The organism is Cupriavidus sp. 22TCCZM04-2 (genome assembly GCF_057798895.1).
Genome location: NZ_JBYOJS010000019.1, coordinates 1 through 56,901, shown reverse-complemented (window position 1 = coordinate 56,901; position 56,901 = coordinate 1). Strand labels below are relative to the sequence as shown.

At 66.7% G+C, this 56,901-nt stretch carries 49 protein-coding genes (1 of these 49 only partly in view); 19 read left to right on the top strand and 30 right to left on the bottom strand.

What is annotated here, in order from left to right; genetic code table 11:
* Window positions 1–141, top strand: the 3' portion of a protein-coding gene (locus AC3FKG_RS23770) for a YybH family protein (protein WP_488744306.1). Its footprint begins 285 nt before the window's first position; 141 of the gene's 426 nt are visible here — the last part of the coding sequence; its start codon lies beyond the left edge, outside the window; it ends in the stop codon at window positions 139–141.
* A 67-nt stretch (window positions 142–208) separates the two neighbouring features.
* Here AC3FKG_RS23770 and AC3FKG_RS23765 read toward each other — a convergent pair whose 3' ends face one another.
* The 14 genes from AC3FKG_RS23765 to AC3FKG_RS23700 all read right to left on the bottom strand — a co-directional run bounded on the left by AC3FKG_RS23765 (window position 209) and on the right by AC3FKG_RS23700 (window position 13,846).
* Complete coding sequence (locus tag AC3FKG_RS23765) at window positions 209–550, bottom strand: zinc ribbon domain-containing protein YjdM (protein WP_488744305.1); 342 nt, start codon at window positions 548–550, stop codon at window positions 209–211.
* A 105-nt stretch (window positions 551–655) separates the two neighbouring features.
* The gene (locus AC3FKG_RS23760; protein WP_488744344.1) at window positions 656–2,092 is read right to left on the bottom strand and encodes an MFS transporter; all 1,437 of its coding nucleotides are present in this window, start codon (window positions 2,090–2,092) and stop codon (window positions 656–658) included.
* A gap of 170 nt (window positions 2,093–2,262) precedes the next feature.
* On the bottom strand, window positions 2,263–3,219 hold the full coding sequence (locus tag AC3FKG_RS23755; RefSeq protein ID WP_483712179.1) for a PDR/VanB family oxidoreductase: 957 nt from the start codon (window positions 3,217–3,219) through the stop codon (window positions 2,263–2,265).
* Window positions 3,220–3,251: 32 nt separating this feature from the next.
* A complete protein-coding gene (locus AC3FKG_RS23750; RefSeq protein ID WP_488744304.1) occupies window positions 3,252–4,220 on the bottom strand; it encodes a VOC family protein in 969 nt (322 codons plus the stop codon).
* A gap of 22 nt (window positions 4,221–4,242) precedes the next feature.
* A complete protein-coding gene (locus AC3FKG_RS23745) occupies window positions 4,243–5,718 on the bottom strand; it encodes an aldehyde dehydrogenase (RefSeq protein WP_483712182.1) in 1,476 nt (491 codons plus the stop codon).
* Between the two features lie 41 nt (window positions 5,719–5,759).
* Window positions 5,760–6,566: an aspartate dehydrogenase gene (locus tag AC3FKG_RS23740; protein ID WP_488744303.1), complete on the bottom strand. Its 807-nt coding sequence runs from the start codon at window positions 6,564–6,566 to the stop codon at window positions 5,760–5,762.
* Between the two features lie 12 nt (window positions 6,567–6,578).
* Window positions 6,579–8,285: a thiamine pyrophosphate-binding protein gene (locus tag AC3FKG_RS23735; RefSeq protein ID WP_488744302.1), complete on the bottom strand. Its 1,707-nt coding sequence runs from the start codon at window positions 8,283–8,285 to the stop codon at window positions 6,579–6,581.
* Complete coding sequence (locus AC3FKG_RS23730; RefSeq protein ID WP_483712186.1) at window positions 8,278–9,081, bottom strand: SDR family oxidoreductase; 804 nt, start codon at window positions 9,079–9,081, stop codon at window positions 8,278–8,280. The genes AC3FKG_RS23735 and AC3FKG_RS23730 overlap by 8 nt, the downstream gene beginning before the upstream one ends.
* Window positions 9,082–9,086: 5 nt before the next feature.
* Window positions 9,087–9,944, bottom strand: coding sequence for an IclR family transcriptional regulator (locus tag AC3FKG_RS23725; protein ID WP_483712187.1), 858 nt, complete (start codon window positions 9,942–9,944; stop codon window positions 9,087–9,089).
* A 46-nt stretch (window positions 9,945–9,990) separates the two neighbouring features.
* Window positions 9,991–10,527 (bottom strand): cupin domain-containing protein, encoded by a 537-nt coding sequence (locus AC3FKG_RS23720; protein WP_483712189.1) that lies wholly within the window; start codon window positions 10,525–10,527, stop codon window positions 9,991–9,993.
* A 40-nt stretch (window positions 10,528–10,567) separates the two neighbouring features.
* Window positions 10,568–11,338 carry an SDR family oxidoreductase gene (locus AC3FKG_RS23715; protein WP_483712190.1) on the bottom strand — a complete coding sequence of 257 codons (771 nt, stop codon included), beginning with the start codon at window positions 11,336–11,338 and terminating at the stop codon, window positions 10,568–10,570.
* Entirely contained in the window at window positions 11,331–12,395 is a 1,065-nt protein-coding gene (locus AC3FKG_RS23710) for an aromatic ring-hydroxylating dioxygenase subunit alpha (protein WP_483712191.1), read from the bottom strand. Before AC3FKG_RS23710 ends, AC3FKG_RS23715 begins: the two co-directional genes overlap by 8 nt.
* Before the next feature lie 44 nt (window positions 12,396–12,439).
* Window positions 12,440–12,745 carry a recombinase-like helix-turn-helix domain-containing protein gene (locus AC3FKG_RS23705; RefSeq protein WP_483712192.1) on the bottom strand — a complete coding sequence of 102 codons (306 nt, stop codon included), beginning with the start codon at window positions 12,743–12,745 and terminating at the stop codon, window positions 12,440–12,442.
* A gap of 210 nt (window positions 12,746–12,955) precedes the next feature.
* Complete coding sequence (locus tag AC3FKG_RS23700; protein WP_488744301.1) at window positions 12,956–13,846, bottom strand: alpha/beta fold hydrolase; 891 nt, start codon at window positions 13,844–13,846, stop codon at window positions 12,956–12,958.
* 504 nt (window positions 13,847–14,350) lie between these two features.
* Here AC3FKG_RS23700 and AC3FKG_RS23695 point away from each other — a divergent pair.
* Window positions 14,351–15,445, top strand: a complete 1,095-nt coding sequence (locus tag AC3FKG_RS23695; RefSeq protein ID WP_483712194.1) for a porin — start codon at window positions 14,351–14,353, stop codon at window positions 15,443–15,445.
* A gap of 243 nt (window positions 15,446–15,688) precedes the next feature.
* Window positions 15,689–16,681, top strand: a complete 993-nt coding sequence (locus tag AC3FKG_RS23690; protein ID WP_488744300.1) for a Bug family tripartite tricarboxylate transporter substrate binding protein — start codon at window positions 15,689–15,691, stop codon at window positions 16,679–16,681.
* A gap of 84 nt (window positions 16,682–16,765) precedes the next feature.
* Here AC3FKG_RS23690 and AC3FKG_RS23685 read toward each other — a convergent pair whose 3' ends face one another.
* Together AC3FKG_RS23685 and AC3FKG_RS23680 are read right to left on the bottom strand one after the other, a co-directional pair.
* Window positions 16,766–18,346: a fatty acid--CoA ligase gene (locus AC3FKG_RS23685; RefSeq protein WP_488744299.1), complete on the bottom strand. Its 1,581-nt coding sequence runs from the start codon at window positions 18,344–18,346 to the stop codon at window positions 16,766–16,768.
* A 106-nt stretch (window positions 18,347–18,452) separates the two neighbouring features.
* Window positions 18,453–19,238, bottom strand: coding sequence for an SDR family NAD(P)-dependent oxidoreductase (locus AC3FKG_RS23680; RefSeq protein ID WP_488744298.1), 786 nt, complete (start codon window positions 19,236–19,238; stop codon window positions 18,453–18,455).
* A 273-nt stretch (window positions 19,239–19,511) separates the two neighbouring features.
* Between AC3FKG_RS23680 and AC3FKG_RS23675 the strand changes: the two genes are divergently transcribed.
* Both AC3FKG_RS23675 and AC3FKG_RS23670 read left to right on the top strand, forming a co-directional pair.
* On the top strand, window positions 19,512–21,809 hold the full coding sequence (locus tag AC3FKG_RS23675) for a mechanosensitive ion channel family protein (RefSeq protein ID WP_488744297.1): 2,298 nt from the start codon (window positions 19,512–19,514) through the stop codon (window positions 21,807–21,809).
* A 389-nt stretch (window positions 21,810–22,198) separates the two neighbouring features.
* Complete coding sequence (locus tag AC3FKG_RS23670) at window positions 22,199–23,386, top strand: helix-turn-helix transcriptional regulator (protein ID WP_483712202.1); 1,188 nt, start codon at window positions 22,199–22,201, stop codon at window positions 23,384–23,386.
* A gap of 22 nt (window positions 23,387–23,408) precedes the next feature.
* On the opposite strand, the gene AC3FKG_RS23665 is transcribed toward AC3FKG_RS23670, so the two are convergent.
* The gene (locus AC3FKG_RS23665) at window positions 23,409–24,308 is read right to left on the bottom strand and encodes a LysR substrate-binding domain-containing protein (RefSeq protein ID WP_483712203.1); all 900 of its coding nucleotides are present in this window, start codon (window positions 24,306–24,308) and stop codon (window positions 23,409–23,411) included.
* 103 nt (window positions 24,309–24,411) lie between these two features.
* On the opposite strand from AC3FKG_RS23665, the gene AC3FKG_RS23660 reads away from it, so the two are divergent.
* The 4 genes from AC3FKG_RS23660 to AC3FKG_RS23645 all read left to right on the top strand — a co-directional run bounded on the left by AC3FKG_RS23660 (window position 24,412) and on the right by AC3FKG_RS23645 (window position 28,391).
* On the top strand, window positions 24,412–25,656 hold the full coding sequence (locus AC3FKG_RS23660) for a CaiB/BaiF CoA transferase family protein (protein ID WP_488744296.1): 1,245 nt from the start codon (window positions 24,412–24,414) through the stop codon (window positions 25,654–25,656).
* Entirely contained in the window at window positions 25,653–26,120 is a 468-nt protein-coding gene (locus AC3FKG_RS23655) for a MaoC family dehydratase (RefSeq protein WP_483712206.1), read from the top strand. Before AC3FKG_RS23660 ends, AC3FKG_RS23655 begins: the two co-directional genes overlap by 4 nt.
* Before the next feature lie 75 nt (window positions 26,121–26,195).
* Window positions 26,196–27,356 (top strand): acyl-CoA dehydrogenase family protein, encoded by a 1,161-nt coding sequence (locus AC3FKG_RS23650; RefSeq protein ID WP_488744295.1) that lies wholly within the window; start codon window positions 26,196–26,198, stop codon window positions 27,354–27,356.
* 42 nt (window positions 27,357–27,398) lie between these two features.
* Window positions 27,399–28,391 carry an acyl-CoA dehydrogenase family protein gene (locus AC3FKG_RS23645; protein ID WP_488744294.1) on the top strand — a complete coding sequence of 331 codons (993 nt, stop codon included), beginning with the start codon at window positions 27,399–27,401 and terminating at the stop codon, window positions 28,389–28,391.
* A 64-nt stretch (window positions 28,392–28,455) separates the two neighbouring features.
* Here AC3FKG_RS23645 and AC3FKG_RS23640 read toward each other — a convergent pair whose 3' ends face one another.
* The 8 genes from AC3FKG_RS23640 to AC3FKG_RS23605 all read right to left on the bottom strand — a co-directional run bounded on the left by AC3FKG_RS23640 (window position 28,456) and on the right by AC3FKG_RS23605 (window position 39,678).
* Window positions 28,456–30,006: a SpoVR family protein gene (locus AC3FKG_RS23640; protein ID WP_483712210.1), complete on the bottom strand. Its 1,551-nt coding sequence runs from the start codon at window positions 30,004–30,006 to the stop codon at window positions 28,456–28,458.
* A gap of 132 nt (window positions 30,007–30,138) precedes the next feature.
* Window positions 30,139–31,401: a YeaH/YhbH family protein gene (locus tag AC3FKG_RS23635; RefSeq protein ID WP_483712211.1), complete on the bottom strand. Its 1,263-nt coding sequence runs from the start codon at window positions 31,399–31,401 to the stop codon at window positions 30,139–30,141.
* Window positions 31,402–31,438: 37 nt separating this feature from the next.
* Window positions 31,439–33,361, bottom strand: a complete 1,923-nt coding sequence (locus AC3FKG_RS23630) for a PrkA family serine protein kinase (protein ID WP_483712213.1) — start codon at window positions 33,359–33,361, stop codon at window positions 31,439–31,441.
* A 401-nt stretch (window positions 33,362–33,762) separates the two neighbouring features.
* A complete protein-coding gene (locus AC3FKG_RS23625; RefSeq protein ID WP_488744293.1) occupies window positions 33,763–34,947 on the bottom strand; it encodes an acyl-CoA dehydrogenase family protein in 1,185 nt (394 codons plus the stop codon).
* Window positions 34,948–35,085: 138 nt separating this feature from the next.
* Window positions 35,086–35,865, bottom strand: coding sequence for an enoyl-CoA hydratase/isomerase family protein (locus AC3FKG_RS23620; RefSeq protein ID WP_488744292.1), 780 nt, complete (start codon window positions 35,863–35,865; stop codon window positions 35,086–35,088).
* A gap of 45 nt (window positions 35,866–35,910) precedes the next feature.
* A complete protein-coding gene (locus AC3FKG_RS23615; RefSeq protein WP_483712216.1) occupies window positions 35,911–36,894 on the bottom strand; it encodes a Bug family tripartite tricarboxylate transporter substrate binding protein in 984 nt (327 codons plus the stop codon).
* A gap of 39 nt (window positions 36,895–36,933) precedes the next feature.
* Window positions 36,934–38,661 (bottom strand): long-chain fatty acid--CoA ligase, encoded by a 1,728-nt coding sequence (locus AC3FKG_RS23610; RefSeq protein ID WP_488744291.1) that lies wholly within the window; start codon window positions 38,659–38,661, stop codon window positions 36,934–36,936.
* Window positions 38,662–38,673: 12 nt separating this feature from the next.
* On the bottom strand, window positions 38,674–39,678 hold the full coding sequence (locus AC3FKG_RS23605; RefSeq protein ID WP_483712220.1) for a tripartite tricarboxylate transporter substrate binding protein: 1,005 nt from the start codon (window positions 39,676–39,678) through the stop codon (window positions 38,674–38,676).
* Window positions 39,679–40,014: 336 nt separating this feature from the next.
* Between AC3FKG_RS23605 and AC3FKG_RS23600 the strand changes: the two genes are divergently transcribed.
* Window positions 40,015–41,175: an AraC family transcriptional regulator gene (locus AC3FKG_RS23600; protein ID WP_483712222.1), complete on the top strand. Its 1,161-nt coding sequence runs from the start codon at window positions 40,015–40,017 to the stop codon at window positions 41,173–41,175.
* Between the two features lie 76 nt (window positions 41,176–41,251).
* On the opposite strand, the gene AC3FKG_RS23595 is transcribed toward AC3FKG_RS23600, so the two are convergent.
* Complete coding sequence (locus tag AC3FKG_RS23595) at window positions 41,252–42,487, bottom strand: CaiB/BaiF CoA transferase family protein (protein WP_483712224.1); 1,236 nt, start codon at window positions 42,485–42,487, stop codon at window positions 41,252–41,254.
* 1 nt (window position 42,488) lies between these two features.
* A complete protein-coding gene (locus tag AC3FKG_RS23590; RefSeq protein WP_483712225.1) occupies window positions 42,489–43,403 on the bottom strand; it encodes an SDR family NAD(P)-dependent oxidoreductase in 915 nt (304 codons plus the stop codon).
* Window positions 43,404–43,597: 194 nt separating this feature from the next.
* Between AC3FKG_RS23590 and AC3FKG_RS23585 the strand changes: the two genes are divergently transcribed.
* Window positions 43,598–44,500, top strand: coding sequence for a LysR family transcriptional regulator (locus AC3FKG_RS23585; RefSeq protein ID WP_483712226.1), 903 nt, complete (start codon window positions 43,598–43,600; stop codon window positions 44,498–44,500).
* Window positions 44,501–44,531: 31 nt separating this feature from the next.
* Here the strand turns inward: AC3FKG_RS23585 and AC3FKG_RS23580 are convergent, their stop codons facing one another.
* Window positions 44,532–45,017 carry a DUF2628 domain-containing protein gene (locus tag AC3FKG_RS23580; protein ID WP_488744290.1) on the bottom strand — a complete coding sequence of 162 codons (486 nt, stop codon included), beginning with the start codon at window positions 45,015–45,017 and terminating at the stop codon, window positions 44,532–44,534.
* Window positions 45,018–45,772: 755 nt separating this feature from the next.
* On the opposite strand from AC3FKG_RS23580, the gene AC3FKG_RS23575 reads away from it, so the two are divergent.
* The 5 genes from AC3FKG_RS23575 (at window position 45,773) to AC3FKG_RS23555 (ending at window position 51,371) form a co-directional block, all read left to right on the top strand.
* Window positions 45,773–46,942, top strand: coding sequence for an acyl-CoA dehydrogenase family protein (locus AC3FKG_RS23575; protein WP_483712229.1), 1,170 nt, complete (start codon window positions 45,773–45,775; stop codon window positions 46,940–46,942).
* A gap of 8 nt (window positions 46,943–46,950) precedes the next feature.
* Window positions 46,951–48,150: a CaiB/BaiF CoA transferase family protein gene (locus AC3FKG_RS23570; protein WP_483712231.1), complete on the top strand. Its 1,200-nt coding sequence runs from the start codon at window positions 46,951–46,953 to the stop codon at window positions 48,148–48,150.
* Between the two features lie 111 nt (window positions 48,151–48,261).
* Window positions 48,262–49,644 (top strand): MmgE/PrpD family protein, encoded by a 1,383-nt coding sequence (locus tag AC3FKG_RS23565; protein ID WP_488744289.1) that lies wholly within the window; start codon window positions 48,262–48,264, stop codon window positions 49,642–49,644.
* Window positions 49,645–49,654: 10 nt separating this feature from the next.
* Entirely contained in the window at window positions 49,655–50,491 is an 837-nt protein-coding gene (locus AC3FKG_RS23560; protein WP_483712234.1) for an HpcH/HpaI aldolase/citrate lyase family protein, read from the top strand.
* A 16-nt stretch (window positions 50,492–50,507) separates the two neighbouring features.
* Complete coding sequence (locus tag AC3FKG_RS23555) at window positions 50,508–51,371, top strand: HTD2 family dehydratase (protein ID WP_488744288.1); 864 nt, start codon at window positions 50,508–50,510, stop codon at window positions 51,369–51,371.
* Between the two features lie 200 nt (window positions 51,372–51,571).
* Here AC3FKG_RS23555 and AC3FKG_RS23550 read toward each other — a convergent pair whose 3' ends face one another.
* Entirely contained in the window at window positions 51,572–52,540 is a 969-nt protein-coding gene (locus AC3FKG_RS23550; protein WP_483712237.1) for a Bug family tripartite tricarboxylate transporter substrate binding protein, read from the bottom strand.
* Between the two features lie 77 nt (window positions 52,541–52,617).
* Window positions 52,618–54,132, bottom strand: a complete 1,515-nt coding sequence (locus tag AC3FKG_RS23545; protein ID WP_488744287.1) for a class I adenylate-forming enzyme family protein — start codon at window positions 54,130–54,132, stop codon at window positions 52,618–52,620.
* Here AC3FKG_RS23545 and AC3FKG_RS23540 point away from each other — a divergent pair.
* The 3 genes from AC3FKG_RS23540 (at window position 54,035) to AC3FKG_RS23530 (ending at window position 56,782) form a co-directional block, all read left to right on the top strand.
* A complete protein-coding gene (locus AC3FKG_RS23540) occupies window positions 54,035–54,253 on the top strand; it encodes a 2Fe-2S iron-sulfur cluster-binding protein (RefSeq protein WP_488744286.1) in 219 nt (72 codons plus the stop codon). The two genes, AC3FKG_RS23545 and AC3FKG_RS23540, sit on opposite strands and share 98 nt — an antisense overlap.
* A gap of 188 nt (window positions 54,254–54,441) precedes the next feature.
* Complete coding sequence (locus AC3FKG_RS23535) at window positions 54,442–55,635, top strand: acyl-CoA dehydrogenase family protein (RefSeq protein ID WP_483712241.1); 1,194 nt, start codon at window positions 54,442–54,444, stop codon at window positions 55,633–55,635.
* 13 nt (window positions 55,636–55,648) lie between these two features.
* Window positions 55,649–56,782 (top strand): acyl-CoA dehydrogenase family protein, encoded by a 1,134-nt coding sequence (locus AC3FKG_RS23530; protein ID WP_488744285.1) that lies wholly within the window; start codon window positions 55,649–55,651, stop codon window positions 56,780–56,782.
* The last annotated feature ends 119 nt before the right edge of the window (window positions 56,783–56,901 follow it).

Sequence of the window (56,901 nt, the reverse complement as noted above, 5' to 3'; positions counted from 1 at the left end):
GGCCCGCACGCCGTCGACACGCTGGTCCTTGCCGTGCTGACGCAGCAGGCCGGGGCGTGGCGAATCAAGGCGCTTGAGAATGTCACCCTGACGAATCCCCGGACGGGAGAAGCTGTCTTGAGAGACCGCCAAGGCCTGTGATACGAGGCGTGAGCGCCATTGGCGCAACCGGGACGGCTGGGTAACCCACTGTTACCCGCCGATCTCGTCACACCTTCCGGACGAACTCCGATTTCAGGCTCATTGCGCCAAAGCCATCGATCTTGCAATCGATATCGTGGTCGCCGTCGACCAGCCGGATGCCCTTTACCTTGGTGCCCATCTTGATCACGCCGGCCGATCCCTTCAGCTTGAGATCCTTGATGACCGTGACGGTATCGCCATCCTGCAAGACATTGCCCGCTGAATCGCGATAAATCCTGACTTCCGCTTCGGTTGCCGTCGATGCCTGCGCCGACCATTCATGCGCGCATTCCGGGCATATATACAGACTGCCGTCCTCATAGGTGAACTCGGAATGGCATTTCGGGCAGGCGGGCAAGGCGCTCATGGGTATTTCGTGTGGTCGTGGCGAAAGCCGGGAGTATACCGCCCTGCCCGGCCGGGACCGCCCGGCACGTACAGGTCGAGCACAGCCGGCTAATCGCCCTGCAACTCAAACCTCCAGTTCTTCCAGCACCTGCCCCTTGGTCTCGATGCCAAGGAAGTGAACGGTAATCGCCGCCACGAACGGCACCGCGGCCAGCGCAAGGAAGGCACTGCTGAGATCGCCGCTGCCGATGGTGCCGGCGATGAGCGAGGGCGCGAAGATGGCTGCCAGCTTCAGCCACGCACCGCCAAGCCCGCACCCCATGGCGCGCACGCTGGTCGGGTACAGCTCCGGCGTATAGACGTACGCCGTGATGAAACCGCAAGCGAGAAAGCCCATCGAGAACGCACAGAGGGTGGCCACGACATAGACCGACGAAGCATGGAACACGCCGGCCAGCACCAGCGACAACGCGCACAGCAGGAACGACACGTTGATCACGGGCTTGCGGCCAACCTTGTCGACAATCATCGCGCACACCAGCGAGCCGATCACACCCAGCACCGAGGCACCCGCAGCAAGGTTCAACGCGAGTTGCAGCGGCGCGTGGTACACGGTCTTGTAGATGGTGGGCAGCCAGGTCGACAACCCATACTGGATGAACCCGCAGGTCGCCCACAGCATCCACACCGCCAGCGTGCGGCCGATATAGGCCTTGCTGACCAGGTCGCGAACACGGCGGCGCGGATGGTGCGCCATATTGTCAAAGGCACTGGTATCACCGGGCGGCGGCAGCGGCGTACGGGCACGCGCTTCGAACGCGCGCAGCGCGCTGTCGGCGTCGGCCATGCGGCCCTTCTCCGCCAGCCAGCGCGGCGATTCGGGAATCACGCGGCGCAGGATGAAGAACAGCACCAGCGGCACGCCGCCGAGGAAGTACATCACCTCCCAGCCGTAGTGCGGCACCAGCCAGGCGCCCACGCCGTTGGAAACCATCAGCCCGATCGGGAACACCACCTCGTAGAGCAGCACGAAACGGCCGCGGCCATGCGCGCGCGTGACTTCGTTGATGTAGGTGGCGGCCACGGGCAGTTCGCCGCCAAGGCCGAGCCCCTGCACGATGCGCAGCAACGCGAAGATCTCGAACGACGGCGCGAAGCCGCACGCAATGCTCATCAGGCCGATGATGCCCGCGCTCCAGCCGATCGAGCGCAACCGGCCGAAGCGTTCCGCCAGCGCCGGGAACACCAGCGCGCCGACCAGCTGGCCCACCGACGGCGCCGCGATCAGGAAGCCGATCTGGCCCGGCGTGAGCGACCACTTGGCGATCAGCAGCGGCAGCGTGGCGGCGATGGCGATGACATCGAAGCCGTCGAAGAACGTCGCCAGGCCGATCAGCAAACGCGCGCGGATATGCATGGCATTGCCCGGCATGCGCTCGATACGGGCGATGATGTTGCCCCGTGTGATTCCGCCTGTGTCGCCCACTGCGCTGGCGCTGCGGCTGTCGGCGATGCCGGCGGCGCCTTCGGCCGCGGTCACGATACTGGCGCTGGCCGCCATCTGCGCGCCGGGGGACGCGGTGTCTTGTCTCTGTATCAACACGGTGCTTCTCTTCTAATGCTTTCGGGGGCCGTCAGCCCTCGCGCCACGACACGAAGGGCTTCGTTTGCGCTCGCAGGCGCACGGTGAAGCGCCAGCGAGACCCGCAGGCCCCGCCGTCGGATGCGGACCTACAGGTCCAGCACCAGCCGGCTGCCCTTGCAGCCGGACACGCAGACCATCATGGTCTTGTTGGACGCGCGCTCGCTGTTGCTGAGCACGCTGTCGCGGTGGTCGGGACAGCCTTCCAGCACGGCGGTCTCGCAAGATCCGCACACGCCTTCGCGGCAGCTGTGCTCGACATCGAGGCCGGCATCGAGCAAGGCATCCAGCAGGGACTTGCCCGACGGCACCTTGACCAGCGAACCCGTGCGCGACAGCTGGACCACGTACTCGCCTTCCTGCACCGCCTCGGTCGACGGATCGGCGGCAAAGCGCTCGATATGGACGTTCGGATAGCCATGCGCCTCGCACGCGGCTTCGAACGCATTGAGCATCGGGCCAGGGCCGCAGCAGTAGAGATGCGTCTGCGCATCCTGCCCGGCCAGCATCGCCTTCAGGTCCGGCGGTGCGCCCGCTTCATCGTCGAAGTGGAAACGCACGGCGTCGCCATAGGCCGACAGCGATTCGACGAAGGCCGCCTCGGCACGCGTGCGCGCGCAGTACACCAGCGTGAACGGTCGGCCCAGCTCGGCCAGCCGGCGCGCCATGCAGACGATCGGCGTGACGCCGATGCCGCCGGCCACCAGCACCGTATGCGCGGCGCTTTCATCGAGTTCGAAGTTGTTGCGCGGCGCGCCGATCGTCAGCGTCGCGCCCACGCGCAGCTGCTCGTGCACAAAGCGCGAACCGCCACGGCTGTTGCGATCGAGCAGCACGCCTACGGTGTAGCGGTCACGCACTTCCGGCGCGCCGCACAGCGAGTAGCTGCGCACCAGTCCATTGCCGAGGTGCAGGTCGATATGGGCGCCCGGACCGTATTCGGGCAACGCGGCCCCGTCGGGATCTTGCAGCTCGAGGCTGACAATGCCGCGCGCTTCGTAGCGCATGGCCTGAACTCGCATCGTCAGGGTCTTGTGGGCACTCATGTCTCTTCCTTCGTATGCTCTAACGTTCGCGTTCAGCGCTTCTCGGTCAGGAACTTGCCTGCCGGGCCGCCGGCGTTCTTCTGGCGGCGCGTGTTGCCGTCGATGCCGCCTTCGATCGCCCATTCGGCGAACATGGCCGGGCCCGGCTCGAACGCGCGCGGTTCCCAGTGTTCGTCGAGCTGGTCTTCATCGGCGTAGTACTCGATCAGGCCGCCGGCCGGATTCTTGAAGTACCAGAAATAGGCCGACGAGATCGGATGGCGGCCCGGGCCGAGCTGCGTGTCCCAGCCCTTGCGCGACATGTGCATGCCGCCGCCAAAGACTTCGTGCAGGTCGCGCACGGTGAAGGCAACATGGTTGATGCCAGCCTTCGGTTCGGGCAACTGCAGCAGGAACAGGTCATGGTGGCCGCCTTCGGCCGCGCAGCGCAGGAACGCGCCGCGGTCCGGGTAGCGGTCGGACGGCACGAAGCCGAACTTCTCGACGTAGAAGCGCTCGGTAGCCTTCACATCCTTCACGAAGAACACGACGTGTCCCACTTCGATGGGGATGGCGCGTTCATAAATCGGGCTGCGCTGGTTCAGGCGCGGCTTGTCGTTCCACGTGTTCATCAGCGCGCATTCGACCTGCACCTCATGCTTGCGCGTGACCTGGAAGCGCACGGCGAGGCCGTTAGGATCGGTACAGCCGATGCGTGCGCCGTTATCCAGCGACACGAACGTCGGCTCGTTGCCGATGCGGTCACGGATGCCCGCCAGCGACGCTTCGTTGTCCACGCCCCACACCACTTCGCGCAGCGTCGGGCCGGCCTCGATGGCGGGCGGCAGCGTGGCGTCGTCGATACGGCGCACCAGCACGCGGCAGCCGTTGAGCGTTTCGAAATTGAGGCCCTGCGCGTCGTCGCGCTTGATGGTCAGGCCCCAGTCGCCGAAAAAGCCGCGGCAGGCGTCGAAGTCATCCGCGCCGTAGACGATCTCGTCGATTCCCAATACCTTGATCATGGTTCTCTCCTGCGTGCCGGGCTCAGTTGGCCCACGGCAGCGGTTGTTCGTTCAGGCCCCAGTACACACTCTTCTGCTCCATGTACTGCAGGATGCCCAGCCTGCCCTTCTCGCGCCCGAGGCCGCTGTCGCGCCAGCCGCCGAACGGCGCGGAGATGGAAAACTGCTTGTAGGTGTTAATCCACACATTGCCGGCTTGCACGGCACGTGCCACGCGCCAGGCGCGCTTGTAGTCGCGCGTCCAGATGCCGGCCGCGAGCGCATAGACGCTGTCGTTGGCCTGCTCGATCAGGTCGTCCTCGTCATCGAACGGAATGGCCACCAGCACCGGCCCGAAAATCTCTTCCTGGGCGATGCGCGCCTGGTTGTCCAGGCCTTCGATGATGGTCGGCGTATAGAAGTAGCCGTTGGGCAAGCCGGCCACGTCCGGGCGCAGACCGCCGGTGCGGAGTTGGCCGCCGTCCTGCACGCCCATGGCGACATAGGATTCGATCGAATCACGGTGGCGGTCGGTGATCAGCGGACCCATCTGGGTGCGTTCATCGGCCGGGTCGCCCACGCGCAGATGCGCGGCGCCGGCAGCCAGGCGCTCGATAAAGGGCTCGTATTGCGAGCGCGCCACGAACAGGCGCGATCCCGCGATGCACGATTCGCCCGACGAACTGAAAATGCCGTAGAGCACGCCATTCACCGCGTGGTCCAGGTCGGCGTCGTCGAACACCATGGTCGGCGACTTGCCGCCCAGTTCGAGCGACACCGGCATCATCTTGTCGGCCGCGATATGCGCGATGTGCTTGCCGGTGGTGGTGCCGCCCGTGAACGACACGCGGCGCACCAGCGGATGCTTGGTGATGGCGTCGCCGATGACGGAGCCCTTGCCCGGCAGCACGCTGACCAGGCCCTTGGGCACGCCGGCTTCCTCGCAGATGCGCGCGAGTTCCAGCGCCATCAGCGGCGTCACTTCGGCGGGCTTGACCACCACGGCGTTGCCGGCGGCCAGCGCGGGCGCCATCTTCTGCGCTTCGCTGGCGATCGGCGAATTCCACGGGGTGATGGCGGCCACCACGCCCATGGGCTCGTACACGCTCATGGTCAGGCAGTCACCGCGCTGCGGCGTGATGGTCTCTTCCAGCGTTTCGCAGGCGGCGGCGAAAAACTGGAAGGTGCTGGCGGCGCTGGCGACCAGGGCGCGGGTTTCGCTGATGGGCTTGCCGTTGTCCAGGCGCTGGCGCTGCGCCAGCGGCTCGGCCTGCGCACGGATCAGTTCGGCCACGCGGTACAGCACGGCGGCACGCTCATGCGGCTTGCGGCGTGCCCAGCCGCTGGTCTCGAATGCGCGCTGAGCGCCCTGCACCGCTTCTTCGACATCCGCCAGGCTGGCGGCGTTGAGTTCGGCCACCACTTCACCGGTGGCCGGATAGCGGGTCGCGTAGCGGTCGCCGGTCCCCAGGCGCCATTCGCCTGCGATACAGATGGGGAGTACTTCTTGCGTCTTCATTGTCGTTGCCTGCTTGGTCTGTGGGGGCCGGCTGGTGCTGGTCAGATCGATACCGCGTGCGCCCGGTTGCCCAGCGCGCGCACCACGCTGAACACCGTCAGCGCCGAAGTCTTGGGATTGGCCGCGAGCGGCTTGCCGCGCATGGTCAGTTCGAAGCCGCCGAAGGCGCCGCGCGCTTCCACGTGATGCACGTTCTCTACCGCATTCGGATCAGCCAGGAGACGCACCGACGTGCGATCCAGTCCGAGGCCGGCCAGCGATACCGTGGCCGCCACGTTGGCGTTCTTCGGATACAGCCGGGCCGCGTCACGCGCGGTGCCTTCGAAGATCACCGTGGTCTCTGTCAGCGCATCAAGATCGAACAACTCGGCGGCCGGCGTGCCGGTCCACGCGCGCGCAGGCTTGCGGCCGGTATAGATAACCTCGTCGAGGCCGCCCACGCGGGCCGCCGCCAGCGCGTCGATCGCGCCGATCGCGCCGGACAGCAGCTGCACCTGCGTATTGCCACGACGGGCCGCAGCTTCCAGCCGCTCGACCAGCCCCGGCTCCGACAGCGCGCCGACCGACACCACCATGCACGGGATGCCACGCTCCAGCGCCGGGATGATGTGCTCTTCCAGAGCCTGGTGGCCCGCGCATTCGACCAGCAGGTCGGGGCGCTGCTCACCGTCGGCCAGCCGCGTCACCACGCGGACGTTGGGCGCCAGCGCCGCCAGCGCGTCGCGGGCGTCGGCCATCTGGCCTTCCGGCACGATCACCACGTCGAACGCAACCTCCGGATCCGCCTTCAGCAGTTCCAGCACGCCGCGGCCGATCGCGCCGCATCCCACCATGGACACATGCAGCATGGACATCTCCCTTCAGGCGGTCGTGGCGGGCGCAGCCATCGGCGCCTGCTTGTTCACCGGCGGGCCGGCGAACACGGTCTTGAAGCTGCCGATCGACAGCATGTCGATCTCCAGCATGAACGGACCTGTCTCGGCCGTCGCTTCCTGCAGCGCCGCACCCACTTCATCCAGGCTGCTGACGCGGCGGTGACGCAGCGACAGCGACTGGCACAGCTGCGCATAGTCGGGCGTATGCAGGTCGACATAGTGGCGGCGGCCGCCGTACTGCGCGTCCTGGATATTCTTGATCACGCCATAGCCCTTGTCGTTCATCAGCACGATAACCATGTCGGCGCGCTCTTGCACGGCCGTGGCCAGCTCGCCCAGGTTCAGGATGAAGCCGCCATCGCCAGCCAGCGTGAAGGTCTTCTTGCCCGAAGCCGTGGCCGCCGCACCGACGGCTGCGCCAATCCCCATCGCCAGGCCCTGGCCGATGCCGCCGCCCAGTGCATGCACGCCGGCACGCGAGTCGAAAATCTGCAGGTGACGGTTGCCCCAGGTGCTGTTCGACACGGTCACGTCGCGCACCCAGTTGAAGTTGCGGCCCACGGCCTGCTGCAGCGCCTGCACCAGGACCGAGTACGGGCCCAGACCGTCGATCAGCGCGTTCACCGCGGTGTCGTGGGCGCGGCGCAGGTCACCGGCGAAGGCCGGATCGATCTGCATGCGGCCCTCCAGGCGATCGGCCAGGGCGTCCAGCGCCAGCGCGGCGTCGCCGCTGACAAAGTAGTCGCTCTGGTAGCAGCGGCCTTCGGAGGCCGGATCGGCATCGATGCGCAGCAGCGGACGCGGCAGCTTCAGTTCGTACTTCAGCGTTTCATTGCCGCGCAGGCGCGAGCCGACCACCAGCATCGCGTCGCAGCTTTGATAGAACTGCTCCACCGGCTTGTGCAGGTTGTACGCGCCGAGCGAACTCGGATCGTCTTCCGCGACGATGCCGCGGCCTTGCGTGCTGGTGACCACGCCGAAGCCCAGGTCGAGCAGGCGCTTGACCTGCTTGCTGGCGTGGCGCGCGCCACCACCGAGCCACAGCATCGGGCGCTTGGCCTTGGCCAGGCGCTCGGCCAGTGCGTCGAGCGCGTGCGCCGACGGCTGGTGCTGCGGCACCGGCAGCGGCTTGAGGTCGGCCGGCATGTCGATCAGCGCCGCCTGGATGTCGATGGGAATCTCCACGCTGACCGGGCCGGTCGGCGCCGTCAGCGCGGTCTGCACGGCCAGCTTGATGGTGCTGATCGCGGTGTCGGCGCTGCGCACGCGGAAGGCGGCCTTCGACACGGCCTTCAGCATGGTCAGCTGGTCCGGGGCCTCGTGGATGTAGGCAAGGCTCTGGTCCAGGTACGGCGTTTCGATCTGGCCGGTGATGTGCAGCATCGGCGTGCCGGCGGTCAGGGCTTCAACCATGGCGCCCGCGGCGTTGCCGGCGGCGGTGCCGGTGCTGGTCAGGCACACGCCCAGGCCACCCGTGGTACGGGCGCAGGCGTCGGCCATATTGGTGCCGCCCGCTTCGCCGCGTGCCGGCACGAAGCGGATGTTGCCGCGCTCGCCCATGGCGTCGAGGATCGGCATGTTGTGGATCGAGATCACGCCAAAGGCTGCCTTGACGCCGCACTGTTCGAGGAACGCCGTGATGGCGCAGCCCACGGTGACTTGCTGTTGTTCGTACTGGTGTTGATTAGGCATGACGGGAGTGTCCTCCGGAGATATCGATATGGCTGCCCGTGGTGTACGAAGACAACGGCGAGGCAAGGAACAGGATGGCGCGGGCTGCCTCGACAGGCAGGCCCAGGCGGCCGAGGGGAATATGTTTCTGCTGGGCCAGGCGCGCGGTCCACGCGGCCCAGTCCAGGTGCTTGTCTTCTTCGGGGCGCGCATCGAAGCGGCGGCGCCACTGGCCGGATTCAACCAGCCCGATCAGGATGCCGTTGACGCGCACGCCCTTGGGCGCGAATTCGGTGGCCATCGAGCGCACCAGGTTCAGCACGCCGGCACGCGCGGCCGACGTGGCGACCATGTGCGGCTCGGGCTGCTGCGCGAGCAGCGAGTTGACGCAGACCACGGCGCCCTGCCCCGATTGTTCGAGCTGCGGCAGGAATGCGCGCGTCGGGTGGATCACGGAGAAGAACTTGAGCTGCAGTTCTTCCATCCACGCGGCATCTTCCGTGTTCGCGAAGGTCGAGACGCGGCCCTGGCCGGCGTTGTTGACCAGCATGTCGACGTTGCCGAGCGTGCTTTGCACCCTGGCGGCAAAGGCTGCGACCTGTTCGGGCTTGAGCACGTCGCAGGTGGCGGCGTAGAGCCGGCAGCCGGGAAACGTCTCGCGCAGCTTCGCTTCGGCACTGCGCAGGCGGCTTTCGTCGCGGCCGCAGATGGCGACAGCGGCCCCCGCTTCAAGCAGCAGTTCGACGGTCGCCAGCCCGATGCCGGAGGACCCGCCTGTGACGACGGCAACCTTGCCGTCGAGTTCAATCATGGACATTGTCCTCACTCCCGATACAGATTCACGACCTTGCCGCCCGTGCCTTTCGGCGACGGCCGGTAGTCCAGCAGGCGCGACAGCTCGCCCGCGGTTGCCCTGACTTTTTCCACCATCGAGTCCAGCTGCGCCGGATCGATGTGCGCGGCCGGGATGGTCGCGCCCAACGCCGCCACCACCTTGCGGGTGCGGTCGCGCACCGGCGCGGCGATGGTGGAGATGCTCGATTCGAAGAAGCCCTCGTGCAGCACATAGCCGCGCTCGCGGTCGTGCTGCACCAGTTCGTACAGCGCTTCCACGCTGGCCGGCGTGCGCTCGGAGAACGCTTCGAGCCGCGGCTCCGGGTAGAGCGCGCGCAGCTCGTCGAGCGACAGGTCTTCGAGCAGCACACGGCCCAGCACCGTGGCATGCGCGGGCAGCCGCGTGCCGACATTCACCGTGCTCGCGAACGGGCGCGGCGAGACCGCCTTGGCCACGTACACGATCGAGCGGCCGTCGCGCACCACCAGGTTGGACGGATAGCCGATCTCGTCGCGCAGGCGCTCCAGCAGCGGGCGGCCCAGTTCGGTCAGCTCCAGCGACGCCAGGTATTCGAAGCCCAGCCGCAGTACGGCCATGCCCAGGCGGAAGTCCCGGCCGCCGTCGGCACGCTCGACAAAGCCGAGCATCTCCAGCGTGGTCAGCAGGCGGAACACCGTCGAGCGCGGCACCTGCAGGCGCCGCGCCAGCTCGGCCGCCGAGATCGCGCGGTCCTTGCTGTTGAACTCGCCAAGCAGGCGCAGACCGCGCTCGAGGCCCGGGACGATGTACTTGTCCGGGAACTCGGCGGCGTTTTGCGTGGCGGCGGCGGATTGCAGGGCGGTCATGGCCTGGGTACCTGTTGATGGCGCGGCGTGCGGGCGGGCGCGCGCATCAGCGCTTGATCTTCGACAGCGGGTGCTCGGGCGGGTACGTCGGCGTGATGGGCTTCTGGGCGCCCAGCATCACGCACATCAGCGCGTCTTCATCGCCGATGTTGATTTCCTCGCGGTACACGCCGGGCGGCACCGAGACCAGGTCGCGGTCGGTCAGGATGGTCTCGAAGCGCTCGCCGTCCTTTTCCAGGACCAGCTTGATCTTGCCGCGCATGACGAAGAACACCTCTTCCACGTCGGTGTGGATGTGCATCGGGCCTTCATGGCCGGCCGGGATGATCATGGTCGAGAACGTGAAGTGCTCCGACGGCACGGTGTTGGTGTCGGCGGCCACGCCGGTGCCGCCGGTGCCCAGGTAGCGCATCTGCGCGCGGCGGTACTTCGGGTCATAGTCGGCCTGGAACTTCAGCGCGTCCCAGTCGTACTTGCGCGTGGAGAAGCGCGCCACGCGGCTTTCCATCCACTGGTCGAACGAAGCGTCTTCCGGTTGTTCCCACGAACGCTTGATGTTTGCTGGTTGAGACAGGTCGCTCATCTGGATTCCTTCGGTTTCAGTTGATCGGTGGATCGGTGGATCAGTGCATGACAAAGCCGCCGTTGACCGCCAGCGTCTGGCCGGTCACGAAGCGGGCAAGATCGGACAGCGCGAACAGCACCGCGCCGCAGACATCGTCGGGCAGTTGCTCGCGCTGGATGGCGCGCTGCTCGCGATACAGGTCGTGCCGGTGCTGGGGCACGTATTCGGTGGCTTCCACCAGCGTCAGGCCCGGCGCCACCGCGTTGACGGTGATCTGGTCGCGGCCCAGCTCGCGCGCCAGCGAGCGGGTCATGCCGATGATGGCGCTCTTGCTCGCCACATAGGCCAGCAGGTTGGGGGCGCCCCACAGCGGCGTGTCGGAGGCCAGGTTGATGACCGCGCCGCGGCCGCTGGCCTTCAGCGCGGGCAGGCAGGCTGTGGTCATCAGCCAGGTGCCGCGCACGTTGACGTTCATCACGTGGTCCCAGGTGGCGATGTCGATGGCGCTGGCATCACGGCCACCTGAATCGGTCACGGCGGCGTTGTTGACCAGGCCGTCCAGGCCGCCCAGGCCCTTGACGGCGGCGTCGGCACAAGCCTGGATCGATGCCGGGTCGGACAGGTCCACCGGCACCGCCACGACCTTGAGGCCACGTGCGCGCAGCGCTTCGGCTTCCTGCTGCAGGCGTTCGGCCAGGATGTCGGCCATGGCCACGGCGGCACCGGCTTCGGCCAGCGACTTGGCGAAGGCCAGTCCCAGTCCGCGCGCCGCGCCGGTGACCAGCACCTTGCGCCCGGCCAGCAGCTTGCTGTTCTGCGTATCAGCCATGGCTGGCCACCCCCGCGGGTTTCAGCATGGCGACCGGCTCGTCGGCGATCTCCTGGTCGGCGCGGCGCTTCAGCAGCCGGCGCACACGCGTGATGCCGGCATCGTGCTGGTACAGCATTTCGTGGTCGCGCGCCTGCGGCGCCATCGATTCGAGCACCACGCGGTCCTGCTCCAGCACGTCCCAGTGCAGCTGCTCCAGGCGGTTGCGGTACAGGAAGCGCCAGACATCGCGCTGCCAGCCCTGCACGTGGCGGGTACGCCAGAAGAACACCATGCAGTGGTCCTCGTCGACCGGCGTGGCCATGCCGACGATGCCGAACGGGCCGCCAGGGCCGACCTTGTCGCGGTACGGAATCGCCAGGCGCAGCCACAGCGTGCCGGTCTCGCCGAATTCGACCCAGTCGAAGTTCACGCCGCGCTGGCCGACCTTCTCGAAGATCAGGCCGTGGTCGGTTTCGCGGATCTGCATCGTGGCCGACTTCTCGCCGCAGGCCATCGAGTGCGACACGGCGTGCAGGTAGGCGCCGTGCATCGGGTCCATGACGTTGTCGATGGCGTAGCGGTAGTTGCAGTCCCAGTGCGCCACGCACAGGAAGTTGCTGTGTTCGTCGCTGACCAGCTCTTCGGGCAGGCGCAGCACGTCGGGGCTGCCCTCGCCCTCTTGCGGGGCCTGGTCGCCGAACCACAGGAAAATCGCGCCGGCCTGTTCCTGCACCGGGTAGCTGCGCACGCAGGTGCGGCCTTCCAGCGGGCAGCTGTCCACGGCCGGCACGCTCTTGACCTGGCCGTCGCCGCCGACTTCCACGCCGTGGTACCAGCAGGCGACGCGGTCGCCCAGGTTCCAGCCCATCGACAGGCGGGCGCCACGGTGCGGGCAGCGATCTTCCAGCGCGTGGACCTGGCCGGCGTTGTCGCGCCACAGCACGATGTTCTGGCTCAGGCGCGTGATGCCGATCGGGGCATGCGTCACGGCCCACGAGGCGGTGACCGGGTACCAGTAGTTGCGCAGGCCGCTGTTCAGGCGGGCTTCGGCGCGGGCTTGCTTGTTCGATTCCATCTTTGTCTCTCGGGCTCTGGGCTTGTCAGTCGGGCTGGCGGCGGTCAGGCGCCCAGCCGGCGCATTTCGGCCAGGAAGCGCGCTTCGGTCCAGGCCTGTCCGTCCAGGCACAGGAAGTTGGTGGCATTGAAGGCGCGCACGATGTCGGCGGGCGATTGCGCGCCGCCTTCGAACGCGGCTTCCAGCGCGTCGCCCAGTGCGTTCTCGTAGGCGGAAGGCGCGTCGGCGCGGGTCTGCCAGACGATGTTGGCCACCTTGCCCGGCTGCTCGATGTGGCCTTTGCCCGCGACGTTGTTCGGAGCCGGACGCTCCCAGGGGACCAGGTTGGGGTTGTACGAGAGACTATCCATTGCGCTTTGCTCCATTTCTGCCTGCATGGGGACCGGTTTCATCACACTGCCGCCTGGTTCAGGTCACGCCGCGTTTTGTTTTACTAATGAAACACTGGTTTAGATATTGAACACAGATACGACTATAGACAACGATCGTTCAAAAATAGACTGGGGTTAACCCGCGAAATGCGGAAAGTGCTGCCGGGGCGTGGCCCCGGCCAGGGTGGACTAGCGGACAGCCGCTGGCAGCGCGCCGCGGATAAGGCGGGCTGTGGCGCAGGCCTGGTCGATGTAGCAGGCGTGCCCGGCATCGGGCACCGGCGCGAATGGCAGGCCGAAGCGCTCCGCCAGCATGCCGCAGGCCACCGGCGTGGTGACGATGTCCCGGCTGCCGCAGCCAATCTGCACAGGCACGGATGTCGGACGCCGTGCCAGGTAGGCATCGATATCGTCCCCGCACAGCATGGCCACCGCCTGCCGGTAGCCATCCGGACGCAGACGCCGCATGTTCCATCGCACCCACGCCTGCGCGCCGTCGTCTGCGGTTCCGCTCAGCAGCCGCGCGGGTCCGCGCTCGGCGAGACCTTCCACGCCCAGCGACGCGAGCGCCTCCAGGCGCTGCCGCGCGACTTCGCGCGCCTTGTCTTCCTTGCCCGGTGCGCCGTAGCCCTGCGCCACGCTCAGCAGCATCAATTGCCCGGGCAGGCCGGCGTCATCCGCGCCGGCCACATAGGCCGCCGCCATCAGTGCTCCCAGCGAATGACCAACGATCAGGTCCGGGCGCACGTTCAGCGCCCGCAGCCATTCCCGCAGGCGCGCCGCATAGTCCGAGGCCTTCGGCGCCGACTGCGCCAGCGGCGACGAACCGCCATAGCCCGGGGCATCCCACGCGAGCACACGCGCGTGCGCGGCCAGCAGGCTGGCGCAGGGCAGCCATGAGGCCGCCCCCGAACTGATGCCATGCAGCAGCACGATCACCGGTCCGGTGCTGCCGCCGCTCCGATAGGCGACCTGAGCGCCATCCCCGACCGGCGCAACGCGCTCCGCAAACCCGCTGTCTAGTGCGTCCAGCATGCCCTGGACCCGGGAGCATGAATTCTCACGGTCATTTTGTTCCATATATAAAACCAACGTTTGCGAATGAAACCTTATGACTATAGAAGCTGGGTTGCCGCATGAGGATCAGGGTTAACGACAGGTCTTTGATCCGATCCGATGTGACCGGGCCGCTCCGGTGCTTGCGTTGCGACTGCGCTTTCGCCGGTGGCTATGGCAAGACGCGGTCCGAAAAGGCTTTACTGGCGTGCCTTGCTGGTCCGAACGCAGTACTGCTGTAAACGCAGCCGGTCGGCATCCCCGCCGTCATTCACCTCACGCTCGACCACGCTCGTGTGCCGCCTTCGGCCTGGCGGTTGCGTCGCACACAGGCCTCAGTAGGGATAACCCTCCTCACTATCACGAAAAAGCCCGGCTATATTTCGTTCAACGTTTCTTATGTTGTTTGATGTTTTATATACGAAACGTTTAAGCGCCTAGAAATTCATTTTTTAGAGATTTGCAGCATCCGCCCCAGGACAGACGAGCCAGAACGATTAGAAGACGGAACAAGGAAGGAAACGGTAGATGAAACTTGCACGAATCGCTGCAGCAGGCCTGCTTGCAGCCTCCCCCCTGCTGGCCTCGGCCCAGTCGGTCACCCTGTACGGCGTGGTCGATACCGGCGTCGAATACGTGAACAATGTCGGCGCCAATGGCTATGGCCTGACGCGCGTGCCCAACAACACCGCGACCGTCCCCTCGCGCTGGGGCCTGCGTGGCACCGAGGATCTCGGCGGCGGCCTGAAGAGCCTCTTCGTGCTGGAATCGGGCTTCGCGCCCGACACGGGCAGCGCCAACCAGGGCGGCCGCCTGTTCGGCCGCCAGGCGCTGGTCGGACTGTCGAACCAGTATGGCCAGCTTTCGTTCGGCCGCCAGTACACCATGCTGTTCTGGGCCACGCTCGACAGCGATATCCTCGGCCCCAACGTCTACGGCTCGGGTTCGCTGGACAGCTACCTGCCCAACACGCGCGCCGATAACTCCGTCTCGTACAAGGGCACCTTTGGCGGCTTGACGGTTGGCGCGACGTACAGCTTTGGCCGTGACGCAGTCAATGCCGGCCCGAGCCCGGGCGGTACCAACTGCGCCGGCGAGAACCCGGCCGACAAGAAGGCCTGCCGCGAGTGGTCCGCCATGGTCCAGTACGCGACCAACTGGTGGGGCGTGCATACCGCGTATGACTCGCAGCGCGGCGGCCCCGGCGCGTTCGCCGGCCTGACCAACAGCAACCTGACCGACGACCGCCTGTCGGTGGGCGGCTACATGATCCTGTCGCGCACCAAGCTCGGCGCCGGCTGGCTGCGCCGCGACAACGAAGGCAGCGCAACCCGCATCAGCGACCTGTACTACGCGGGCGCGTCCTATGACATCACGCCCGCGGTCAACCTGGCCGGCCAGGTCTACTACCTGAACTACCACGGCAGCGACAACAAGGCCTGGCTGTACGCGGTGCGCGGCACGTATTCGTTCAGCAAGCGCACCTCGGTGTATGCGACCGCCGGCTTTATCGACAACGGCGGCCAGCTGGCCGCGTCCGTCAGCGGCGGCTCGCCGGGCTCCAACCCGAAGCCGGGCGCCAACCAGTTCGGCACCATGCTGGGCATCAAGCACATCTTCTAAGCACCGCGTTGGCACGACACAGTCCGTGCGGCGCGCTGGCCCCATCGCCCGCCCCCCCCCACGCGGCACAGAACCCAAGCAATGCCAACCGCCCACGTAAGACCCCCCGCGCTGGCCCACCCCGGGGGGGGGGGGGGGGGGCCCCCCCCCCCCCCCCCCCCCCCACGGCTGACCTGAAGCATTCACTTGCCATCGTCCGAGCGCATGCCCGATGCGCCGGATCCCAGTTTTCAGAGGTTCCCCATGAAGTCTGCACGCCGCAAAGTCATTGCCACCGCCATCGCTGCCGGCACCGCCGCCCTGTTCGCCGGGGGCACCGCCCTGGCCCAGGGCGCCTATCCCAACAAGCCGATCACGATCGTGGTCGCCTACCCGGCCGGCGGCGACGTCGACGTGCTGGCCCGCCTGTTCGCCGAGAAGCTGGCGCCGCGCCTGAAGCAATCGATCGTGGTCGAGAACCGCACCGGTGCGGCCGGCACCATCGGCAGCGCCTACGTGTCGCGCGCCAACCCGGACGGCTACACGCTGCTGCTGGCACCGAACACGGTTGCCATCGCGCCGCTGGTGCTCAAACCGGGCACGGGCGCCAGCTACGACGTGCAGCGCGATTTCACGCCGATCTCGCAGATCGGCACGCAGTCGCTGTTCGTGGTGGTGAACAAGGGCACCGGCATCACCAAGGTCAGCGACCTGGTCGCGCGGGCCAGGGCAGGCAAGGTGGAAACCTATGCCACGCCGGGCAATGGCTCGCCGATGCACATCATGGGCGAGCTGTTCAACAAGTCCGCCGGCGTGAAGATCAACCAGGTGCCGTACCGCGGCCTGGCGCCGGCCATCGTCGACGTGCTCGGCGGGCAGGTGCCGGTGACTTTCGTCACCTACGGCGCGGTGGCTCAGTATGTCGGCAACGGCAGCCTGGTCCCGATCGGGGTGGCCGACCCGAAGCGTTCGCCGTTCGCCCCCAATGTCCCGACGCTGGCCGAGCAGGGCTACAAGGACGTGGAGATCGGCGCCTGGCAGGCGCTGCTGGGGCCGAAGGGCATGTCGCCGGAACTCGTGCGCACGCTCAACGGGCACATCAACGAGATCCTGAAGATGCCCGACGTCGTGGCGCGCATGGCCACCATCGCCGTCACCCCGAAGGGCGGCGAGCCTGCGGTGCTGCAGCAGTTGCTGACTGCCGACACGGCGCGCTATACGAAGATCGTCAAGGAGTTCAATATCCAGGCCGACTGACGCGCACCGCGATCGCGCGCGCAGAACATCGAAGGGCCCGGTTCCTGGCGGAACCGGGCCCTTCTTGCTGGTGCAGGCCGATCGTCAGTTGACCTGCCGCCCCATGCCTTCCCAATAAGGCTCGCGCAGCTTGCGGCGCAGCAGCTTGCCGGACGGGTTGCGCGGCAGGGCTTCGACGAAGTCGATGCTCTTCGGCACCTTGAAGCCTGCCAGGCGCTGCCGGGTCCAGCTGATGATGCTGTCGAGGTCCGCGCCCTGCCCCGGCTTGAGCACGATGATGGCCTTGACCGCCTCGCCCCACTTCTCGTCGGGCACGCCGATCACGGCCACGTCCGCCACGATCGGGTGACCGTAGATGGCGCTCTCCACCTCGGCGGGATACACGTTCTCGCCACCGCTGATGATCATGTCCTTCACGCGGTCGTGGATGTGGAGATAGCCCTCGGCGTCGAGGTAGCCGGCATCGCCCGTGCGCAGCCAGCCATCGGCGTCGATCGTGCGAGCGGTTTCCTCGGGCTGCTTCCAGTAGCCGGACATATTGTGCGCGGAGCGGATCACCACCTCGCCCACTTCGCCCGGCGCCAGTTCGCGCCCTTCGTAGTCCACCACCTTGAGTTCCACGCCGGGCAGCGGCTTGCCGGCCGCGCGCATGCGCGGCACCTGCTCCGTGGTGTGGTCTTCCGGCGGCAGCGCCACGATCGTGCCCGTGGTTTCGGTCATGCCGTACTGCTGCACGAAGCCGCAGCCAAAGACCTCGATGCCCTCGCGCAGCAACGCCGCCGGAATCGGCGCCGCGCCGTACAGCAGGTACTTCAGGCGCGAATAGTCCACCGCGCGCGCACGCGGGTCGCGCAGCACGATCTGCATCGCCGCCGGCACCATGAACAGCTTGCTGATGCGCTCGTGCTCGATGAAGTCGAGCACCGCGCGCGGATCGAACTCCCGCGCCACCACGCCCTTGGCGCCCGACAGCAGGTTGCGCAGGCCCCAGCCCGAGCCGCCGATATGCGCCACCGGCATCGCCACCAGCGAGATATCGTCCGCGGTCCAGTGCGACCAGGGAATCGATTCGCGCTCGCTGACCTCGGTGCCGATGGTCAGGTTGCGGTGAGTCAGCATGGCACCCTTGGGGCGCCCGGTCGTGCCCGATGTATAGAGCTGCAGCACGACGTCATGGGCGCCGGGCTGGTGGTCCGGCAACGTGGCAGGCTGCGCGTCGCGCCAGTCCGCATAGACCGGCCAGTCCGGGTTGCCGCCGGCTTCCATCGCGACCACCTGGCGCACCATCGGCAGGGCCGGCAGCAAGCCCTGCACCATCGCCGCGGACTCGGGCCCGACCAGCAGCAGCACGGCGTCGCAGTGGCCGATGATGAATTCCACCTCGGGCGGTGCCAGCCGCCAGCTCGCCGGCGTAATGATCGCGCCCATCTTGGCGGCGCCGAGCCAGGCTTCGAAGTAGTGGTCGGAATTCTTGCCGACGTAGCCAATATGGTCGCCGGCACGCACGCCCGCCGCGAGCAATGCCTGCGCGACGCGGCTGGTATTGCGCTCGAACTCGGCATAGGTGGTCTGCCGGCCTTCGAACGAGTAAGCGACCGCGCCAGGCCTGAGGCCGGCAAAGTGGCGCACGGCCTGAGGCAGCGTGGCCAGATAGCTGAAATCCATGGGCGTCTCCCTCTTTATGCGTGTAATGACTGACACGCCGGAATGCCGACTGTTTGCTGCCCTCTCCCGGCTGCGGGAGAGGGCAGCAACACGCTGGTGCGCCGGATCAGCGCGGTGCCATGCGGATGGCGCCGTCCAGGCGCACGGACTCGCCGTTGAAATAGCCGTTGCGGCACATCTCGACGGCGAGCGAGGCAAACTCCTCCGGCTGGCCCAGGCGCTTGGGGAACGGCACGGACGCGCCCAGCGCGGCCTTGACGTTCTCGGGGGCGCCTTGCAGCAGCGGCGTATTGAAGATGCCCGGCAGGATGGTGTTGACGCGGATGCCTTCACCGGAGAGGTCGCGCGCGATCGGCAGCGTCATCCCGACCACGCCGGCCTTCGATGCCGAATAGGAAGCCTGGCCGATCTGGCCGTCCTGCGCCGCCACCGATGCCGTGCTGATGATCACGCCGCGATCGCCGCTGGCGGTGTGGTCCAGCGTCAGCATGCCGGCGGCCGAGCGCGCGATGCAGCGGAAGGTGCCGATCAGGTTGATCTGGACAATGCGCTCGAACGCATCGGTCGGGAAGAACTTGATCTGCGACGGGTCTTCCTTCGAGCGCGACGCGGTCTTGATCGCATTGCCGGTGCCGGCGCAATTGACCAGGATGCGTTCCTGCCCGATGGCGGCGCGCGCCTTGGCGAAGCCGGCCTCGACTTCGGCTTCCGAGGTCACGTTGACCTGGCAGAACACCCCGCCCAGTTCACGCGCCAGCGCTTCGCCCTTCTCGGCATTGAGGTCGAACAGCGCCACGCGCACGCCCTGCGCCGCCAGCGCACGGGCCGTCGCCGCGCCCAGGCCCGAGGCGCCGCCGGTCACGATGGCCGATACCGATGCATTGAGTTCCATTACCGTGTTCCTTCCGTCTGGTTTTTGCCGGGTCATTGCCGCACGCGCGACGGGCCCGATACGGGTGTCAAGAGCCGGCACCGCGGGGCGCCGGAGCGGGTTCGAGATTCGTGGATCGGGCCCTGACACGCATCGTCGGAAGCGACGAATGCACCGATACGCCACTTTCATTGCCTTTCGCGGCGTCGCAACACAGCCTCCGGGACCCGGCGTCGCGGACCGGGATGGGACCAATGCGCTACAGTGTCGCGCATGGAAGGCTTGACCGATCCCATGCGCCCTCATCTCCCCGACCTCCGCTGGTACCTGCGCCGACATGCCTGGCTGCTGCTGGCCGCGCTGCTGCTTTCGCCGCTGTTTCACCGGCCCGCCCATGCGGCGCCGGCAAACCCGCTCGTTGCCGCGATCCAGCAGAGCGATGCCAGGGCCGCGCCGGCCAGCGTCCCGCTGGCCCAATCGCTCGACCAGGTCATCGGCACCCTGCAGGACGACACGCAACGCAAAGCGCTGCTGGAACAGTTGCGATCATTGCGCAGCGGCCTGAACGCGGCGGCGTCGGCGCCCGTCGCGCCGGCCTCGTCACCGGGCCTGATCGGCGCCGTGGCGCAGGCGCTCGATGAATTCGATACGCACCTGCGCAAGGACCACGGCCCCTGGCACTACTGGCGCTGGCGCGCGCAGTTCGCGGCCGAGGAATGGCGGGCGTCCGTGACGCACAACGGTACGCGCGCCGGGCTCGAGTCGCTGCGCGAGTTCGCCGTGGTGATCGGCGGCTGGGCGCTGTGCGGATGGGTCCTGTGGGAGATCGGCCACCGCATCCGGCTGCGGCGCAGAAAGCAGGCCGACGGCAAGGTCACGCTGGTACGCAAGCCGCGCAGCGGGCTGCCCGAGGTGCCGTCGTGGATCGATGTCGGCATCTATATGTTGCGGCGCATCGGGCCCTGGGTCGCGGCATTCGGGCTCACGGTGCTGCTCGCCTACCGCAATTTCTCGCAATCGCCGGCGAGCGTGGCCGCCGTGATGGCGGCCCATGCCATCGTCGCCGGGGCCATCGCGGCCGCGGTCTGCCAGGTCATCTTCGCGCTGTTCCGCACCGCGCACCGCCGGCTGGCGGTGCACCAGCTGCTGACGCGCTCACCCTTGCTGCTGTTCTGCACCGGCGCCCTCGCCGCACTCGGCAACAGCGCCACCGACAGCCGCATTACGGCCGTGCTCGGCGCTAACCTGTGCGCCTTGCTGTCGACGGCGGCCAATGTCGCCGCGGCAATCCTGATCGGCGTGTTCGCGCTGCGCTTCCGGCGCCAGGTCGGCCAGGTGATCGCGCAGCGGCCGCTCGAATTCCGGCAGTCGCATCCGGCCCTGGCGGACCTGCTGCGGCTGGCCGGCCAGGCCTGGCACCTGCCGGTTCTGGCAGTGGTGGTGGCCTCGGTGATCGGCACCGTGCTGGCCACCGGCCATGCCGACGTCTTCCTGCGCCGCACGGTGGCCTCGGTGGCGCTGCTGGTGTTCGCGCTGCTGCTGACGCTGGTTGCAGGCCGCTCGCCCAAGGCCAGCGTGCGCGCGCCACGTATCCGCGACCGGCGGCGCTCGGCCTACCTGGAACGCTTCGGGCGCTTTGCCATGGCGCTGGTACGCGTGGTGATCTGGGTCACCGTGATCGAGCTGGGCGCGCGCATCTGGGGCACATCGGTGCTGCACCTGGCGCAAGCGTCGCCGGCGGGCCGGCATATCGCGGAATCCATGCTGAGCGTCACGGCCACGGTGCTGCTGGCGTGGCTGGTCTGGCTGCTGATCGACACCGCCATTACCCAGGCGTTGTCTCCGGCCTACGGGCGCGCCGCGCAGCCGAGCATGCGGGCCAAGACCATTCTGCCGCTGGTGCGCAATGCGTCGCTGGTCACGCTGCTGGTGATCGCGATGATCGTGGTCCTTGCCAACCTGGGGGTCAATGTCACGCCGCTGCTCGCGGGTGCCGGCGTGGTGGGGCTGGCGATCGGCTTCGGCGCGCAGAGCCTGGTGCAGGACCTGATCACCGGGCTCTTTATCGTGATCGAGGATTCGATCGCCATTGGCGACTCGATCGAGCTGCCCGACCATGCCGGCGTGGTCGAAGGCATGACCATCCGGACCGTCAAGCTGCGCGATGGCAAGGGCGCCCTGCATACGCTGCCATACAGCCAGATCAAGGCGGTCAAGAACCTGTCGCGCGGCTACGGCTACGCCGTGTTCAGTATCGGCATCGCCTACCAGAGCGACCTGGACCGGGCCCTCGACCTGATCCGCGCCACCGGCGCCCAGATCGCGCGCGATCCGCGCTATGCGCACAAGCTGCTGTCCGGCCTGGAGATCCTGGGCCTGGATCGCTTCGACCCGAGCGGCCCGGTGGTGATGGCCCAGGTCAAGACCCGCCCGCTGATGCAGGCCGAGATCACGCGCGCGTTCAACGCGCAGCTGAAGCGGCAATTCGATGCCAATGGCATCTGCATGGCCTCCCCAAGCCTGACCATCCAGCTCGCAGGGGGGCCTGCCGGGGCCGCAAGTGTCGAAGCCATCATGCCGGCGTCTAAATGAGATGTATGCGTCATGCAAGAAAGGTGTGCTTGTCGCTTTTGCGAAACGCCCGTCCCTTTCGCGCGTCAAAAATCCCTCACGAATCCCATCTCGCGCATTAACATCCCTGCGTTATGCAGGCGTCGACATATGCCGATCGTCCGGTGGTTCCCGCTGTGGGGACCATAGCCCCCCAAAGGGTGGATAAAACCGACACGATTGTTTGGCATCATGGCCGGCACTCGGGCACGGTCATGCCTGAGGAGCATCCTGCATACGGGGCCGGAAGCCACGGCACCGTTGCCACAGGGCGCGACAGACACCCGGGCAGGCACTTGGCGCAAGGGAACACAAGAGAGCAGCCATTAGAAAATGGCGTCAGTCAAGGCGTTTGCCACCGGGGGAAAAATATGGGCGAACACCCGAGTCTCGACGATGAGTTTCATCGTCTGGTCGACTCTATCTACGAGTCCGCAATGGACGTGGCGGCAATGCCCGCTGCCCTGGACCTTTTTTCTCGCTACACAGCCACAGGCAGCCCGCGCTACCTGATCTGGGACAAGTTTGCCGGCCACGCCCGGCTCGGCGTGACGCCGCACGGTTGTTTCACCCATGGCGTCAACCTGCCTGAAGGCGTCGTTGCGCCACCGGCAAGCGGCGGCCATCCGGCTATCGTCCCAGCCGCCCTCGCATCCGCCGGGGCCGGCGCCGCACTGGCGATGGCGGATGGCGGGGCTGCCGACCTGGCCGTCTCCGGTGACGCTGGCGGACTCGAACAGGGTTTCCGGCTTATCGACACCAGCGAGATCTGCGTGCTCATGAGCGGCACCACCTCGGAGCACAGCCACCTGCATGGCAGCGTGCGCGAACGCCGCCTGGCCCATGTCATGCCGCACTGGGTCCGCGCGGCGCGCATGCAGCAGCGCAACTTCGAACTGAGCGGACTGGCCTCGCTCGGGCTGGCCGGACTCGACACGCTCGATTTCGGCGTCATGGTGCTGCAGGCGGACATGCGCGTGCGCTACGCCAACAGCTGGGCCGAATCGCTGGTGCAGGCCGACAGCAACCTTGCGCTGGAACGCGGCGTGCTGCGTGCGCGCGATGCCGCGCTGCAGGACGTGCTGCAGCGGCTGCTCGACGGCGCCGTGCGGGGCCGCAGTGCCGACGCCGCCGCGGGCTCATGGATGCACATCACCTCCGGCGGGCAACCGGTACCGATCATCGTGGTGCCGCTGGTCTCGCGCCAGCCGGTGGAAGGCCCATGGCAGCTGCCCGCGGCGATGATGCTGCTCGGCAACTCGGAATCGCGCTCGGTGCTCGATGCCGCGGTCTTGACGTCGCTGTTCGGGCTGTCGCGCAAGGAAAGCATCATTGCCATCCGGCTCGCTGCCGGCGAAACGCTCAATGAAATCGCCGAGCGGGAGTTCCTGTCGCCCCATACCGTGCGCGTGCATATCCGCGATACGCTGCGCAAGACCGGCACGCACCGGCAGTCCGAGCTGGTGCGGCTGCTGCATTTGCTGCCTGGCGTGAACCTGATGCGGACGGCAGCTTGTCCGGTGGCGCGGCCCAGGGCGAGGCAGGTCAAGAACGGGTGAGAGCCCATTCCCGGGGCTGACCTCAGCCCTCCCCCTCCACCGCCGCCAACGCCGCGGCAAGAAACCTCTGCACCTGCCGGTCCGCGTCATCCGCCCGCGCGGCCAGCGCAATGCCAATGCGCCCCGCCGGCCGCGGACTCGAGATCGGCAGGAACTTCACCCCGCGGTTCGCATAGCGCGTTGTCACGCCGGGCACCAGCGCCACCCCCAGGCCGCTTTCCACCAGGCTGACGATGGTCTGCACCTGCACCGCTTCCTGCGTGACGCGCGGCACGAAACCGGCCTGCTGGCACAGCATCATGGCGACCGCATGCAGGTTGGGTACCGCCGCGGCCGGATGCATGATGAACGGCTCGGCGGCCAGTGCCTTCAGCGGAATGGAGGCCTCGCTGGCATGCGGGCTGTCCGCCGGCACCGCGGCGACGAACACATCGGTTTCAAGCGGCGTGAGGGTGTAGCCGCCGCTGCTCAGGATCGGAAACCGCACCAGCCCGGCGTCGAGCCGATGGTTTTCGAGCTGGTCCAGGATGGCCGCCGTGGTGGATTCCTGCAGCACCAGCTCGATCCCCGGATGCGCGGCGCGGAACGCCGGAATCAGCTTCGGCAGCAACGCATAGGTGGCGGAGCCGATGAAACCGATGCGCAAGGCGCCCCGCTCGCCCTGCGCGGCCGCCATGGCCGCCGCACGTGCCTGGCTGGCGTGGAACAGCGCGCGGCGCGCGTCCTGCAGCGCCGCCTCGCCCGCCTGCGTCAGCCGGACCCCGCGCGGGGTGCGCACGAACAGCGCGGTGCCGAGTTGCTCCTCCAGCTTGCGGATCGAAATCGACAGCGGCGGCTGCGCCATGTGCAGGCGCTCGGCGGCCCGGTGGAAGTTGCCCGTCTCGGCCAGGGCAACGAACTGCTGGAGCTGGCGCAGATCCATTTTGATATCCTGTGAATATCAATTTCTAAAAAAGTAATATTAGACCAGATACCTGTCGCTGATCTACGCTGTGCCCCACAGAACCAGATCCGGAGACAGACGCATGCTGCCCTTAGCCGGCATCCGCGTGATCGACCTTTCCACGGTCGTGATGGGCCCTTATGCCAGCCAGTGGCTGGCCGACTTTGGCGCCGAGGTCATCAAGGTCGAACCGCCCGAGGGCGATTCCACACGCCGCACCGGCCCCGCCGCCGAATCCGGCATGGCCGCGATTTTCCTGGGCGTGAACCGCAGCAAGAAGAGCGTCGTGCTGGACCTGAAGCAGCCGGCGGCGCAGGCGGCGCTGGACCGCCTGCTGTCCGGCGCCGACGTGCTGATGCACAGCATGCGCCCGCAAAAGCTGGCCGCGCTGGGCCTGTCGCCGGACGACGTGAGGGCGCGCCACCCGCAACTGGTCTACGTCAGCCTGCTCGGATTCGCAGAGGATGGCCCGTATGGCGGCCGCCCGGCCTACGACGACATCATCCAGGGCCTGTCCGGCAACGCCGCGCTGATGGCGGCGCAGACCGGCAGCAGCCGCTATTTCCCGACCATCGCGGCGGACAAGACCAGCGGCCTGGTGGCGGCGCTGTCGGTGTGCGCGGCGCTGGCCGGCCGGGCGCGCTCCAATGGCAATGGCAGCGGCAAGGGCGCCATGGTCGAGGTGCCGATGTTCGAATCCATGGTGGCCTTCAACCTGGTGGAGCATTTCTACGGCCGGCATTTCGAACCGCCGCGCGGCGGCACCGGCTACCCGCGCGTGCTGGCGCCGCTGCGCCGGCCCTACCAGAGCGCCGACGGCCATGTCTGCATGATGCCGTACACCGATGCCCACTGGCGCGACTTCTTCCGCGCCGCCGGCCGCCCCGAACTGGCCGCGGACGCGCGCTTCACCGATATCTCGGCGCGCACCGCGCACATCGAAACGCTGTACGAGATCACCGGCGAGATCGTGCGCGGACATAGCACCGCGCACTGGCTGGAAGTCTGCGAAGCGCTGCAGATTCCCGTGGCCCGGGTCAACGAACTCGACGACCTGCCCGACGATCCGCACCTGCGCGCGACGGGCTTCTTCGAACCGGTCGAAGATCCCGCCATGGGCGCCTTGCGCTTTCCGGGAGCACCGGTACGCTTTGATGGAGCACGCGCACCGATCGGCGTGCCGCCACGCCTCGGCGAGCACACCGCGCAGCTGCTTGCGCGGGCCGGGATGACGCAGCAGGACATCGACGGGCTCAGCGCCACGGGTGCCGCGTACTGCGCCCCGCAGCCGCCGGTCCAGTCTGACAACGCCAAGGAGACCGCATGATGCAAAGCCACCTGCCCCGCCTGGGCCAGGGCTTCTACTGGCAGGACCTGAAGGAAGGCCAGGCCTTCCGCACCTTCCGCCGCACCGTGACCGAGACCGACCTCGTCAATTTCATCTCGGTCACCGGCATGGTCGAGGCGATCTTTATCGAGGACGGCTACGACGCCGGCGCGATCCGCGGCCGGCCGGTCCCCGGCGCGCTGACCTACACGCTGATCGAAGGCTTCATCCTGCAAACCATGATCCAGGGCACCGGCCTGGCGATGCTGGAACTCACGCAGCAGATCCTTGCCCCGGTGGTGGTCGGCGACACGGTATGGGCCACCGTCACGGTGACGGGCATCCGGCCGACATCGCGCGGCAACCGCGCGGTGGTGGACTCGGCCATCGAGGTCTTCAACCAGCGCAACGAGAAAGTCATGACGTACACGGCGCGCCGGCTGCTGGCCGGACATCCTGACTGAAACCGCGGCGCGCCACGCCCGACTGACCCTGGGCTTCGTCCTGGCCCCACGCCTTCACGCAACCGGATATTCAACGTGACCGCATTGCTTTCCACCTTCCAGCTCACCAGCCTGCCGCCGCACGCCACGGCGTTCCGCGAGCAGGTCCGGGCCTTCCTGGCCGAACACATGCCGGCGCTGCCGCCTGATGTGCGGGCACGCTCGTGGATGGGCTTCGACGCCGCCTTCAGCCGCGCGCTGGCCGCGCGCGGCTGGGTCGGCATCACGCTGCCGGCCACCTGCGGCGGCGCCGGGCTGGACCCGTTTTCGCGCTTCGTGCTGGTGGAAGAACTGCTGGCCGCCGGCGCGCCCGTGTCCGCGCACTGGATCGCCGACCGCCAGAGCGGCCCGCTGATCCTGCGCTATGGCACCGAGGCCCAGAAGGCCAGGTACCTGCCCGCCATCTGCCGTGGCGACGCCTTCTTCTGCATCGGCATGAGCGAACCGAACTCGGGCTCCGACCTGGCCAGCGTGGCCACGCGCGCGGTGCGGCAGCCGGACGGCAGCTGGCGCCTGAACGGGCGCAAGATCTGGACGACCAACGCCAACCGCTGCCACTACATGCTGGCGCTGGTGCGCACCTCGGGCACGCCGCAGGACCGGCAGGCCGGGCTGTCGCAGGTCATCGTCGATCTCTCCGCGCCCGGCGTCACCGTGCGCCCGATCCAGGACCTGACCGGCGACGCGCATTTCTCGGAGGTGAGCTTCGAGGACGTGGCGCTCGCACCGGACGCCCTGATTGGCCAGGAAGGCAGCGGCTGGGAACAGGTGAACGCCGAGCTGGCATTCGAGCGCAGCGGCCCCGAGCGGCTCTATTCGAGCGTGGTGCTGCTCGACACCTGGCTGGCGGCGCTGCGGCGCCTGCCCGAAGCGCGGCGCGACACCGTCACCGCCGGCCGGCTGGTCGGCCACCTGGCGGTGCTGCGTGCCATGTCGCTGGCCGTGACCGCACGCCTGGCCGCGGGGGAAAGCCCGGTGGTCGAAGCCGCGCTGGTGAAGGACCTGGGCACGACCTTCGAACAATCGATCCCGGCGCTCGTCGAAGCCGCGCTGGGCGACGAACCGGCGCTGGCCGCCGATGGCGCGCTGTACCGCACGCTGGCCTACGTCACGCAGATCGCCCCGTCCTATTCGCTGCGCGGCGGCACCCGCGAAATCCTGCGCGGCATGATTGCGCGCGGCCTGGGGCTGCGCTGATGCGCCGAAGCCCCGCACGCGTCCAACACTGAATCCATCGCCATGCATAACACCTATTCCGACGCGCTCGCCGACCTGCTGCGCGATCAATGCCAGCCCGCGACCGTGCGCGCCATCGAACAAGGCGCCGACCCGGCGCCGCTCTGGCAGGCGCTGCTCGAAAGCGGCTTTGCCGACTGCCTGCTGCCCGAATCGGCAGGCGGTGCCGGCCTGTCCCTGTCCGAACTGGCGCCCGTGCTGTATGTGCTGGGCCGCCACGCCATGCCCTTGCCGCTCGCGCAGACGCTGTTTGCGCGAGGGTTGCTGCAGGCCCATGGCGTGACCGTGCCCGCCGAACCGATCGCGCTGGCCAGCCTCGACGATGGCAGCCTCGCCACGCTGGTGGCCGATGCGCGTCACGCAGGCTGGTTCCTGGCGCAGTCCGGTACCCGCTGCGTGCTGCTGCCGGCCGCCGCTGCCGGCGCCGAGCCGACTGGCGCTCACGCCGACCAGACCATGCGGCTGCCGCGCTTCGACGGCAAGGCAGAGACGGCTTTCGCGCTGCCCGCCGGCATGCTGCGCACCATCGGCGCCTGCCTGCATGCCGCGCAGATGGCCGGCGCGCTGTCCCAGGTCATGGACATGACGCTGCAGTACGCCAACGACCGCCTGCAGTTCGGGCGCGCGATCGGCAAGTTCCAGGCGATCCAGCACCAGATCAGCGAGATGGCCGAGCATGTCGCCGCCTCGCGCGTGGCCGCGCAGATCGCCTGCGACAGCACCGGCAGCCGTCCCGACCCGGTACGCGCCGCCATCGGCAAGCTGCGCGCCAGCGACGCGGTCACGCCGGTCGCGGCCATCGCGCACGCCGTGCATGGCGCCATCGGCATTACCGAGGAGTTCGACCTGCAGCTGTACACGCGGCGCCTGCATGCATGGCGCGTGGCCGACGGATCGGAGCGATGGTGGAGCCGCGTGCTGGGCGAACTGGTCTGCGCGGAACCATCGCGCGGCGCGGTGGAGTTGGCGCGCGAGTGGTACGAGGCGACGGCCTGAGGCACGCCAGGAAATGAAACGGCGGCCCGGTCCGGGGCCGCCGCATCGCAGTGAAAGCGCCGCCTCAGGCGGCCAGGCTCAGCCCGCCTCCCGGCACCTTCTTGTGACGGCGTTCCGGCTTGCACTCGTACTTGAGTTCGCGCCGCCCGTCCTCATACGCCACTTCGAGCCGCACATTGAAGCCCCACAGGCGCGTCACGTGGCGGATCACTTCGTCGAAGTTATGCGACAGCGGCCGGCGGTCGCTCTGCTGGTGGCGCAACGTGAGCGAGCGGTCGCCGCCCACATCGACATTGGTAACCTGGATATTGGGCTCCATGCCGGACAGGTCGTACTGCGACGCCAGCAGCTGCCGGATCATGCGGTAGCCTTCGTCGTTATGGATGGCCGTCACGCGCAGCTTGTTCTCGCGGTCATCGTCCAGCACCGAGAACAGCTTCAGTTCGCGAATCACGCGCGGCGACAGGAACTGCAGCAGGAAGCTTTCGTCCTTGAAGTTGCGCATGGCGAAGTCCAGCGTCGTGCGCCAGTCCGATCCGGCGATCTCCGGCGCCCAGCGGCGGTCCTCTTCGTCCGGGTGCTCGCACATGCGGCGCAGGTCCTGGAACATCAGGAAGCCCAGCGTGTACGGGTTCAGGCCGCTGTAATACGGGCTGTTGTACGGCGGCTGGTAGATCACGTTGGTGTGGGCCTGCAGCAGTTCCAGCATGAAGGCGTCGTTGACCAGCTTTTCCTCGTAGAGCTGGTGGATGATGGTGTAGTGCCAGAACGTGGCCCAGCCTTCGTTCATCACCTTGGTCTGTCGCTGCGGATAGAAGTACTGCGCGATCTTGCGCACGATGCGCACGATCTCGCGCTGCCACGGCGCCAGCCTGGGCGCATTCTTCTCGATGAAGTACAGCAGGTTCTCCTGCGGCTCGGGCGGGAACGAGGATTCGGGTTCCGCCGCATCTTCATCCGCGAGCGCGTGGGGACGATGCTTGGGCAGCGTGCGCCACAGGTCATTGACCTGCATCTGCAGGTAGTTCGCGCGCTCGGTCTGACGCGCCTGCTCTTCGTTGATCGACAGTTTCTTGGGCCGCTTGTAGCGGTCCACGCCGTAGTTCTGCAGCGCGTGGCAGGAATCGAGCAGCATCTCCACTTCCTGCTCGCCATAGCGCTGCTCGCACTCCAGCACGTAGTTCTTGGCGAACAACAGGTAGTCGATGATAGCGTCCGCATTGGTCCAGGTGCGGAACAGGTAGTTGCCCTTGAAGAAGGAGTTGTGCCCGTAGCAGGCATGCGCGATGGTGAGCGCCTGCATCGGCAGCGTGTTCTCCTCCATCAGGTAGGCAATGCAAGGGTTGGAGTTGATGACGATCTCATAGGCCAGGCCCATGTGGCCGCGCTGGTAGCTGCGCTCCGAGGCCAGGAAATGCTTGCCATATGACCAGTGGCTGTACCCCACTGGCAGCCCTGCCGACGCATAGGCATCCAGCATCTGCTCGGCCGTGATGATCTCGATCTGGTTGGGATAGGAGTCCAGTCCGAACTCGCCGGCAATGCGCGCGATCTCGCGGTCATAGCGGTTGATCAGCTCGAAGGTCCAGTCCGAACCCGTTGAGAGATAAGCCATCTTCACCTCCGTCTGGCACAGCCGTCCGCGCCGGCAGATGCTGCCGGGACGGCGCCGCCGCGCCGCGTTGCAAAGGTCCTGCCGGCCCGCCTGAACCGGCGGGCCGCGAACGTACCGCCAACGTACCGCCCGTCAGGCCGCGCGCTTCTGGAACAGGTCGTGCAGCACGGGGTAGATCTCGTCCGCGCTGATGATCCGCTGCATCGCGAAGTGCTCGAACTGGCTCTTGACCGTCAGGTACTCTTCCCAGAGATTCTGCGGTTCTTCGGACGCCACTTCCACGTAGGCGAAATATTGCACCAGCGGCAGGATCGCCTCGCGCAGCAGCCGGCCGCACAGTTCGGAGTCCCCGGCCCAGTTGTCGCCGTCGGACGCCTGCGCGCAGTAGATGTTCCACTGGCTCGGCGGGTAACGGTCGTGGATCACCTCGACCATCAGCTTCAGCGCACTGGACACCACCGTACCACCGGACTCGCGTGAATGGAAGAAATCCTCCTCTTCCACTTCCTTGGCCACGGTGTGATGGCGGATGAACACGACATCGATGCGCTCGTAATTGCGCTTCAGGAACAGGTACAGCAGCATGAAGAAGCGCTTGGCGAGATCCTTCCTGCTCTCGTCCATCGACCCCGACACGTCCATCAGGCAGAACATCACCGCCTGCGCCTGGGGCCGCTTCTTGAGCACGCGGTTGTTGTAGCGCAGATCGAGCTTCTCGATGAACGGCACGCGGTCGATGCAGGCGCGCAGGTGCCGCATCTCCTTCATCATTTCGAGCGCGGCTTCGCTGTAGGGCCCTTCCTTCTCCAGCGCCTCGCTGTATTCCTTCTCCAGTTCGCGCAGGCGCTTCTGGTATGGGCTGGACAGCGCAATGCGCCGGCCGAGCGAGCTGCGCATGGTGCGCAGGATCGACAGGTTGGAAGGGGTGCCGTCGATGGAGAAGCCGGCCCGCACCTTGCGGACCTCGGCGATCTTGGCGAGGTGGCGCTTGGCCAGGTCCGGCAGCGCCATGTCCTCGAAGAAGAAATTCAGGAAATCCTCGCGCGACAGCGTGAAGACGAAATCATCCTCGCCCTCGCCGCTGTCGCTGGCGCGCGAGCCGGTCCCGCCCCCGCCCTGCTGCTGGCGGTCGAATGAATCGCCCCGGACGAACTTCTTGTTGCCGGGATGGATCCATTCGCGCCGCCCGCCCGGGCCGTGGTGAAAGATCGGCTCGGAGATGTCCTTGACCGGAATGGACACCTGCCCGCTCTGCTCGATGTCCATGATCTTCCGGCCGGACACCGCCTTTGCAACCGCCTGGCGTATCTGCTCGCGGTAGCGCTTGATAAAGCGCTGCTTGTTGACGGCACTTTTGTTGCCGCCGTTCTCACGCCTGTCGATGACCGTGGCCATGTATTTGCCCTCGAAGAGAGGCCTGGTTCAGGCGCCGTTAGGATGATTTTCTTACGCGCAGATACCACTCCACCAAAAGTCGGACTTGTTTCGGCGTATACCCCTTCTCCGTCATGCGGTTGACGAAATTCTCGTGCTTGTCCTGGTCTTCGCGCGAAGACTTGGCATTGAACGAGATGACCGGCAGGAGATCCTCGGTGGTCGAGAACATGCGCTTCTCGATCACCATCCTGAGTTTCTCGTAGCTGGTCCAGACCGGATTCTTGCCACCGTTGTTGGCCCGGGCGCGCAGCACGAAATTGACGATCTCGTTGCGGAAGTCCTTCGGGTTCGAGATGCCCGCGGGCTTCTCGACCTTCTCGAGCTCGTCGTTCAGCGCGTTGCGGTCAAGGATTTCACCGGTATTCGGATCGCGGTACTCCTGGTCCTGGATCCACAGGTCGGCGAACACCACGTAGCGGTCGAAGATGTTCTGGCCATACTCGGAATACGACTCCAGGTACGCGGTCTGGATCTCCTTGCCGATGAACTCCACATACGGCGTGGTCAGGTACTCCTTGATATAGGAGAGCAGCTTCGCTTCCTGTTCCGGCGGGAACTGTTCGCGCTCGATCTGCTGTTCGAGCACGTACAGCAAGTGGACCGGATTGGCCGCGACCTCGGTGTTGTCGAAATTGAAGACCTTGGACAGTACTTTGAACGCGAAGCGCGTCGACAGGCCATTCATGCCTTCATCCACGCCGGCGTAGTCGCGATATTCCTGGTACGACTTCGCCTTCGGATCGACGTCCTTCAGGCTTTCGCCGTCATAGACGCGCATCTTCGAGAAGATGTTGGAATTCTCGGGCTCCTTGATGCGCGTGAGCACCGCGAACTGCGCCATCATCTTCAGCGTGCTGGGCGCATTCGGCGCCGCCGACAGCGAACTGCTGCGCAGCAGCTTGTCGTAGATCTTCACCTCTTCGGACACGCGCAGGCAGTACGGCACCTTGACGATATAGATCCGGTCGAGGAAAGCCTCGTTGTTCTTGTCCTGCTTGAAGGTCTGCCATTCGGCCTCGTTCGAGTGCGCGAGGATCACGCCGTCGAACGGTATCGCGCCAAAGCCCTCCGTGCCCTTGTAGTTGCCTTCCTGCGTGGCGGTCAGCATCGGGTGCAGGACCTTGATCGGCGCCTTGAACATCTCGACGAACTCGAGCAGGCCGCGGTTGGCCAGGCACAGGCCGCCGGAATACGAATAGGCATCCGGGTCGTCCTGCGGAAAATCCTCGAGCTTGCGGATATCCACCTTGCCGACGAGCGAGGAGATGTCCTGGTTGTTTTCGTCGCCAGGCTCCGTCTTGGAGATCGCGATCTGGGACAGCACCGACGGGCGCAGCTTGACCACGCGGAACTGCGTGATGTCGCCATTGAACTCGTGCAGGCGCTTCACCGCCCACGGCGATGGAATGGTGTTCAGGTACCGGATCGGGATGCCATAGTCCTCTTCCAGAATCTTGCCGTCTTCCTCCGGCGAGAACAGGCCGAGCGGAGATTCATGGATAGGCGAACCCTTCAGCGCATAGATGGGCACCTCCTCCATCAACGCCTTCAGCTTCTCTGCCAGCGAGGACTTGCCGCCACCGGGAGGCCCGAGCAGATACAGGATCTGCTTGCGCTCCTCCAGCCCTTGCGCGGCATGCTTGAAGAAGGCAACGATCTGCTCGATCGTGTCCTCCATGCCGTAGAAGTCGCGGAAAGCCGGATAAATCCGGATCACCTTGTTGAAGAACAGCCGTGACAGGCGCGGATCGTGGTGGGTATCCACCAACTCCGGCTGACCGATCGCGGCGAGCATGCGCTCAGCCGCAGTCGCATAGGCGGTCGGATCCTTCTTGCAGATATCCAGATACTCCTGGATGCTGAATTCCTCTTCCTTGCGAGCTTCGAAACGCGTGGCGTAATGGCCGAAAATGTCCATACCTCACTCCCGTCAGAGTCCCCGTCCGAGGCGAAAGCACTGCTACTCCCCTGAGGCTTCGCGCCAGCTTTCGCGATACACCACCCCGGCTTGGCGACGTGGTCATGTTGCGAAGTCTTTACTTCATCATAGTCAAATAACGGCGATGGTGGAGCTTGAGTTGACGATTCGCTTGCCTGTGCGCAACGGCGTTTCCGCCCTGCAAACACCACATTTGAACCACTGCCCCTCTCCGCGCGCGACGGGCCATTGACTATGCTGTGACAAACCTTACACCTTTCCGCCCCAATCTGCACAGCAGGTTTTGTAACGATAAAACAGAAAGGCCGGCGCTTTCGCCGGCCTTTCTGTTGCGGTTTCCGCGACGTGCATCAGCACTCGCGGACTGCTGATGACAACGCTCAGAGCGTGCGGGCCACCAGTTCTTTCATGATTTCGTTCGAGCCGCCATAGATCTTGCCGACACGCGCATTGGCATACATTCGCGCGATCGGATACTCCAGCATGTAGCCGTAGCCGCCGTGCAACTGCAGGCACTCGTCGATGATTTCGCAGTTGCGCTGCGTGCACCACCACTTGGCCATGGCCGCGGTCGCGGCGTCGAGCTTGCCCTCCATCAGCTTCGCCATGCAGTCGTTGACGAAGGTCGCGGCAATGGTCGCGTTGGTCTTGCACTCGGCCAGCTTGAAGCGCGTGTTCTGCAGGTCCAGCAGCGGCTGCCCGAACACCTTGCGCTCGCGCACGTAACCGGTGGTCAGCTCGATCGCGCGCTGCATGCTCGCCACGGAGCCCAGGGCGATGATCATCCGTTCCTGCGGCAACTGCTGCATGAGCTGGTAGAAGCCCTGGCCTTCCTGAACGCCCAGCAGGTTGTCGCACGGCACCAGCACGTCGTCGAAGAACAGCTCGGCCGTGTCCTGGCCCTTCTGGCCGATCTTCTCCAGGATGCGGCCGCGGCGGAAGCCGGGCAGGTCCCGGGTTTCCACCATGATCAGCGATACCCCGCGCGAACCGGCTTCCGGATCGGTCTTGGCCACCAGGCACACCAGGTCGGCGTGATACCCGTTGGTAATAAAGGTCTTGGCGCCGCTGATGCGATAGCAGTCGCCGCTGGCTGTCTTTTCGCGCACCGCGCGGGTGCGGATCGATTTCAGGTCGGAGCCGGCGCCGGGTTCCGACATGGCGATGGCCGCCACCATTTCGCCGCTGGCCATCTGCGGCAGCCATTTCTCCTTCTGCGCCTGGGTGCCGTAGTTCAGGATGTAGTGCGCCACGATGCCGCTGTGCACGTTGTTGCCCAGGCTGGTGCAGATACCACGCGCCATTTCCTGCGTGATGACGGCCTCGTGGGCGAAGTTGCCGCCACCGCCGCCGAATTCCTCGGGAATGCTCGCGCACAGCAGGCCGATCTGGCCGGCGCGGCGCCAGACGTCGCGATCGATGTAGCCCTGTTCAGCCCAGCGCGCCTCGTTCGGCGCCAGCTCGCGCTCGACAAAGCGCCGCACCGTGTCACGGAACAGGACCAGGTCTTCGGTCATCCAGGGTGCCTCGGACGAGGCGGCGGCGTTCAGTTCGGGAGATCCCATGATGTGTATCGACTTCGAAATGCCAGAGGAGGAAGAAAGACAGCCGGTCATGCCAGCTGCCATGCCTATATAGATAGGCGTAATTCGTGTTGAAGGCGCCCGGGCATGCGGCAATGCAGCATGCCCGGGCGCCCGAGATCAGTCAGGCCAGCGATAGCGCGGCGCCTGCTTGGACAGGAACCGGCTGGCGGCTTCCTGGCGGTATTCCGTCGCAAACGCAATGCCCTGTCCGTCCGCTTCCATGGCCAGCATGCTGTGCAGGTCCTGGTTCAGCGAGGCATTGAGCGCCTTCTTGGTCAGCGCCACGGCCACCGGCGATGCCTCGGTGAACGCGCGGGCCATCGCCCGCGCGCGCTCCTGCAGGCTGTCGGCCGGCACGATCTCCATGACGATGCCTTGCTCCTGCGCGGCCTCGGCATCGAGTTCGCGCATCGAGAACATCAGCGCCTTGGCGCGCTGGAGTCCGATCATGCGCGGCAATGTGTAGAACACACCACAGTCGGGAATCAGGCCCAGGCGCAGGAATGGCAGCGCGAAGCGCGCGCGGGGCGTCGCCAGGATGATGTCGGCGGTCAGCGCCAGGCTGAAGCCGGCGCCGAAGGCGGCCCCGTCCACCGCGGCGATCACCGGGATCTCGAGCTGGATCAGCGCCTCGAGCCACGGGTGGATGTTGTTCAGCCGCTGGCGGCCCTGCGCGGCCGTGAACTCGCCCTGCATGGAGCTGATATCGCCGCCCGAGCAGAAGTCGGTGCCGGCACCGGTCAGGATCAGCGCGCGCACGCTGGCGTCCTGGCGCAACTGGTGGATCACATCCCCGATCTCCCGGCGCATGACGCCGTTAAGCGCATTCTTGCGGGCCGGGTAGTCCAGCGTGAGGGTGGCAATGCCGTCTTCCACGGCATAGCGAATCGTTTCCATCGATGACTCCTGGGAAGGCTTGCGGTTCCGCGCCCTGTGCGGCGATCAGTCCAGCTGGATATGCGCGTCGCGCACGATCTTGGCCCACTTCGGCATGTCGCCCGAGACCACGCCCGCCAGTTCCTGCGGGGCGGAACCCACCGGCTGCAGCCCCATGCCGGCCAGCTTCTGGCTGATTTCCGGCAGCTTGACGATGCGCGCGACTTCGGTCGCCAGGCGCGTGGTCACTTCCTTCGGCGTGTTGGCCGGCAGGAAGATCGCGAACCAGCCGCTCGGTTCGAAGCCATGCAAGCCCTGTTCGGCAAACGTCGGCACGCTGGGGATCGCCTTGAAGCGCTGGGTGCCGGTGATGCCCAGAATCTTGAACTTGCCGCTGGTGAGGTACGGATACGCCGAAGTCACATCGACGAAGGCCGAATCCACCTGGCCGCCGAGCAGGTCGTTGACCAGCGGCGCCGCGCCCTTGTACGGGATGTGCGTCAGGTCGATGCCGGCCTGCTGGCTGAACAGCTCCCCGTGCAGGTGCGACGAGGTGCCGTTGCCGTACGAGCCATAGCTGAGCTTGCCGGCCTTGGCCAGCGCGATGAATTCACGCAGCGTGTTGGCGGGCACGCGGTTGGGCACCACGAACAGGTCGGACGACTTGGCGATCAGCGAGACCGGCGTGAAGTCCTTGCTCACATCGTAAGGCGTGCGCTTGTAGAGGCTCGGCGACTGGATCAGCGCGGTGATGGCCAGCAGCACCGTATAGCCATCGGGCGAGGCCTTGGCCACGATATCGTTGCCGAGCATGCCGCTGGCGCCCGGCTTGTTGTCGACCACGACCGCCTGGCCCCAGGCCTCGGCCAGCCGCTGGCCGATCATGCGGCCCACGGTGTCGGTGCCGCCGCCGGCCGGATACGGCACGACCAGGCGGATCGGCTTGCTCGGGTAGTTGGGCTGGGCCAGTGCGTGGCCCACGCTGCCGAGCATGGCGGCGCCGGCCAGGGTGCCGGCTTGCGCCAGCCAGGTTCGTCTGCTGTTGTGCATGATGCTGTCTCTCTCCAAAACTCTGTCTGTCCGCGGGCCTTACCGGCTTTGCGCCCTGGCTTGCGCCGGGTCCGCCGGCCGCATGGCGTCTTCCTGCAAGGCGCGCCACTGGATCTTGCCGGTGGCCGACTTGGGCAGCGCGTCGACGAACTCGACGATGCGCGGCACCTTGTAGGCCGCCAGGCGCTCCCGACACCAGCCCATGATGCGTTCCGGCTCGGCCTCGGGCGTGCCGCGCGACTCGGGGCGCAGCGCCACCACGGCCTTGACCGTCTCGCCGCGATGGTCGTCGCGCGCCGCGATCACGCAGGCCTCGTGGATGGCCGGGTGGCCGTAGAGCAGGTTCTCCACCTCGGCCGGCCAGACCTTGAAGCCGGACGCGTTGATCATGCGCTTGAGGCGGTCGCGCATGAAGAAGTAGCCCTCTTCATCCATGAAGCCCAGGTCGCCCGTGCGCAGGAAGCGCTTGCCGTCGATCTCGATGAACGACTCTTCGTTGGCCTGCGGGTTGTTCCAGTAGCCCTGCATCACCTGGTCGCCGTGGGCGACGATCTCGCCGATCTCGCCCTGCGGCAGTTCGGCCAGCGTGTCGGGGTCCACCACGCGGGCATCCACGCCGAAGGTGGCAATGCCCAGGCATTCGCGCTTGGGCTTCTGGCGCGGGTTGGACAGCAGGAACGACGCGGTCTCGGTCATGCCGTAGGCTTCCACGTACGGCAGGCCAAAGCGCTCCTGCAGCATGTTGGCCACCGCATCGGGCATGGCGGCCCCGCCGCCGCCCAGGAACGCCAGGCTTGACAGGTCGCGCTGCTCCACGCCCGGCTGCGCGAAGAAGTCCACCAGCATGGCCGGCGGCGCTCCCCATACCGAGGCGCGATAGCGCTCGATCAGGTCGGCCGCCAGGGCGCGGTCCCAGCGCGGCATCAGCACCACGGTCGCGCCCAGGTAGATCGGCGAATGCATGCAGTTCTGCATGCCGAGCAGGTGGAACATCGGCGCCACGGCCAGCACCACGGCTTCCGGCGAGCTGCTGCGCCACACCTGCGACCCCACCGCGGAAGTCATCATGGTGCCGTGGGTATGCATGCAGCCCTTGGGATTGCCGGTCGTGCCCGAGGTGTAGGCCAGCATGCAAAGCGTGTCGTAGCCGGCCTCGTGCGGGCGCGGACGCTGGCCGGCATTGCGCGCGGCATCCCATTCCACCGGCATCGCGCCGCCCGGTGCCGCTGGCAGCGCGGGCGCCGGCTCGCGCAGCCAGGCCGGGACCTGCAGGCCACCGTCGTCGTGCAGCATGCCTGCGTAGTGATGGACGATCACGTCGCGCAGCGCCTTGCCGTGCAGCGGCGCGACGCGGTCGTACAGCTCGCTGCCGCAGAAGGCGGCCACGGCGCCGCTGTCGCTGACCACGTGTTCGAGCTCGGCTTCCAGCCACATCGGGTTGGCCGGCACCACCACGGCCTCGGCGCGCAGGATGGCGTAGTAGGCCACGATGTACTGCGGGCAGTTCTGGCTGAACAGCACCACTCGGTCCCCGGGCGCGATGCCGCAGGTGTGCTGCAGGTAGCCGGCCATGCGCTCGACCTCGTCCAGCAGCGCCGGGTAGGAAATCGCGGTGCCGAAATACTGGATCGCGGTCTTGTCGGGATAGCGGCGCGCGGCCACTTCCAGGTTGTAGAACAGGCTGGTGCGCGGCACGTGCAGCGAGCCCGGCAAGCCGGCGGGCCAGGCGGGGGAACGGTAAGGCTGGGTGGTACTGGCGGACTTCATGTCGGGCAATGCTCAGTCAAGACGAATGTTGTGGGTACGGATCACCTTGCCCCAGCGCGCATAGTCGGTCTGCACGGTCTGGGCAAAGGCATCGGGGGTGCTGCCGGTCAGGATCACGCCCATGTCGTTCATGCGGGTACGCACGGCGGGATCGGCCAGCACCTTGTTGACGTCGGCGGAAAACTTCTCCACGATCGCGCGCGGCGTGGCGGCCGGCAGCAGCAGGCCAAACCAGCCCATCGAATCCATGCCGGCGATGCCGGCTTCCTTGAACGTGGGCACGTCAGGCAGCTGCGGCGCGCGCGACGGACCGGTCACGGCCAGCGCCCGCAGGCGCCCAGAAGCCGAGTGCGGCTTGGCCCCCATCACGGAGATCACCGCCGAAGGCACCTGGCCGCCGAGCAGGTCGTTCAGTTCCGGCGCCTCGCCCTTGTAGGAGACGTGGATCATGTCGAGCCTGGCGCTCTCGTTGAAGATCTCGCCGTAAAGGTGACCGCTCGAGCCGGTGCCGTACGAGCCGTAGGAGTACTGTTTCGGCTTGGCGCGCACCAGCGCGACAAACTCCTTCAGGCTCGTGGCCGGCACGGCGCTGTTGATGGCGAACACCAGGTTCGTGGTGCCCAGCTCGGACACCGCGACAAAATCCTTGATGGGATCGAACGGCGCCTTCGCATAGAGGCTCGGCGCCTGCACGAGCGTCGTAATGGTCAGCAGCGCGGTATAGCCGTCCGGTTCGGCGCGGGCCACCACTTCGGAGCCGATCATGCTGCTGGCGCCGGGGCGGTTCTCGACGACCACCGGGCGCTTCCAGGTCTTGCCCAGGCCGTCTGCAATCGCGCGCGCCAGCACGTCGGTCGCGCCACCGGCCGGATACGGCACCACTAGTCGGACGGTTTTCGATGGGAACGCGCCTTGCGCCATGGCCGTGCCGGCACCCAGCAAGCCGGTGACGAGCCCGCCCAGGGCCAGCGCCCCTGCGCCCAGACGCTGCAATGCACTACGACGATCTGCCTGCATGTGGTTGTCTCCTGTGTATTTTTTTGTTGGCAGGGTCAGGGGGGCTGCCCCTTCTTTTGTCGCCAGCCTTGCATCCGGCGATCCGGCCCTGTCCGCGTGCCGGTGGCGGTCCGTTCGGCGCGGACTTTTCCACAGCGAAAGAGTGCGCGATCAGGGGTGGTCCGGACAATGACCAGACGACCCAAAATGATTGGCCGAACTGCTCAGATGGAAGGCAGGCTTTGGCAAATCCCGATTGTGCGGCGCCACCCGGCCGCGATAAGGTCTGACCCGTGCCGACATGCCGCCATAGCAGTGGGCAAAGTCGGGCACCGCCCCAGAACGACGAGGAGACTCATGCACATCGTTGCCACGCCCGCTCACCGGCATTCCGTGCCGGGCATGCCGCGCAGCATCGCCGCGCCGGGTCCGGTGCTGGCCGGCGTCACCGGCGCCGTCATGGCGGCACCGGCCGCGGCGCCCGCGCCGGCCCGCCATACCATCGCCATCCACCACGTCCAGCAGATCCTGCTCGGCGCACACCGGCTCGGCTGCGACATAGAGGCCCTGCTGCGCCGCGCGGCCATCTCGCCCGCCCTGCTGGCGTCGCCCGCCGCGCGCGTCACCCAGGACCAGTACGCCGCGCTGATCCGCTCGCTGCGCCGCATCACGCGCGACGAGCTGTGGGGCCTGCTGAGCCGCCCCGTGCCGCCAGGCGTCTTCGCCCAGGCCGCCAAGGCGATGGTCCATTGCACAACGCTGGAAGAGGCCATCCAGGCCGGCTTGCGCCAGTACCGGCTGCATATCGGCGACTTCACGCCCAGATTGCATCGCTCCGACGACGGCAAGACGGTTTCCGTGCGCCTGCACGCGCATGCGCCGGCATCGCCATGCCAGGTATTTGCCGAGTCGACGTTCGTATTCCACGCCTATGGCCTGATCAACTGGCTGGTGGCGCGGCGCGTGCCACTGTCCCGCGTCGACCTGAGCGCGCGGCCCCCAACCGGGCAGACCGACACCGAGCGCGTCTTCAATACATCGGTCCGATACAGCCAGCCCTGCACGGCGCTGCACTTCGATGCGGCGTGGCTGCGGCTGCCGGTGATGCAGGACACCACCGGCCTGGACGAGTTCCTGCGCGAAGCCCCGCACAAACTGCTGGTGCGCTACCGCGACAACAGCTGCCTGGCCGAACGCATCCGGCTTCACCTGCGTTCGCACCTGGACGACGAACTGCCTTCGCTCGAGCAGATGGCGCAGATGCTGCGCCTGACCCCGCAAACCCTGCGCCGCCGCCTGCGCGACGAAGGGCACGGCTACCAGAACATCAAGGACAGCCTGCGGCGCGATGTGGCGATCGGCATGCTCGAGCGTTCCGGCCTGACGCTGCAGCAAGTTGCGCTGCGGCTGGGCTTCTCGGAGCCGAGCACCTTCCATCGCGCCTTCAAGAAATGGACCGGCGTGGCACCGGGCGAATACCGCCAGCGCGGCATGCAACTGGCAAGCGCCGAAGCCTGACAACGGGGTAGAAAAAAAGCCGGCGATGACAACGTCATCGCCGGCCTTTTTGCTGCGGGACGCCTGCCGCGCGTGCTCAGACCACGCCCTGCTCCCGCAGCGCGGCAATCCGCTGCGCCGACAAGCCCAGCACCTCGCCCAGGATCCGCTCGGTATGTTCGCCGAGGCGCGGCGGCGGCGCGTCGTACCGCACCGGCGTCGCCGAAAGCCGCAGCGGGCTCTTGACGGTCGGGCAGATGGCGCCATCCTTGCGCACCAGATCGACCTGCAGTTCGCGATGGCGGACCTGCGGGTCTTCCAGCACCTGCGCATAGTCGTTGATCGGCCCGCACGGAATGCCCTGCGCTTCCAGTGCCTCCACCCAGTGCGCGGTGGCGCGGGTGCGCATATGGTCCTCCAGCATCGGCACCAGTACCTCGCGGTGGATGATGCGTCCCGGGCCGCTGGCAAAGCGCTCGTCGGCGGCCAGGTCCGGACGCTCGATGCCGCGGCAATACGCCTGCCACTGGCCGTCATTGCCGGCCGCGACGATCATGTAGCCGTCCGCCGTGGCGAACACGTGGTACGGCACCATGTTGGCGTGGGCATTGCCGTAGCGCGGCATGGCCTGGCCGGTGATGCGCTGGGCGATGATCGGCGTCGCGCCCACCGCCACCACCGCATCGAGCAGCGCCATGTCGATATGCTGGCCCTCGCCGGTGCGCTCGGCATGCCGCAGCGCAGCCAGCACGGCCACGGTCGCGTACATGCCGGTCAGCATGTCCACCACCGCCACGCCGACCTTCTGCGGTCCGCCGCCAGGCAGGTCGTCGCGCTCGCCGGTCACGCTCATCAATCCGCCGATGCCCTGGAAGATGAAGTCGTAGCCAGGCTTGTGCGCGCTCGGCCCGGTCTGGCCATAGCCCGTGATCGAGCAGTAGACCAGCGCCGGGTTGATCGCCTTCAGGCTCTCGTAGTCGAGCCCGTAGCGCTTCAGGTCGCCGACCTTGTAGTTCTCCAGGACGATCTGCGACTTGGCCGCCAGGTCCCGCACTACCGCCTGCCCTTCCGGGCTGGCGATATCGAGCGTCAGCGACTGCTTGCCGCGATTGGCGCCGGCAAAGTAGGTGGCATCGCGCGACGGCTGTCCGTCAGCCTCCGGCAGCCACGGCGGGCCCCACGAGCGCGTGTCGTCGCCGACCCGGGGACGTTCCACCTTGATGACTTCGGCGCCAAGGTCCGCCAGGTTCTGCGCGCACCACGGCCCTGCCAGGATGCGCGACAGGTCGAGCACCCGGACGCCGGCCAGCGCGCCCTGCATGGCGGCCGCCATCTCAGATCGGGTCCCAGCTGATCACGTCGGGCGAGCGCTCGAGCTTGAAGAAGCTGTTGCGCATGGCCGGCATGGCGATCTCGCCGATCGATTCCGGCGTCCAGCCTTCGCTCATGTGCACCGAGCGCACCGGGCGCGGCTGGCTCATCAGGATGATTTCGTTGGCGCGCACCGCGAAGATCTGGCCGTTGACCTCGGCCGCCGAGGGGCTGGCCAGGTAGACCGCGACGGGGCCGATCTTGCCGGCTTCCATCTTCTGCAGCTTGGCCACGCGGGCCTTTTCCTCCGGCGTTTCGGCGGGGATCGAGCTGGTCATGCGGCTCCACGCAAACGGCGCAATGCAGTTCGAGCGCACGTTGAAACGCTGCATGTCGAGCGCGATCGACTTCGACAGCGCGGCGATGCCCAGCTTGGCCGCCGAGTAGTTGGCCTGGCCCAGGTTGCCGATCAGGCCCGAGGTCGAGGTCATGTGCACGAATGCGCCGCCTTCCTGGTCCTTGAAGTAGTTGGCCGCGGCGCGGCTCACGAAGAAGGTGCCGTGCAGGTGCACGTCGATCACCGAACGCCATTCCTCTTCGTTCATCTTGAAGAACATGCGGTCGCGCAGGTTGCCGGCGTTGTTGACCACGGCATCGATACGGCCGAAATTGTCGAGCGCGCACTGGACGATGGCATTGGCGCCGTTCCAGGTCGATACGCTGTCGGTATTGGCCACGGCTTCGCCGCCGGCCGCACGGATTTCATCCACCACGCGCTGTGCGGGGCCGGCATCGCCGCCTTCGCCGGACATCGAGACCCCAAGGTCGTTGACCACGACCTTGGCGCCGGCGGCTGCCATCGCCAGCGCGATCCCGCGCCCGATACCACCACCTGCGCCCGTTACCAGCGCTACCTTGCCTGCCATCAAACCGCTCATTGCGTTGCTCCTCTGAATACTTTCCCGGTCACCGGACCGCGTTTCTGGCGACAATAACGGCTTGTCCGCGACGGCCATGCCAAGGCGCGGACAATCATGTCCAGATGTTATTGCCACGCCGGATACGATAAATTGTCGGCTGAAACATTGGAATTCACGATTTGCAAAAGTGGCCTTTGGCCTGACGGAACCCCATGCATTACGACCTGACCGACCTGCGCCTTTTCCTCAACGTCGGTGAAACGGAGAACCTGACCCGCGCCGCCGAGCGCAGCTTCCTCTCCCTGCCGGCGGCCAGTACGCGTATCAAGCAGCTGGAAGAGGCGTTCCAGACCCAGTTGCTGATTCGCCAGGTAAAGGGCGTCAGGCTGACCCCCGCCGGGGATGCCCTGCTGCGCCATGCGCGCGAGGTGTTTCGCGAGCTGGAGTGCCTGCACTCCGACCTGCGACCCTATGCCAAGGGCGTCAAGGGCAAGGTTCGCCTGCTCGCCAATACGACCGCTACCAACTCCTTCCTGGCGACCGGCTTGTCGCGCTTTCTAAGTGAAAACCCTGACGTAGACGTGGAGCTGGAAGAGCACTTGTCGCAGGAAATCGTCTCCGCGGTCAGTGCCGGCGCGGCGGACCTGGGCATCGTGGCGGGTGAAGTCGCCACCGAGGACCTCGATGTGATGCACCTGTGCAGCGATGAGCTGATCGTGATTGCGCCGGTCAACCACCCGCTGCCGCAGTTCAAGCGGCTGCACTTCGCCGACCTGCTCGACACCTGCCGCTTTGTCGGCCTGAACCAGTTCAGCGCAATCCAGTCGTTCCTGGACCGGATCGCCAGGGGCATGGGCAAGCGCATCAGCCTGCGCATCCAGGTCGGCAGCTTCGACGCCGTCTGCCGCATGGTCGAGGCCGGCGCCGGTATCGCCATCGTGCCCAACAGTTGCGCGCGCCGCTACGCCAGCCGCAAGGTGCTGCGCTTCATTTCGCTGGAGGACGAGTGGGCGCGCCGCGAATTGCGCCTGTGCCGCCGCCCGGGGCGCGAACTGCCGCAGTTCGCCGAAACCCTGATCCAGTACCTGGTCGACGCCGCCCGCGAGCCCGTATAGGGTTGGCAATACATGGCCGTTCCCCGCGGGGTCAGGCCGCCAGCCCGGCGAGCGGCCGCAGCGAGATGACCATGACCGCGATCAGCGCGGCCATGATGGCCACGCCGGACCAGTTGGTGCGGCCACAACGCGCCAGCGAGTCGTTGACCAGTTCCGGCGACCAGTGGTATTCGCGCAGCCGTTGAACCGTCGATTCCGCGTGCCAGCGGTAAAGCTGGTTGCCATAGAAGCCGAGCAGCAGCGCCATGGCATAAAGCAGCGGCCGCGACAGCACGACCGGCATGCGGATCTGGAACAGTGCATGCAGCACTGGTTCGGCGCAGAGGACGATGGCGTAGACGCCGACCTGCCAGTACATGCGGCGGTAGGCCATCCAGAACGGTCCGAAGACGAACGCCGCCCAGTTCCACGACATGCCGTTGCGCGACCCGGCGAGCTGCCACTTGTTGCGGTAGTACGCGAACCGCGGTCCCACGAACACGGCCAGCGCCGCTTCGTCGCTGATGATGGCTTTCATGCCTTGCCCCCTGACTGCAGTGGGTCCCGACGACGGACCTCTGCCAGAGCATAGGCTTGAACTGGCGCACCAAGCGTGCGCTGGCGCGCAGATGGAGCGCGATCTGGGTGGCAATCACGGGTGCACCTCCGAGCGGCCTTGCCCGGCGGCACGTCAAGTGCCACCGGGCCGCCGTCTGCGCCCCTCGCGGACATCGTCCCGTCTCGCCGACATCGGTCGGCCCCTTGCGCCGGGCGAGGACGTGGTCCGTTTTCGCTTCCCCTGCTTTTTCGCGGATCGCATGTGACGCTCGTCGTCGCCAATGTGCCCGCTCGTGCATTGTGGCCGATCGTCGGTGCCGGATCATCATCAATATTGGTGATGGCGTGGCGAACGCGCCTGTCCCGTGCGCGATGCGGCGCCGTCCTACAGTGCAAACGGATTGGTCCGGACACGGCGCAGCCGCCGCTCCTTCTATCGTGGAAGCGTGGAAAAAAGGAAGGAGAACCAACATGCCCTATATCATTGCCTGGCTTCTCGGCGTACCGGCTCTCGTGCTGATCCTGATCTGGCTGTTCATGCACTGATGTGCTGCCCGCCGTTACTTTGTTACTCGCTTGAAAAGACGCCCGGTTCGCCGGGCGTCTTGCTTCCCGTGCGTGTCGCCGATGCGCCGCACCTAAGCCGCACCTAAGCCGCTCTTTCGCAAATCCGAATTTCGTGCCCATGGGCCCTCGGGAATAATGGCCCCATTCAAATCGACCGGGCCTACCCCCATGTTTGCAGATCAGGATCAAGACCAGCTTTTCCCGGAAATCCGCGAAGCCGTGCGCAGCCTTTGCGCGGGTTTCGATTCGGCCTACTGGCAGCGCGTTGAAGAACAGAACGGCTTTCCCGAGGAATTCGTCCAGGCGCTGACCCAGGCGGGCTGGCTGTCTGCCCTGATTCCCGAGGCCTATGGCGGTTCCGGCCTGTCGCTGACGGCGGCCTCCGTCATCATGGAAGAAATCAACCGCAACGGCGGCAATTCCGGCGCCTGTCACGGCCAGATGTATGTGATGGGCTGCCTGCTGCGCCATGGCTCCGAAGAGCAGAAGAAGCGCTGGCTGCCGGGCATCGCCTCGGGCGAGCTGCGCATGCAGTCGATGGCCGTGACCGAGCCGACCACCGGCACCGACACCACCAAGCTCAAGACCACCGCCGTGCGCAAGGGCGACAAGTACGTCGTCAACGGTTCGAAAGTGTGGATTTCGCGCGTGCAGCACTCGGACCTGATGCTGCTGCTGGCACGCACCACGCCGCTGGACCAGGTCAAGCGCAAGTCCGAAGGGCTGTCCGTGTTCGTCGTCGACCTGCGCGAAGCCATCGGCAAGGGCCTGACGGTCCGCCCGATCCGCAACATGGTCAACCACGAGACCAACGAGCTGTTCTTCGATAACCTCGAAGTGCCGGCCGAGAACCTGATCGGCGAGGAAGGCAAGGGCCTGAAGTACATCCTCGACGGCATGAACGCCGAGCGTATCCTGATCGCGGCCGAGTGCATCGGCGACGGCTACTGGTTCGTCGAGCGCGCCAGCAACTACGCACGCGAGCGCGTCGTGTTCGACCGTCCGATCGGCCAGAACCAGGGCATCCAGTTCCCGATCGCGCGCTCCTACGTCAACGTGGAGGCAGCCAGCCTGATGCGCTACAAGGCCGCCGCGCTGTTCGACGCCGGCAAGCCGTGCGGCAAGGAAGCCAATATGTCCAAGCTGCTCGCTGCCGATGCGTCGTGGGAAGCCGCCAACGTCTGCCTGCAGACGCACGGCGGCTTCGGCTTCGCGGCGGAATACGACATCGAGCGCAAGTTCCGCGAGACACGCCTGTACCAGGTCGCGCCGATCTCCACCAACCTGATCCTGTCCTACGTGGCCGAGCACGTGCTCGAACTGCCGCGTTCGTTCTGAGGCCGCGCATGACTGCATCTACGCCCAACGGCATTCGCCCGCTCGACGGCATCCGCGTGGTGTCGCTGGAACACGCGGTGGCCGCGCCGTTCGCCACGCGCCAGCTCGCGGACCTCGGGGCCCGCGTCATCAAGATCGAACGCCCCGGCGTGGGCGACTTCGCGCGCGGGTACGACAAGTCCGTGCACGGACAGGCTTCGTACTTCGTCTGGCTCAACCGGGGCAAGGAAAGCCTGACCCTGGACCTGAAGGATGAAGAGGCGCAGTCCATCCTGCACCGCCTGCTGGCCGATGCCGACGTGCTGGTGCAGAACCTCGCGCCCGGCGCCGCCGCTCGCATGGGGCTGGATTTCGACACGCTGCACGGCAAGTACGAGAAGCTGATCGTCTGCGACATCTCGGGCTATGGCGACTCCGGCCCCTATCGCGACAAGAAGGCCTATGACCTGCTGATCCAGGCCGCCGCCGGCCTCGTGGGCCTGACCGGCGGCCCGGACGAGCCGTCGCGCGCCGGTGTTTCGATCGCCGACATTTCAGCTGGCATGTACGCCTACAGCGGCATCCTGTCGGCGCTGCTGCAACGCGGGCGCACCGGCAAGGGACTGCGCGTGCAGGTGACCATGCTCGAGGCCATGGCCGAGTGGATGAACCAGGTTCTCTATTTCGGTCACTACGGCGGCAAGCCGCCGGCGCGCGTTGGCGCGTCGCACCCGACCATTGCGCCGTATGGCATTCATCGCACCGCCAATGGCAGCGTGATTTTCAGCGTGCAGAACGAGCGCGAATTCGCCAATTTCTGCGAGATCGTGCTCGGCAACCGTGAACTCGCGCAGGACGCACGCTTTTCCAGCAATACCGCCCGCGTCAGCAACCGCCCCGAACTCACCGCGCTCATTGAAGCACGCTTTGCGTCGCTGACGGTGGCGCAGGCCGAGGCGCTGCTGGACCAGGCGCAGATCGCCAATGCCCCGATGAACGACATCGAAGGCGTGTGGAACCATCCGCAGCTCCAGGCGCGACAGCGCTGGCGCGAAGTCGCCACGCCGGCCGGCCCGATCGACGCGCTGCTGCCGCCGGCCAACCTGTCCGGCGTGGAGCCCGTCATGGGCGACGTGCCGGCACTGGGTGCGCACAGCCGCAGCATCCTGGCTGAACTGGGCTATGGCGATGGCGACATCGACGCACTGGTGAGCAAGAAGACTGTCTGAGGACGTTCGAGCAACGTCCGTTCCCCCCCGTCCTCTCCCACATCGGGAGAGGACCCTGATCCCCGCAAGGCCGCAAGCGGCCGAGCCCAGCCAACTATCTCCGGAGACGGCATGAGCCAACCCGCAGACCACTCCTATCCGACCCGCCAGCTTTGCGAATTCCTGGCCCGTTTCACGCTGGCCGACGTGCCGGCACCTGTGATCGAGCGCACCAAGGACCTGTTCCTGGACTGGATCGCCTCGGCCATTGCCGGCAAGGACGCCCCCGCCGTAAGCAAGATCCAGGAATTCGCGGCGGCCATGGGCCCGTCTACGGGCGACGCCGAAGTCTTCGTCGACCGCCGCCGCACCTCGCCGTACTTTGCCGCGCTGATCAACGGCGCTTCGTCGCACGTGGTCGAGCAGGATGACGTGCACAACGGCTCGGTGCTGCACCCGGCCGCCGTGGTGTTTCCGGCCGTGGTCGCCGCCGCGCAGGCCGAAGGCAAGACCGGCGCCGAGGTGCTGCTGGCCTCCATCGCCGGTTACGAAGCCGGCATCCGCATCGGCGAATTCATGGGCCGGTCGCACTACCGGATCTTCCACACCACCGGCACGGTCGGCACGCTGGCTGCCGCCGCGGCAGTCGCCAAGCTGTACAACCTTGACGCCGAAGGCATCAACCAGGCGCTGGGTTCGGCCGGCACCCAAGCCGCCGGCCTGTGGGAATTCCTGCGCGACGCCGCCGACTCCAAGCAGCTGCACACCGCGAAGGCCGCCGCCGACGGGCTGCAGTCCGCGTGGCTGGCACGCGCCGGCTTCACCGGTGCGAAGCAGATTCTCGAAGGCGCCCAGGGCATGGCCGCTGGCATGTCGAGCGACGCCAACCCGGCCTGGCTGACCGATGGCCTGGGCACGCGCTGGGCCACCGCCGAGACCTCGTTCAAGTTCTTCGCCTCGTGCCGCCACACGCATCCGGCCGCCGATGCGCTCAAGGTGCTGATGCAGCGCGAAGGCGTTGCCGCCGGCCAGATCGCCGGCGTCACCACGCACGTGCACCAGGGCGCCATCGACGTGCTCGGCCCCGTGGTCAACCCGACCACCATCCACCAGGCCAAGTTCTCGATGGGCACCGTGCTGGGCCTGGTTGCCGTGCATGGACACGCGGGCCTGCCCGAGTTCGAGGATTACTCGCTGCAGGACGCAAAGGTGACCGACTTCCGCGGCAAGGTGGAGATGGAGCTCGACGAGGAAATCAACGCCGCTTATCCGCGCCAGTGGATCGGCCGCGTGACGGTACGCACGACCGACGGCCGCACGCTGGCCGCGCGCGTCGACGTGCCCAAGGGCGATCCCGACAACACGCTGTCGCGCCCCGAACTCGAAGCCAAGGCCCTGCAGCTCGGTGCGTTCCGCCATGGCGCGACCGAGGCCGAGATGCGTGCAATCATCGCTCGCGTCTGGGCACTGGAAAGCGCGCCGAACGTGAACGACTGGCTGCCTGCCGCGCGCTGAGGCTCCGAACATGTCCACTGCCGTGACCTACCTGTTCGTGCCGGGCGACCGGCCCGAACGCTTTGACAAGGCCGCCGCGGCGAAGCCGGATGTGATGGTCCTCGATCTCGAGGACGCCGTGCATCCGGACGCCAAGCCGGCGGCGCGCCAGGCCATCGCGGCCTGGCTGGCTACAGGCCCCGCCACCAATGCCTGCGTGCGCATCAACGACAGTGCCGCTCCCGGCTTTGCCGCCGACATGGAATGGCTGCGCGCGCTGCCCAAAGGAACCCCGCTGGCGGCGCTGATGGTGCCCAAGGCGGAAGATCCGGCCGCCCTCGCGGCGATCATGGAAGTCCTGCACGGCATCAACCCGGAAGCCGAACTGATCGCCATCATCGAGACCGCGCTGGGCCTGCATCAGTTGGATGCCGTGGCGACGGCCAACGGTGTCGCGCGGCTGGCTTTCGGCTCGCTCGACTATGCCGTCGATCTCGGCTGCAGCCACACGCGCGACGCGCTGGCGCATGCGCGTGCGCGCATCGTGCTGGCGTCGCGCGTGGCAGGGCTGCCGCCTCCGGTTGACGGCGTCACCACGGCGCTGAAGGACGAGTCCGTACTGGCCGACGATGTCGCCTATGCGCGCGCGCTCGGCTTTGGCGGCAAGCTTTGCATCCACCCGGCCCAGCTCGGCGCGGTCCGCGCGGGCTTCCTGCCCTCGCCCGAACAGCTCGACTGGGCGCGGCGCGTGCTGGAAGCGACCGCCAGCGGCAGCCATGCCGTGCAGGTTGATGGCAAGATGGTGGATCGCCCCGTCATCGAGCAGGCTCGCCGGCTGATCGCGCTGGCGCAACCGTCGGCGCTCTGAACACAAAGGCTTTGTCATGACCCAGAACTCACAACTCGAGCACCTGCGCACCTGGATCGGCCGCAGCGAATCGCGTACCGAAACGCTGACGCCGGAACCGGTGACCGGCCTTGCCGCCACCTTTGACCTGGACCCGGAAGCCGTGGTGCGCGGGCCGCTGCCGCCGCTGTGGCACTGGCTCTATTTCCTGCCGCGCGCGCCGCAGCGCGATATCGGCGCCGACGGCCACCCGACCCTCGGCGGCTTCATGCCGCCCGTGCCGCTGCCACGCCGCATGTGGGCGGGCAGCGAGCTGTCGTTCGAGCGTCCGATCCATGTCGGCGATACGGTGACGCGCACCTCGGCCATCAAGGATGTCCAGCACAAATCCGGCCGCACCGGAGAACTTTGGTTCGTGGCGGTCGACCACGAACTGACGGTCAATGGCCAGGTCGCGGTGCGCGAACGCCATGACATCGTCTACCGTGCCATGCCGGAAGTCGGCAAACCGCAGCCGCCTCGGCCCAGGCTGGAACACACGGCGCGATGGCAGCGCACGCTGCGCGCCGACCCGGTGATGCTGTTCCGTTATTCCGCGCTGACGTTCAACGGCCACCGGATCCACTACGATCGCGACTACACGCGCGAAGTCGAAGGCTATCCGGGCCTGGTGGTGCACGGGCCCATGCAGGCCATGCTGATGCTGGACCTGGTGGCGCGCGAACAGCCGCAGGCGCGCGTGCGGCGCTTCGGTTTTCGCGGGCTGGCGCCACTGTTCGACCAGGACATGATTACCGTTGGCGGCACGGCGGATCCGGCACAGGCCGGCAAGCTGATCCTCTGGACTGGTGATGATGCCGGCGGCCAGGCCATGCAGGGATGGGCGGAAATCGAAGGTTGACAGCAGGATGGCGTGAGGCCTGTTCGCGCGCATGCGCCATGGCCAAGGAAAAACGGCAAGTCTCCCGACTTGCCGTTTTTCCTTGGCGAGTCTGCGGATGCAGGGAGAACAACCGCCGCGCCCGAAATGCAAAGCGCCGCCCAACGGGCGGCGCTTCAGCAGTCTGTCATAAGCGGATCGGCATCCGCTTCCGGTAGTACTCAGTCGGCCTGGATCTTCGCCGTCTTGACCACCCCACCCCACAGCGTCAGCTCACGCTGGATTCGATCCGCCAGCGGCTTGGGCCCGGAGATGTTGAGGTCATACCCCCCGGCAATCATGCGCTGCCTGAAGGCCGGGTCATCACCGATCGCCTTCTGCGCCTTGATCAGTTTGTCCACCACATCGGCCGGCAGCTTCTGCGGGCCGATCAGCGCATACCAGCCGGTCAGGTCATAGTCCTTGAGGCCCGATTCGATCATCGTCGGCACGTTCGGCAATGCCGGGTTGCGCGTCTTCGATGTCACCGCCAGGGCCCGCACCTTGCCACCGTTGATATGGCCGATGGCCGTACCGGTGATGTCGAACATGAACGTCACCTTGCCGCTCATCACGTCGGCCATGGCCGGCGAGTTGCCCTTGTACGGAACATGCAGCATCTTCACGTGGCTCATCTGCGCAAGCAGTTCCGCCGACAGGTGGTTGGACGCGCCAACGCCAGCCGAGCCAAACGTCACGTCGTCCGGATGCTTGCGCGCATAGTCGACCAGTTCACCGACGTTCTTCGCCGGGAAGTCCTTGTTCACGAGCAGCACATTGGTGTAGTCCGTGATCAGGCCGATGTAGGTGAAGTCCTTGAGCGGATTGAAGTTGACCGAGCGCTGGATCAGCGGCGTCATGGTCATGGTCGGGCTGGCGACGAAGTAGAGCGTGTAGCCGTCCGGCGCCGACTTGGCGGTCAGGTCGGCGGCAATGGCGCCACTCGCGCCGGCGCGGTTGTCCACCACCACCGGCTGGCGCAGCGCGCGGCCGAGCTGGTCGGCATAGATGCGCGCGGCCGTGTCGACGGGGCCGCCCGGCGCATAACCGACCAGCAGCTTGATCGGGCGCGACGGATAGGCATCGGCCGCCCAGGCTGCACCGTGCAGCAGCGTTGCCATCATCGCGGCAACGGTCATCCAACGTTTCATCTTGTCTCCTCCAGGATTTGCTTTGTGTTCCCCGCCGGACATGAGCGGCCAGCGGAGAGTAGAAAACGCGCCGGCAATCAGCCAAGCAGCGCGCGCAGCGGTTGCTTGAGCAGTTTGCCGCTGGCCGTTGTGGGAATCACATCGATCACGCGCACTTCGGCGGGGCGCTTGTACGGTGCCAGGCTGTCGCGCAGGTAGGCGTCGAGCCTGGCGCGATCGGGTTCGACGCCGTCCTGCATCTCGATGAAAGCCACCACCTCTTCATTGCCGTCGCTGGTGTTGCGGCCGACCACGGCCGACTGGCGCACGCCCGGGAACGCGTTGATCACGGACTCCACTTCGATCGGGTACACGTTGAAGCCCGAACGGATGATCAGGTCCTTGGAGCGGCCCGAGATGAACAGCGCACCGTCAGTGTCGAGGTAACCGAGATCGCCCGTATTGAGCCAGCCGCCGCGCAGCAGCGCCTCGGCCGTCTGCTCCGGATTGCGATAGTAGCCAAGCATCACGCCCGGGCCGCGCACGCGGATCTGCCCGCGCTCGCCAGCCGGCAGCGCATTGCCTTCGCCATCGGTGATGTTGATCTCCACGCCTTCGACGATGTAACCGGCCGAGCAATCGGCGCGCGGCGCTTCCATGCGCGTGATAAAGAGCGATCCGGCGTATTCGGTGATGCCGTAGCCATGGTGCAGCGGCTGGCCGAAGTACGCCTCGACGTCGCCCTTCAGGGTCGGATCCAGCGGCGCGCCGCCGGTGTAGAGATAGCGCAGGCGCGGATAAGCCTTGCGCTCGCGTTGCTGCGCCACCGCCATGATGCGCGTGAACATGGTGGGCACGCCCTGCAGGATGGTGATCCCCGGCGCGTCGAGCGCCGCGAAGACCTCGTCCGCATCGAAGCGGGGGCGCACGAACAGGCTCGCGCCGCCATAGAGCGTGGCCAGCAGCACCGTGGCAATGCCGAAGATGTGCGACATCGGCAGCGCGCCGTAGGCGACGTCGGCCGGCCCCATGTTGCGGGAGGTCGCGGAAATGCGGGCGAAGTGCGTGAGGCCTTCGTGCGGCACCATCACGCCCTTCGGCGCACCGGTGGTACCGGAGGTATAGATCAGCGTGGCCACCTTGCGCGCCTGTTCGGCCGGCACGCGCTCCGGCGTGGCCGCGGCGCTCACCACGGTCATGCCGTCGGCAAACACCGGGCAATCCGCCGCCCTGGCGTCGAGCCGCCTGCCGTGCGCGGCGGCGACATCGGACACATGCCCCGTGAACAGTACCAGCACCGGCTGCGCATGGTCGCGGATATTGTCGATCTCGCGCGCCGACAGTCGTGCGTTGATCTGGATCGGCCACGCATGCAGCGTGCTGCAGGCGAACATCGTGACGATCATCTCGTTGCAGTTCTCGCCGACCACGATCACGCGGTCGCCCTCGCCCACGCCCCGCGCGGCCAGCCAGTCCCGCGTGCTCTCGATGCGGCGCCACAGGTCGCCGTAACTGATGACGTTGCCGCTCTCGTGCAGGCACGGCGCCTGCGGTGTCTGCGTGGCCCAGTGGCGGGGAAGGTCGTGGATGAACTCGGGGCGGAAGGAAGACATGATGCTCGCTGCTCGGTCGGGATGGTTACGGCGGATACGGCGGATACGGCGGATGCGTCGAAGAATGCACGGGAACGCACTTGTTGCAGGTGAGGAAGTTTGCGCCATGTATCCCGGCTAAACCATTTGGAATTCGCTAAGGCCGTCTTCGGCGCGGCGACGCCCCCAGCCCATAACGGTTCCGCCGGTACGAAGGTCACCTTTGCCATTGATGAAGAACTGAATGGCAAGCCCCTCATACAATCGGCCGGCACAGGAAGGGCCGCCGCGCATACGCCATGCGGCCCGCGTACCACAGGGGACATTCAGATGGATTTGCGTTTTACCGCTGAGGAACAGGCCTTCCGCGAGGAAGTCCGGGCGTTCGTCCAGGCCAATCTGCCGGAGGACATCCGCAACAAGGTGCTGAACCACCAGCGCGTCGAGAAGGACGACTACGTCCGCTGGCACCGCATCCTGAACGCGCACGGATGGGGCGCGCCGACCTGGCCCAAGGAATGGGGCGGCACCGGCTGGAGCGCGCTGCAGCGCCTGATCTTCGAGATCGAGACCCTGCGCGCCGGCGCCCCGCGCATGCTGCCGTTCGGCCTGACCATGATCGGCCCGGTGCTGATGAAGTACGCCAGCCAGGCGCACAAGGAATACTTCCTGCCGCGCATCCCCAACGTCGATGACTTCTGGTGCCAGGGCTATTCGGAGCCGGGCTCCGGGTCGGACCTGGCCTCGCTCAAGACCCGCGCCGTGCGCAAGGGCGACAAGTACATCGTCAACGGCCAGAAGACGTGGACCACCATGGCCCACTTCGCCGACTGGATCTTCTGCCTGGTGCGCACCGACCCGGAAGCCAAGGCCCAGGAAGGCATCTCGATGCTGCTGATCGACATGAAGTCGCCCGGCGTGACGGTGCGTCCGATCAAGACGCTCGACGGCGGCCACGACGTCAACGAGACCTGGTTCGAAGACGTGGAAGTGCCTGTCGAAAACCTGCTCGGCGAAGAGAACAAGGCCTGGACCTACGCCAAGTACCTGCTCGGCCATGAGCGCACCGGCATTGCCGGCATCGGCCACTGCCACCGCGAACTGCGCCAGCTCAAGCACTACGCGAGCCAGGCCACCGACGGCGCCGGCCGCCCGCTGATCGAGGACGTGCGCATGCGCGACAAGATCGCGCGCATCGAAATGGACATCATGGCGCTGGAAATGCTGCTGCTGCGCGTGGCCACGCAATCGGGCGGCCAGCCCGGCCCCGAGGCCTCGATCGTCAAGATCCGCGGCTCGGAAATCCAGCAGGACCTGGCCATGCTGATGATGGAAGTGGCCGGCCCCAATGCGTGGCCGTATTCGCCGGACTGGCTCGAACCGGGCGCCGAACAGCCGGGCTCGGCTCCGGACTGGGCCGCTTCGGCGTCGTCGACCTACTACGACATGCGCAAGACCTCGATCTACGGCGGCGCCACCGAAGTGCAGAAGAACATCATCTCCAAGATGATCCTGGGTTTCTGAAGGGATAGCAGACATGGACTTCACCTACAGCGAAGAGCAGCAGATGCTGGCGGACAGCCTGCGCCGCTTCATCGATACCGAATACACCTTCGACGCGCGCCGCAAGAGCTCGCGTGCCGGCGAGGCGCTGGACCGCAACCTGTGGAACAAGCTGGCCGAAATGGGCGTGCTGGGCCTGACCGTGCCGGCCGACTTCGGCGGCTTTGGCGAAGGCGCCGCGAGCCAGCTCGTGGTGCAGCGCGAACTGGGCCGCTGCCTGGTGCTGGAGCCGGTCACGCCGAGCGGCGTGATGTCGGCGGCGATCCTGTCGGCCTACGGCAGCCCGCAGCAGAAGCAAGCATGGCTGCCCGCCATCGCCAGCGGCGAGCGCATCGTCACGCTGGCCTATCTTGAGCCGACCACGCGCTACCGTCCCGAGACCGCGCGCGCCAGCGCCGAACGCAGCGGCGCCGGCTACGTGCTGAACGGCACCAAGAGCCTGGTCTGGCACGGCGCCTCGGCGGACGCCTATCTGCTGACCGCGCGCGTTGCCGGCAGCAACGAAGTTGCCCTGTTCCTGGTGCCGCGTGACAGCGCCGGCCTGACCGTGACCGGCTACCCGACCATTGACGGCCTGCGCGCCGCCGACCTGTCGCTGCAGAACGTCACCGTGGGCGCCGATGCGCTGGTGGGCCAGCCGGCCGACGGCCTGGCAGCTTTGGGCCTCGGCATGGATCACGGCGTGGCCGCGCTGTGCGCCGAAGGCGCGGGCGCGATGGAAAAGCTGATCGAGATCACCGGCGAGTACCTGGGCACGCGCCAGCAGTTCGGCAAGCCGCTGGGTGCGTTCCAGGCGCTGCAGCACCGCATGGCCGACATGCTGGTGCAGAAGGAGCTGGCCCTGTCGATGGCCTATGTGGCCGTCCAGGCGATGGACGAAACCGATCCGGCCCGCCGCCGCCGCATGCTGTCCGCGGCCAAGGTCACGCTGGCGCGTGCCGGCCGCTATGTCGGCCAGCAAGCGGTGCAGCTGCATGGCGGCATGGGCATGACCGACGAGCTGGCCGTGGGCGATTACTTCAAGCGCCTGACCATGCTCGACCAGCTGCTCGGCGACAGCGACTATCACCTGCAGCGCTTCGGCGAAGTGATGGAAACCGCGGCCTGAGGCCAGCGTCGCCTGACCGGCGGCGCTCCTGCGAATCGCCAGGAGCGCCGTCTCGCGCGGCGAACGGGTACCGGACATTCCGGTGCGCGTTCGCCGCGCGGCATTTAACGGCTGCGACA

Bases quoted from the DNA above. Each gene is read 5' to 3' on its own strand.
- AC3FKG_RS23765 (WP_488744305.1), bottom strand. From the start codon at position 550: ATGAGCGCCTTGCCCGCCTGCCCGAAATGCCATTCCGAGTTCACCTAT.
- AC3FKG_RS23760 (WP_488744344.1), bottom strand. From the start codon at position 2,092: ATGGCGGCCAGCGCCAGTATCGTGACCGCGGCCGAAGGCGCCGCCGGC.
- AC3FKG_RS23755 (WP_483712179.1), bottom strand. From the start codon at position 3,219: ATGAGTGCCCACAAGACCCTGACGATGCGAGTTCAGGCCATGCGCTAC.
- AC3FKG_RS23750 (WP_488744304.1), bottom strand. From the start codon at position 4,220: ATGATCAAGGTATTGGGAATCGACGAGATCGTCTACGGCGCGGATGAC.
- AC3FKG_RS23745 (WP_483712182.1), bottom strand. From the start codon at position 5,718: ATGAAGACGCAAGAAGTACTCCCCATCTGTATCGCAGGCGAATGGCGC.
- AC3FKG_RS23740 (WP_488744303.1), bottom strand. From the start codon at position 6,566: ATGCTGCATGTGTCCATGGTGGGATGCGGCGCGATCGGCCGCGGCGTG.
- AC3FKG_RS23735 (WP_488744302.1), bottom strand. From the start codon at position 8,285: ATGCCTAATCAACACCAGTACGAACAACAGCAAGTCACCGTGGGCTGC.
- AC3FKG_RS23730 (WP_483712186.1), bottom strand. From the start codon at position 9,081: ATGTCCATGATTGAACTCGACGGCAAGGTTGCCGTCGTCACAGGCGGG.
- AC3FKG_RS23725 (WP_483712187.1), bottom strand. From the start codon at position 9,944: ATGACCGCCCTGCAATCCGCCGCCGCCACGCAAAACGCCGCCGAGTTC.
- AC3FKG_RS23720 (WP_483712189.1), bottom strand. From the start codon at position 10,527: ATGAGCGACCTGTCTCAACCAGCAAACATCAAGCGTTCGTGGGAACAA.
- AC3FKG_RS23715 (WP_483712190.1), bottom strand. From the start codon at position 11,338: ATGGCTGATACGCAGAACAGCAAGCTGCTGGCCGGGCGCAAGGTGCTG.
- AC3FKG_RS23710 (WP_483712191.1), bottom strand. From the start codon at position 12,395: ATGGAATCGAACAAGCAAGCCCGCGCCGAAGCCCGCCTGAACAGCGGC.
- AC3FKG_RS23705 (WP_483712192.1), bottom strand. From the start codon at position 12,745: ATGGATAGTCTCTCGTACAACCCCAACCTGGTCCCCTGGGAGCGTCCG.
- AC3FKG_RS23700 (WP_488744301.1), bottom strand. From the start codon at position 13,846: ATGGAACAAAATGACCGTGAGAATTCATGCTCCCGGGTCCAGGGCATG.
- AC3FKG_RS23695 (WP_483712194.1), top strand. From the start codon at position 14,351: ATGAAACTTGCACGAATCGCTGCAGCAGGCCTGCTTGCAGCCTCCCCC.
- AC3FKG_RS23690 (WP_488744300.1), top strand. From the start codon at position 15,689: ATGAAGTCTGCACGCCGCAAAGTCATTGCCACCGCCATCGCTGCCGGC.
- AC3FKG_RS23685 (WP_488744299.1), bottom strand. From the start codon at position 18,346: ATGGATTTCAGCTATCTGGCCACGCTGCCTCAGGCCGTGCGCCACTTT.
- AC3FKG_RS23680 (WP_488744298.1), bottom strand. From the start codon at position 19,238: ATGGAACTCAATGCATCGGTATCGGCCATCGTGACCGGCGGCGCCTCG.
- AC3FKG_RS23675 (WP_488744297.1), top strand. From the start codon at position 19,512: ATGCGCCCTCATCTCCCCGACCTCCGCTGGTACCTGCGCCGACATGCC.
- AC3FKG_RS23670 (WP_483712202.1), top strand. From the start codon at position 22,199: ATGGGCGAACACCCGAGTCTCGACGATGAGTTTCATCGTCTGGTCGAC.
- AC3FKG_RS23665 (WP_483712203.1), bottom strand. From the start codon at position 24,308: ATGGATCTGCGCCAGCTCCAGCAGTTCGTTGCCCTGGCCGAGACGGGC.
- AC3FKG_RS23660 (WP_488744296.1), top strand. From the start codon at position 24,412: ATGCTGCCCTTAGCCGGCATCCGCGTGATCGACCTTTCCACGGTCGTG.
- AC3FKG_RS23655 (WP_483712206.1), top strand. From the start codon at position 25,653: ATGATGCAAAGCCACCTGCCCCGCCTGGGCCAGGGCTTCTACTGGCAG.
- AC3FKG_RS23645 (WP_488744294.1), top strand. From the start codon at position 27,399: ATGCATAACACCTATTCCGACGCGCTCGCCGACCTGCTGCGCGATCAA.
- AC3FKG_RS23640 (WP_483712210.1), bottom strand. From the start codon at position 30,006: ATGGCTTATCTCTCAACGGGTTCGGACTGGACCTTCGAGCTGATCAAC.
- AC3FKG_RS23635 (WP_483712211.1), bottom strand. From the start codon at position 31,401: ATGGCCACGGTCATCGACAGGCGTGAGAACGGCGGCAACAAAAGTGCC.
- AC3FKG_RS23630 (WP_483712213.1), bottom strand. From the start codon at position 33,361: ATGGACATTTTCGGCCATTACGCCACGCGTTTCGAAGCTCGCAAGGAA.
- AC3FKG_RS23625 (WP_488744293.1), bottom strand. From the start codon at position 34,947: ATGGGATCTCCCGAACTGAACGCCGCCGCCTCGTCCGAGGCACCCTGG.
- AC3FKG_RS23620 (WP_488744292.1), bottom strand. From the start codon at position 35,865: ATGGAAACGATTCGCTATGCCGTGGAAGACGGCATTGCCACCCTCACG.
- AC3FKG_RS23615 (WP_483712216.1), bottom strand. From the start codon at position 36,894: ATGCACAACAGCAGACGAACCTGGCTGGCGCAAGCCGGCACCCTGGCC.
- AC3FKG_RS23610 (WP_488744291.1), bottom strand. From the start codon at position 38,661: ATGAAGTCCGCCAGTACCACCCAGCCTTACCGTTCCCCCGCCTGGCCC.
- AC3FKG_RS23605 (WP_483712220.1), bottom strand. From the start codon at position 39,678: ATGCAGGCAGATCGTCGTAGTGCATTGCAGCGTCTGGGCGCAGGGGCG.
- AC3FKG_RS23600 (WP_483712222.1), top strand. From the start codon at position 40,015: ATGCACATCGTTGCCACGCCCGCTCACCGGCATTCCGTGCCGGGCATG.
- AC3FKG_RS23595 (WP_483712224.1), bottom strand. From the start codon at position 42,487: ATGGCGGCCGCCATGCAGGGCGCGCTGGCCGGCGTCCGGGTGCTCGAC.
- AC3FKG_RS23590 (WP_483712225.1), bottom strand. From the start codon at position 43,403: ATGAGCGGTTTGATGGCAGGCAAGGTAGCGCTGGTAACGGGCGCAGGT.
- AC3FKG_RS23585 (WP_483712226.1), top strand. From the start codon at position 43,598: ATGCATTACGACCTGACCGACCTGCGCCTTTTCCTCAACGTCGGTGAA.
- AC3FKG_RS23580 (WP_488744290.1), bottom strand. From the start codon at position 45,017: ATGAAAGCCATCATCAGCGACGAAGCGGCGCTGGCCGTGTTCGTGGGA.
- AC3FKG_RS23575 (WP_483712229.1), top strand. From the start codon at position 45,773: ATGTTTGCAGATCAGGATCAAGACCAGCTTTTCCCGGAAATCCGCGAA.
- AC3FKG_RS23570 (WP_483712231.1), top strand. From the start codon at position 46,951: ATGACTGCATCTACGCCCAACGGCATTCGCCCGCTCGACGGCATCCGC.
- AC3FKG_RS23565 (WP_488744289.1), top strand. From the start codon at position 48,262: ATGAGCCAACCCGCAGACCACTCCTATCCGACCCGCCAGCTTTGCGAA.
- AC3FKG_RS23560 (WP_483712234.1), top strand. From the start codon at position 49,655: ATGTCCACTGCCGTGACCTACCTGTTCGTGCCGGGCGACCGGCCCGAA.
- AC3FKG_RS23555 (WP_488744288.1), top strand. From the start codon at position 50,508: ATGACCCAGAACTCACAACTCGAGCACCTGCGCACCTGGATCGGCCGC.
- AC3FKG_RS23550 (WP_483712237.1), bottom strand. From the start codon at position 52,540: ATGAAACGTTGGATGACCGTTGCCGCGATGATGGCAACGCTGCTGCAC.
- AC3FKG_RS23540 (WP_488744286.1), top strand. From the start codon at position 54,035: ATGACGTTGCCGCTCTCGTGCAGGCACGGCGCCTGCGGTGTCTGCGTG.
- AC3FKG_RS23545 (WP_488744287.1), bottom strand. From the start codon at position 54,132: ATGTCTTCCTTCCGCCCCGAGTTCATCCACGACCTTCCCCGCCACTGG.
- AC3FKG_RS23535 (WP_483712241.1), top strand. From the start codon at position 54,442: ATGGATTTGCGTTTTACCGCTGAGGAACAGGCCTTCCGCGAGGAAGTC.
- AC3FKG_RS23530 (WP_488744285.1), top strand. From the start codon at position 55,649: ATGGACTTCACCTACAGCGAAGAGCAGCAGATGCTGGCGGACAGCCTG.